This is a genomic window from Thermus sp. (genome assembly GCF_037444525.1).
In the GTDB taxonomy this organism is placed as follows: Bacteria; Deinococcota; Deinococci; order Deinococcales; family Thermaceae; genus Thermus.
Map to the genome: position 1 here is coordinate 1 of NZ_JBBIMD010000009.1, position 46261 is coordinate 46261.

Here is a 46261-nt window from a genome sequence, read left to right on the forward strand (position 1 = left end):
CGGTTCCAGGGCTTGGTAAAGAGGATATCCCCTGAATCCCCCTTCTCCCGGGAAGTCCCGGCGCTTAAACCGCCTGCGCCGGAGCGGGCACCTTCCCCTTTAGGAATACCCAGAATCACCTTGATGTGGCCCGGGAGTTCCACCTCCTCCTCTTTTAGGTCCTCGAGGAGGAGCTCTATAGCCCTGGAATAGCCCTGCATCCGCTCCCGAATGAAGAGCACAGGGTAGCGCCCTACCTGGGGCTTCCTGGAACCCCTATCCGGCTTCTCCTTTCCGATGTACTCCCCATCCGGGGAAAGGGACTGGACAAGGCGCCGCAGAAACCCCGAGGTATCCCCATCCCCTAGGGGATGCACCCGGAGCTGGCCCGAGGCTAGCTCCTCCTGAATGGAAGCGAGGACACCGGAGTTAGCCAGCGGTATACAGCTGGAGCTCTTTACCCGCATCCCTTACGATAAACTCCGGCTCTTTGGGGTTAAACTCTAGCTGAACAGGAACAAGGAGCAAAGGGACATAAAGAGAGCCCCAGCGGCCCGACCAACTGAGAATGCCATTCCCTAGGACGAGCTCGTAGCGTTCGGACTCGCGCTGCAGATCACCATATAGGCCATAGGTCTTCTCGTATACATCGTGTGCCCTTCGGGCTATCCGCTCGTCGCGGGCCCAGACCTCCCACTCTTCTAACCAGGATGCCCAAGCCTCCTTTCCCCCCCTCACCTCCTCAAAGCGAACAACCCGGCTTTTCCCATCGACATCGGGAAGGCTGCGCTCAGGGTGTAGGCGGGGTTCAGAAAAGGGATCCTCCCACCCTGGCTCAAGCCACTCCCTAAGGAGCGCAGGGGGCTCTGGGGGAGCGGAAAGCTTGGGCCTTCGGACTCGTAGGTAAACGCCCGGATCCTCCTCCTGGCCCTCAGCAAGAAGGCGGTTAACCTGGATGGAAGGGTGTTGGGGAAGCTCCTCCAGCCAAAGAGACCACCGCACGTCCTCCAAGTCTCTCAGGTAAGGGAAACGGACCAAAGCGTAGTCCTGGAGGAACCGGTAGAAACGAAGGGCCCTTTCACGCTCCAGGTGGCTGGACATACTTCGCCTCATTTTAAGCAAGATTGGTTCAGAGGCGCTACCCTTGCCGGGCAAGGGGGGCGTAAAAGGGGGTTGGCCGCTTTACCTCCGAACCCCGTGGGGATTCCTCTAATCTGAAAGTATTGGCCGGAAAGGGGCTATCCCTCAGAAACCGGCCGCACCTCGAGGCTCCGCAGCCGGTCCACCGCGGCGGAAAGTTCCAAGGGGCGCACCTCGGCAAGCTCGGGGGCCTCCTCCAGGGCGAAGAGGTCCTCCACGCCCGAAAGCGCCCGCTCCACCAGGGCCTTTAGGGGGGTCTTCCCGTCCGCAAGGTCCCGGAGGCGCTTGAAGAGGGCCCCCAAGGCGCGCACCTGGGCCTCCTCAAAGAGGTCCAAGGCGGAGAGGTCCACCACCTCTTCCCCAAAGAGGAGCTCCCTCAAGCCCCGGCCCTTCACCCGCTCCTTCCGGCCCCGCCTAGGGTCAAAGCTCTCGGGAAGCGGGGCGCGGAGGGCCACCCGTAGGGGGTAGCGGGGCTCGCCGAAGACCCGGCCCGTGGGGTGGGCCTGGGCCACCTGGCGGGCCTCGAGGGTCACCTCTTTCGCCCGGTACGCCTCCATGAGGACCACGGTGTCCGCAAGCTCCAGGTAGTCCCCCACCCCCCCCACCACCAGGACCAGGCTCGCCCCCAGGGCCTTTAGGTCCCCCACCCGGTCCAGGAGGGGGGTGAGGGTCTCCCGCCGCACCAGGGCCTGCATGCGGGCGTCCCGCACCAGGAGGTTGGTGGCCGAGGTGTCCTCGTCCAGGAGGAGGACCTCCGCCCCGGCCTCGAGGGCCTCCAGGATCCCCGCCGCCAGGCTGGTGGAGCCCGAGGCGTCCTCCGTGGAGAAGAAGCGGGTGTCCTGGCCCAGGGGCAGGTCGTGCACGAAGGGCCTCAGGTCCACCCCCACCACGCTCCGCCCGTCCTCCGACTGGACCCTTTGAGCCCCCTTGCGGGTCACCACCCACTCCCGCCCGTCCCCGGGGATGTGGGGGAAAACCCCGTGGACCAGGGCCTCGAGGAGGGTGGTCTTCCCGTGGAACCCGCCCCCGGTGATGAGGGTAAGCCCCTCGGGAAGGCCCATGCCCAAGACCTCCCCCCGGTGGGGGGTGCGGAAGGCCACCCGTAGGGAAGGAGGGCTCTGGAAGGGGATGGCCCCCTTTAGGGGAGCCTGGCTCACCCCGCTCTGCCGGGGGAGAAGGCTCCCCTCCCCCACGAAGGCCACCAGGCCCCGGGCCTTAAGGGCCCCCTGGATGGCCCGGTGGTCCTCCGCCTGGTGCACGTGGGCGAGAAGGGCCTTCCGGTCCAGGTCAGGGAGGAAGCCCCTCAAGGCCTCTCCCAACGCGCGAAAAAGCCGCTCCGCCTCCCTCCCCAGGATGCGCCGCCCCGCCGCGGGGAGGCCCACCCGGAAGCGCAAGGAAAGCCCCTCGCCCAAATGGGCCCCCGCCCGCCTCAGGACCTTGGGGCTTTCCACCGCCACGCTCACCCGCCCCGAGGCCCCCGAGCCCCCCACATGGGGCAGGGTGCGGAGGCGGTCCCTTAGGCTCCTTAAGAGGAAATCCTCCACCGCCACCCGGCCCGCCTCGTGGGCGTAGACCCTTAAGGGGCCTAGGGCCTCCTTGGGGTAGCGCACCTCCAGGACCGAGGGGGTGGCGAAGGGGTCCCCCTGCACGTGGACGAAGCGGAGAACAAACCCCTCCCCCACCCAGCCCCCCTTCAGGTCCTTGTAGGCGGGGTAGGGGCGGCCCTCCAGGCTCCGGAGAAGGTCTAGAAGGTCGCTGTAGCGCCGCACCCCCCTAACTTACAACCTCCGCCTCCACCCGCCTAAGGGCCCGGCCCAGGCGCTCCACCCCCTCCCGGAACTCCTCCTCCCGGATGGTGAGGGGCGGGGCCACCACCAGGAGGTTGTGCTTGGCGAGGAGGTAGACCCCTTCAGCCAAAAGCGCCTTGAGCAAGGCCTGCATGGGGGGGCTGAAGGGGGCGTGCCAGGGGGAGAGGGGCTCCTTGCTCTCCCGATCCCGCACCAGCTCCACCCCAAAGAAGGCCCCCATCCCCCGCACCTCCCCCACCCAGGGGTGGGCGAGGAGGGCAGAAAGGGCCTCCCGGAAGAAGGGCTCCATGCGCCTTGCCCGCTCAAAAAGCCCCTCCTCCTGGTAGGCCCTTAGGGCAGCGAGCCCCGCCGCCACCGCCAGGGGGTGGCCCGCGTAGGTGTGGCCCGTGGGGAGGGGGGTTTCGTCAAAGGCCCGGGCCAGACCCTCCCGCACCAGGACCCCCCCTAGGGGCACGTAGGCGGAGGTCACCCCCTTGGCGAAGGTGATCATGTCCGGCACCACCCCAAAGCGCTCCGCGGCAAAGGCCGCCCCCACCCGGCCAAAGCCGGTCATGACCTCGTCAAAAACCAGGAGGATGCCGTGACGGTCACAAAGGGCCCGGACCCCCTCCAGATACCCCTCCGGGTAAACGATGACCCCGTTGGACCCCACCACGGGCTCGAGGAAGATCGCCGCCACCCGCTTGGGGTCCTCGTGGAGGAGGACCCGCTCCAGGTGCTCCAGGGCCCTCCTTACCTCCTCCTTGGGGTCTTCCGTGTAGAAGGGGCTCCGGTAGGGGTAGGGGGCGAAGAAGTGGACCACCCCCGGGACCCCGGGCTCCGCCGGCCAGCGCCGGTTCTCCCCCGTGAGGGTAGCGGAGGCATGGGTAGCCCCGTGGAAGGAGCGGTAGGCGGAGAGGACCTTAAACCGGCCCGTGAGGTGCCGGACGAACTTTATGGCGTCCTCGTTGGCCTCGGTGCCCGAGGGGGTGAAGAAGACCCTCGCCCCTTCCGGCCAGGGGGCGAGCCGGGAAAGGGCCTCCGCGAGAAGGGCCCTCTTGTCGTGGAAGAGGCTCGGGGCGGCGTAGGCCAGGGTGGCGGCCTGCTCGGCGATGGCCTGGACCAGCCTAGGGTGGCCATGGCCCAGGTTCACGGCCACCAGGCCGCTGGAAAGGTCCAGGTAGCGCCGCCCCTCCTGGTCCCAAAGCCAAACCCCTTCCCCCCGGACCACCACGGGAGGGTCCAGGGGGCCTTGGGCCACCCAGGGGGTGAGGACATGCTTTTTGTGAAGAGCCTTAAGGTCCATTTGCCAAGATTCTACTCCCTTCTGGGCCTTGGCCACCCGCAACCATCGGCGCCCGAACCCACCCCTTGGGCTTCCGCAAGCCTTACGCCGAGCTCATCCAGGTACAGGCAGACCGCCTGAAGGGGGCCCTGCTGGAGAGGGGAACATACACTCCTTTTTACTTGCGTAAGTAAAAGTTTTACCTTCTAGACTTATGCTGCAGAAATGTTTTTTCCAAAAAATCTGAAAGCCACGTCTAGAAGGCCATCTACCGACCCTTGACATACCGGGTCCAACCCTGGTAACATGCCCCCAAAGCCGGGGTTCCGGCAGGGGATCTTGACAACTTAACCTCATCTGGCACGCGAATATGCGCCTTTTACCTCTCATCGCCCCTCCTGCAGTACGTTAATCATGGGGCCAAATCCCCAAAAAATGGCCTTATACGGCTTGTGTATATTCCAATCTTCATCTTTCTCACAAAACCCCCCTCTGGCCACAGCGTCCAGAACGGTTCTCCTAGGGGGGTAGAGTTGCACGAGATGCTTCCCCGTCAGGGGATTGCGACGATGTCAAAAAGACCGCACGCCTCGCGCTTGGCGTAGGTTGCACGAGATGCTTCCCCGTCAGGGGATTGCGACTTCCCGATGCCGTACTGGGCCAGGGCCTCCCCGACCTTCAGTTGCACGAGATGCTTCCCCGTCAGGGGATTGCGACCCCGCCCAGCTCGGGGAAGAAGGCCAAGACCTCATAGGGAATGTTGCACGAGATGCTTCCCCGTCAGGGGATTGCGACTCCAGGCTGTCGTACACATAGGCCTCGCTGATGTTCGAGTTGCACGAGATGCTTCCCCGTCAGGGGATTGCGACCCAGCCGTCCCCGCCAATGTAGAGGGCTCCCGGCGCAGGGGGTTGCACGAGATGCTTCCCCGTCAGGGGATTGCGACTTCATGCTGACATCCTCCTACCAAGGCCGCTCGCGATAGTTGCACGAGATGCTTCCCCGTCAGGGGCTCCCATTTCCCAAGAACCCCCCGGACCAACCCGGGGGGTTCGGTCTTTAAGGGCTTGACTTTTGTTGATAATGGTTTATCATTCTACACATGAGCCGGGTTCTTGCCCTCCTGGTTCTGGTCCTCTCGCCCGTACTGGCCCAGGTGCAGGTGGCCGCCACCACCCCCATCCTGGCCGACCTGGTGCGCCAGGTGGGGGGGGAAAGGGTACGGGTGGTAAGCGTCATCCCTTCCGGGGCCGACCCCCACACCTTTGACCCCACCCCTTCCACTGCCAAAGCCCTGGCCCAGGCCAAGGTGCTCTTCGCCAACGGGCTTGGGCTCGAGCCCTTCCTCCCCAAGCTCCAAAACCTCCTACCCAAGGGAGCCCGGGTGGTGCAGCTTGGGGAGGGGGAAAAGGACCTCATCTGCGAGGAAGGGCAGGGAGAGGGGCCCGAAGACCACGCCCATGGCCCCTGCGATCCCCATCTCTGGCTGGACCCCACCTACGCCCTGCGCTACGCGGAGAAGATCGCCCAGGAGCTCACCCGGCTGGACCCCCAAGGGGAAAGGACGTACCGGGCCAACCTGGCCCGCTTCCGGGAAGAGGTGGCGAGACGGGACCAGACCTTTAGGGCCTGCGGGCTTAAAGGGGTGAAGGCCATCGCCCAGCACGACGCCTTCCGCTACTTCGCCCGGCGCTATGGCCTAGAGATCGTGGGGACGCTGGCCACCTCCAGCGCCCAGGAAAAGGGGAGCCGGGCCTTCCTTGAGCTGGTCCAGAAGGCCAAGCGGGAAGGGGTGAGGCTCATCCTGGCGGAACCCCAGTTCCGGGGCCAGGCCCTGAAGGCCCTGGCGGAGGCCACGGGGGCCCGGGTGGCCCTCCTCTACACCGATACCCTGGACGCCAAGGTCCCCACCTACCTCGCCCTTTTGGACCACAACCGGAAGGCCCTTTGCCCATAATGGAGGCATGGGCTTCCAAGAAGTTTTCGGCACCCCCCCGGAGGCCAGCGCCCAGGCCCCCGGCCGGGTGAACCTCCTGGGGGAGCACACGGACTACCAGGAAGGCTACGTCCTCCCCACCCCCCTCCCCTACTTCACCCGGGTGGAGGCCGGCCGGGCTGAGGGCCGGGTGGAGGCCTACAGCGAGAACCTGCGGGAGCTAAGGGCAAGGCCCTTAGGAGGAGGCCCGCAAGGGGACTTCCTGGACTACCTCCTCGGGGTGGTGTGGGCCCTAAGGGAGGCCGGGCACCGGGTGGAGGGGGCCCGGTTTTACATCCGGAGCGACCTCCCCATGGGGGCAGGCCTTTCCAGCTCGGCCGCGCTGGAGGTGGCGGCGCTTAAGGCCCTAAGGGCGCTTTACCGCCTGCCCCTTCCCGACCTGGAGGTGGCCCTCCTCGCCCGGAAAGCCGAGGCGGAGTACGTGGGGGTGCGGTGCGGGATCATGGACCAGATGGCCTCGAGCCTGGGCCAGGTGGGCCAGGCCCTCTTCCTGGACACCCGCACCCTGGCCCACGAGAACCTGCCCCTGCCCCCGGGGGTGCGGGTGGCGGTTTTGGACCTCGGGCTTGGGCGGCGGCTCGCCGAGTCGGGCTACAACGAGAGGCGGCGGGAGGCCGAGGAGGCGGCCAGGCGGCTTGGGGTGAAGACCCTAAGGGACGTGGCCGACCTCTGCCTTGTGGAAAGCCTCCCAAGCCCCCTGGACCGCCGGGCCCGGCACGTGGTGGGGGAGAACTTGAGGGTCCTTAGGGGGGTGGAGGCCCTGAGGCGGGGGGACGCCCGGGCCTTCGGCGAGCTCATGACCCAAAGCCACCGCTCCCTGGCCCGGGACTACGAGGTGAGCTTCCCAGAGCTGGACACCCTGGTGGAGGAGGCCCTAAGGGCCGGGGCCTTGGGGGCCAAGCTCACGGGGGCGGGGTTTGGGGGGGCGGTGGTGGCCCTGGTGGCGGAAAGCCTCTTCTCAAGCTTCCGGGAGGCCCTCCTCGCCCGCTTCCCAGGCCTCAGGATCCTTTAAGCTAAGGCCATGGAAAAACCGGGTCTCCTGCCCCTTCTGGACGCTCGCCTTCCCCTTACGGAGGAAGGCGTTGCGGAGGCGGCCCGCCTGGCGGGGGTGAGCCTGGCCCAGGCCTGGGGGGTGGTGCGCTACTACCCGCGCTACAGGGAGGTACGGGAAGGCCGCTACCTGGTGGACGACCCCGTGGCCCGGGCCCGGGGGGTTAAGGACCTCCTGGAGAACACCGTGGGCACCTATCCCCCCTTGGGCCTCGAGGCCCTGGCCCCGGCCTACGTGCGGCTGGAGAGGGGAACGCGGTGGGTTGAGGTGGGGGGGCAGGCCGAGCCCTTCGCCACCTTCCGCCTTCCCTTCCGTCTGGGCCACGGGGAAAGGCTCCTCCCCCCAGAGCCCACGGACACCCTGGAGGCCTACCGGGCCCAGGGGGGGCTTAGAGCCCTGGAGGCCGCCCGAAGGGGGGATCTCACCCCGGAGGCCCTTCTAAAGGCGGTGGAGGAAGCGGGGCTTTTGGGCCGGGGCGGGGCTGCCTTCCCCACCCACCTGAAGCTCCGAGCCGTGGCCCAAGGGGAGCCCCCCCGCTACCTGGTGGTGAACGGGGACGAGTCCGAACCGGGCAACTTCAAGGACCGCTTTCTCCTGGAACACCACCCCTTTCTGGTCCTAGAGGGAGCCCTTTTGGCCGGCTGGGCCGTGGGGGCGAGCCGGGTCTACCTATATATACGGGAAGAGTTCCAGAAAGCCATGGCAGAGCTTAGGGAGGCCATCCGCACCCTGGAAGAGGTGGGTCTTCTCCTGGTGCCCACCGAGATCTTCCCCAGCGGGGGGCTCTACATTTGCGGGGAGGAGACGGCCCTTTTGGAGTCCATGGAGGGGAAGCGGGCCGAGCCCCGCCTGAAGCCCCCCTTTCCCGTGGAAAAGGGGCTCTGGGGCCGGCCCACCGCGGTGCAGAACGTGGAGACCCTGGCCGCCATCCCCCGCCTCCTGGAGGACCTGGAAGGCTGGAAGCGGGCGGAGCCCAAGCTCTTCTCCGTAAGCGGGGACGTGGCCAACCCCGGCCTATACGAGCTCCCCTTAGGCACCCCCTTGGGGGAGGCCCTAAGGCGGGCTGGAGGAGAGCCGGAAGAGCTCCAGGCCGTCCTCCTGGGGGGGGCGGCGGGGGTCTTCACCCGGGACTTCGCCTTCCCCTTGCGCTACCGGGAACGGCTTCCCCTGGGGGCGGGGGCGGTGGTGGCCTTCGGCAAGGGGGTGGACCTCTGGGCGGTGCTGGAAGAGCTGGCCCACTTCTTCCAGGAAGAGTCCTGCGGCAAGTGCTTCCCCTGCCCTTTGGGGACCACGGTCCAGCTCGCCCTGGTCCAAAACCGGGTGCGGGACTTGGACCTGGTGGAGGACCTGGCCGCTACCCTAAAGGGAAGCCTCTGCGGCCTCGGCCAGTCCGCCCACTGGGCCTACCGGAGCTTGTTGGAGGTGGAAGGTGCGACTTAAGGTGGACGGAAAGGAAGTGGAGGCAGGGGAAGGGGCGCTCCTTTTGGAAGTGGTCCGGGTTCCTACCCTCTGCCACCACCCCCACACGGAAACCCGGGGGCTCTGCCGCCTTTGCCTGGTGGAGGTGGATGGCCGCCCAAGCCCCGCCTGTGCCACGGAGGCCCGGGAGGGGATGGAGGTGAAAAGCGATACCCCAGGACTCCGGTCCCTCCGGAAGACCCTCCTGGAGTGGCTCTTCCTCACCACCGACCTTAGCCTGGCTCCGGAACTGAAAGCGCTGGCCGAGGCCCTGGGGGCGGAGCCCGGGCGCTGGGGCAAGGTGCCGGACCGAAAGGGGCGGGCACCCACCCAGGACAACCCCTTCTTCCTTCGGGACTATGCCAAGTGCGTCAACTGCCGCCGGTGCGTGGACGCCTGCGGGGACGGGATCATGGGGGTCTACGCCCTCACCCTGGCGGGAAGGGGCCTTTTCGCCCACCCCACCACCCCCCTGGACCGCCCCCTGCCGGAAACCCCTTGCGTTTTCTGCGGCAACTGCGTCCAGGTCTGCCCTACGGGGGCCCTAAGGCCCCTTACGGAGGTGTGAAATGCGCACCACCTGCCCCTACTGCGGCGTGGGCTGCCAGCTGGAGCCTGAGGTGCGGGGGGGACGGGTGGTCCGGGTCCTGGCCCCGGACCTCCCCCCCAACCACGGGGCCCTCTGCGTGAAGGGCCGCTTCGGCCTGGACTTCCCCTTCTCGGGGAAGCGCCTCCTCTACCCCATGCTCCGGGAAAAGAAGGGGGCCCCTTTGCGGCGGGCAAGCTGGGAGGAGGCCCTGGACTTTGCCGCAGGCCGGCTCTACGAGACCCTAAAAGCCCACGGCCCGGAGGCCCTGGCGGTCTTCCCCTCCGCCAAGACCACCAACGAGGAGGTCTACCTGGCCCAGAAGCTGGCCCGGGTCCTCCTTTCCACCCACAACGTGGACCACTGCTCGAGGCTCTGTCACTCCTCCAGCACCGCGGCCCTAAGCCGCGCTTTGGGTGGGGCCAGCATGACCAACCCCCTGGAGGACATCTGGAAGACCGACCTCTTCCTGGTGGTGGGCTCCAACACCACGGAAACCCACCCGGTCATCGCCGCCATGATCAAGAAAAGGGTGCGCCAAGGGGCCAGGATGATCGTGGTGGACCCCCGGTACACCGGCATGGCCGAGGCCGCCACCCTGTGGCTCCGGGTGCGCCCGGGTACGGACCTCTTCCTCCTCAACGCCATGGCCCGGGTGGTGGTGGAGGAGGGCCTTTGGGACCGGGCCTACGTGGAGGAGCGCACGGAGGGCTTCCAGGCCTGGGCGGAAAGCCTGGCCCCCTATACCCCGGAGCGGGCGGAGGAGGTCACGGGGGTGCCGGCGGAAAGGATCCGGGAGGCCGCCCGCCTCTACGCCACCACGGAGCGGGCCGGGGCCTACTGGGCCATGGGGGTCACCCAGCACACCAAGGGCACAGCCACCGCCCAGGCCCTGGTGAACATGGCCCTGGCCACGGGCAAGGTGGGCCGGGAGGGGGCGGGGCTGAACCCCTTACGGGGCCAGAACAACGTCCAGGGGGCGGGGGACATGGGGGCCCTGCCCGACGTCCTCCCTGGCTACGCCAAGGTGGCGGAGGAAGAGGCTCGGAAGCGGTTTGAAGCCTTCTGGGGCATCCCCCTAAGCCCCAAGCCGGGTCTACGGATGACGGAGGTCTTTGAGGCCATCCCCGAGGTGAAGGCCATCTACCTCATCGGGGAGGACCCCGTGACCTCCGAACCCTTCCAGGACCACACCAAGGCCAAGCTGGAGGCCCTTCCCCTCCTCATCGTCCAGGACATCCTGGAGAACGAGACCACCCCCTTTGCAGACGTGGTCTTCCCCGCGGCCAGCTTCCTGGAAAAAGAGGGCACCTTCACCAACACCGACCGCCGGGTCCAGCGGGTGCGGAAGGTCCTGGAGCCCCCGGGGGAGGCTCGGCCCGACTGGTGGATCACCCGGGAGCTGGGGCGAAGGCTCGCCGCCCTGACCCGGCGGCCCTGGCCCCTCCACGAGGGCCCCGAGGCCATCTGGGAGGAGATTCGGCGGGCCCTGCCGGCAATGATGGGGGGCATCGGCTACCGCAGGCTGGAAAAGGAAGGGGTGCGCTGGCCCTGCCCTTCCGAGGACCACCCCGGGGAGGCGGTGCTCTTCCGGGAGCGCTTCAACACCCCCTCAGGCCGGGCCCGCTTCTTCCCCGTGGACTATACCCCCCCGGCGGAGACCCCCGACGAGGCTTACCCCCTCACCCTCTCCACGGGCCGGGTCCTCTTCCACTGGCACGGGGGGACCCTAAGCCGGAACAGCCGCCTCGAGGCCGCCTACCCCGAGCTCAAGGTGGAGGTAAACCCCCAGGACGCCGCCCGCCTGGGCATCGCCGATGGGGAACGGATCCAGGTGGTGAGCCGCCGGGGGCGGATCCAGGCCCGGGCCTGGGTGACGGAGCGCACCCCCGAAGGGGTGGTCTACGCCCCCTTCCACTTCGCCGAAGCCCCCGCCAACCGCCTCACCCAAGACGCCCTGGACCCCTTAAGCCGCATTCCGGAGTACAAGGTGAGCGCCGTACGGCTAGAGAAGCTGGACTAGAGGCTCGGGAAAGCGAAGGTCTCGTAGCCCAGCTCGGCCACCGCGAACCAGCGGTACTGCTCCCCTCGGAAGGCCCAGTAAGCGGTGTAGATCTTGCGGTAGGTGGCGTCCTTGGCCGCCTGCTCCTCGTAAAGGGCCCGGGCCTCTTCCAGGGCCTTCTTCATGATCTCCGCGGGCCACTTCCGGAGGCGCACCCCGGCCTTCAGGAGGCGGTCCAGGGCCTTGGGGTTCGCCGCGTCGTACTTGGCCATCATGGTGAGGTTGACCTCCTGGGCGGCCACCTGGAAGGCCTCCTGGAACTCCTTGGGCAGGCGCTGCCACTCCTTCAAGGAAACCAGGAAGGAAAGCTGGGCGGAGGGTTCCCAGAAGGAGGGGTAGTAGTAGTAGCGGGCCACCTTGTAAAAGCCCAGCTTCTCGTCATCGTAGGGCCCGGAGAACTCCGTGGCGTCAATGGTGCCCCGCTCCAGGGCAGGGTAGATGTCCCCCGCGGCCAGGGTCTGGGGCACCACCCCAAGCCGCCCCATCACGAGCCCCCCAAGGCCCGGGATGCGCATCCTAAGGCCCTTGAGGTCAGGAAGGCCCTTGATCTCCTTCCGGAACCATCCCCCCATCTGGGCCCCGGTGTTCCCCCCGGGGAAGGAGATCACCCCGAAGTCGGCGTAAAGCCCCCGCAAAAGCTCCAGCCCACCCCCAAAGAGCATCCAGGCGTTGTGCTGGCGGTAGGTCATGCCGAAGGGGACGCCCCCGTCAAAGGCCAAGGCCGGGTTCTTTCCCACGTAGAAGGGCCCGTAGGTGTGCCCGGCCTCCACCGTGCCCTGCTGCACCGCGTCCAGCACCTGCCCCCCGGGCACGATCTCCCCCGCCTGGTAGACCCGGATCTGGAACCGCCCCCCCGTGAGCTCCGCCACCCGGGCCGCCAGGTCCTCCGCGCCGCCATAAAGGGTGTCTAGGCTCCGGGGATAGCTGGAGGCCAGGCGCCAGCGCACCTGGGGGCTTACCTGGGCCCGGGCGCTGAAAAAAGCGCTCGCCGCAAGCCCCACGCCCACCTTGGCCAAGAACCGCCGCCTTTCCATAACGCCCTCCTTAGGAAGGGATTATACCCTCCGCCCTTGCCTTCCCCAACCATCCCCCGGTAGCATGGGGCCATGCTCCAGTACCCTGAGCTTCCCCTGGAAAGCCCCCTCATTGACGCGGAGCTTCCTGACCCCCGGGGGGGTCGGTACCGGCTTTCCCAGTTAAACGAGCCCCTTCTCGCCGTGGTCTTCATGTGCAACCACTGCCCCTACGTGAAGGGCTCCATCCGGGAGCTGGTGGAACTGGCAGAGGCCTACCGGGGCCAGGTGGCCTTTGTGGGCATCAACGCCAACGACTGGGAACGCTACCCCGAGGACAGCCCCGAGGGCATGGTGGCCTTCGCTAAGGAGCACGGCATCTTCTTCCCCTACCTGGTGGACGAAACCCAGGAGGTGGCCAAGGCCTACAAGGCCCTCAGGACCCCCGAGGTCTTCCTCTTTGACGAGAAGCGCCTCCTCCGCTACCACGGACGGGTGAACGACAACCCCAAGTTCCCCCAAGAGGTGCAAAGCCACGACCTCAAAGAGGCTATCGAGGCCCTCCTGAAGGGGAAAGAGCCCCCCCTAAAGGAGGCCCCCGCCATCGGCTGCACCATCAAGTGGCGGCCCGGGAACGAGCCCGAGGTGAAGATCGGCTAGGGGCTTCACCGGCGCTGGCGCCAAAGCCCCTTCCTGGGATCAAAGGGACAAGCGCGGAAGGCCACCTTCGGGCAATGGCGGCGCCCCCGGCGAACCTCCTCCGCCAGGGGCCTGGGCATGCCGCAGGCGGGGCAGGCGGGGCTTTTCCTGCCCCATTCCCTAAGGAGGAAAAAGGGCTCCACGTGCCCATTTTATTGACGGGGGGCCCGGGAGAAGGTAGGCTTACCCCATGCGCGTTCTCGTCACGGGCGGAGCGGGCTTCATCGGCAGCCACATCGTGGAGGACCTCCTGCAGGCGGGCCTCGAGGTGGCGGTCCTGGACAACCTCTCCACAGGCAAGCGGGCAAACGTTCCGAAAGGCGTGCCTTTCTACGAAGTAGACCTAAGGGACCGGGAGGCCCTGGAAAGGGCCTTCCGGGACTTCCGCCCCACCCACCTCTCCCACCAGGCGGCCCAGGCCTCGGTGAAGGTGAGCGTGGAAGACCCCCTTCTGGACTTTGCGGTGAACCTGGTGGGGGGGATGAACCTCTTGGAGCTCGCCCGGAAGTACGGGGTGGAGAAGCTGGTCTTCGCCTCCACCGGCGGGGCCATCTACGGGGAGGTGCCGGAGGGGGAGGCCGCGGAGGAGACCTGGCCTCCCAAGCCCAAAAGCCCCTACGCGGCCAGCAAGGCCGCCTTTGAGCACTACCTTTCCGCCTACGGGCAGAACTACGGGCTGAGGTGGGTTTCCCTGCGCTACGGCAACGTCTTTGGCCCCCGGCAGGACCCCCACGGGGAGGCGGGGGTGGTGGCCATCTTCGCCGGGCGGGTGCTTAAGGGAGAGCCCGTGACCCTCTACGCCCGCAAGACCCCGGGGGACGAGGGGTGCGTGCGGGACTACATTTTCGTGGGGGACGTGGCCGAGGCCCACCGGCTTGCCCTCTTCTCCCTGGAAGGTGTGTACAACGTGGGCACCGGGGAGGGGCGGACCACCCTCGAGGTCCTAAAGGCCGTGGCCGAGGCCGCGGGGCGGACCCCTGAGGTCCACCCCGCTCCCCCGCGCCCCGGGGACCTGGAAAGGAGCGTCCTCTCCCCCGCCAAGCTCATGGCCCACGGCTGGCGGCCCAAGGTGGGCTTTGAGGAGGGGATCCGGCGGACCGTGGAAAGCTTCCGGCTCTCTTGACATACCCCACCCCCCTATCTGAAGATGGGGGATATGCGGAGCCTGGCCGCCTTCAACCCCAGCTGGTTCGCCGCGGTCATGGGGGGAAGCGGGGTGGCCTTGGCCCTCAAGGCCTTCGGCCTTCCCCTCCTGGCCCAGGCGGCGTACGCTTTGGCCTGGTATTGGTTCCTCTCAGCCTGGTCTTCTTCTTGGGCAAGCTCCTTCGCCACCCAGAACGGGCCTGGCAGGACCTCCACCACCCTCTCCTCTCCCTGGCCACCCAGGGGCTTTACCCGCACTGGAGGGGTCTGGCTTTGGGCCTCTACGTGGTGGGGGCCCTCCTCGTGCTGACCACCAGCCTCCTCATTGGCTTCCTCACGGCAAGCCGCCTCCGCCTTCCCCTAGAAAGCGCCAACGGAACCTGGCTCATCCCCCCGGTGTCCAGCCTGGTGGTGCCCCTGGTGGGGGGCGGGCTCCTCCCCGCCTTAGGGCCCTGGGCCCGGGAAGCGTTTTACGCAAACCTCCTCTTCCTGGGGCTTGGCCTGGTCCTCTTCCTCTGGGTAGGGGCCAATCTTTTCGGCCGCCTCTACGTCCATGAACGCCCTGCCCACGAACTCATCCCCAGCCTCTTCGTGGGCCTGGCCCCCGTGGGGGTGGGAATTCTGGCCCCTATCCGCCTTTTCCAGGGCGCCGAAGCGGCAGGCCTAGCCCCCTTCCCCCAGGGGCTTTACCTTCTGGGGGCAGCCCTATTTGGGCTTGGGGGGTGGTGGCTCCTCCTGTCCTTGGCCCTCCTCCTGGAAAGCCTCCTCCACCGGGTGCGGCTGGGCTCCAACCCCGGGCTTTGGGGCCTGGTCTTCCCCTTGGCCGCCCTCACCCTGGCGGCCCAGACCCTGGGGGAGGGGCTGGGAATCGAGGTTTTCCGCCTACTGGCCTCTGCTTTTCCCCCTCCTCCTCTTTTACTTACCCCTGGCCTACCTCACCCTCCTGGCCTTCCTGCGGCTTGGGGTTCTCCAAGCCCCGGGCCAGGAGAAGCCGGGCGGCGCGCACCCGGGCCCTAAGGGCGCCTAGACGCCTTTGGTCCTCCTTTAAGCGCCTTTCCGCCTCCCCCAAAGCCTTCCGCCGCGCCCCCGGCCCCACCCCGCCCAGGACCTCCCGGCGGGCGAAGAAGGCCTCGAGGCCCATCCAGCCCATAAGCTCCTCCCGATCCACCCCTAAGGTCTCCGGGCGCACCCCGGGAAGGGCGGCCTTCACCCGGGCGTAGGCCTCCCGAAGGGGCAGCCCTTTCCGCACCAAAAGGTCCACCGCCTCCGAGGCCATGACCTCGGGGGAAAGCTCGGAAAGAAGCCTTTCCTCCACGAACTGGCTTTCCTCCAGGGCCACCCGGAGGAGCTCCAAGGCCCCCTCCCCCGCCTCGAGAAGGGCCGAAAGGGGCTCCAAGACCCCGGTGGAGTGGTCGTTGAGGTCGGTGAAGGGGGTGTTGTGGTTGAGGGCGAGAAGGGTCCCCATACCCCCGAGGAGGCGGGCCGCGTAGATGCGGGCATGCTCCAGGACCACGGGGTTCCGCTTCTGGGGCATGAAGCTGGAGCCTTGGGCTAGGCTTTCCCCCACCAAAAAGGCCCCCTCCTCCGCCCAGCGGAGAAGGTCGGCGGCGAGGCGGGTGAGGCTCGCCCCCAAAAGGGCCATGGCCGAGGAAAGCTCCAAGGCGTAGTCCCCGGAGGCCACCGCGTCCAGGGTGTGCTCCACCGGCCCCGCAAAGCCGAGGAGGTGGGCAAGCCGCCTCCGGTCCACGGGGTAGGGGCTTCCCGCCAGGGCGCTGGCCCCTAAAGGGGAGCGGTCCACGACCTCGAGGGCCTGGAAGAGCCGCCCCGTGTCCCGGGCCAGAAGGGCCTCCACCCCCAGGAGGTAGTGGTCCAGGGTGGTGGGCTGGGCGGGGCGGTGGTGGGTGGAGAGCACCATGGGCACCCCAAAGTGAGCCTGGGCCCTTCCCAAAAGGGCCTTGCGCAACCGCAAGAGGTCCCCCAAAAGGGCCAGGGTCCGGTCCCGGAGGTAGGCCCGAAACACGGTGAGGTCCAGGTCGTTGCGGCTTAAGCCCCGACGTAAGGCCCCCGCCACCTCCTCCCCCCAGTGCTCTAGAAGCTGGGCCTCTATGGAGAAGAAGGCGTCCTCCACCTCCCCCGTGAAGCTGGGGAGGGGGAGGGTCCTGAGCTCCCTCAGGGCGGCCACTGCTTCTGCTGCGTGGGGTACTCCCAGGCGGGCAAGCTCCAAGGCGTAGGCGGTGAGGGCATCAAAGAAGTGGGGGACAAGCTCCTCCCGGGCGAAACGGTAGTGCCGGGCCAAAACCCAGCGGCGGAAAACCCGGTGCCAGCGGGCCATGGCCCCATGCTACGGCTTGACGCGTAGGCGGTGGGGCGCTATGGTGAGGTTACCAACCGGTCGGTAGTCACCCCTTGCCAGGAACCCCAAGGCCATGTATGCTTGGGGCCAAACAAGAGGGAGAAAGGAGGCTTCCATGAAGCGCAGGGAGTTTTTGCAGAAGGTCGGTGTGGGTTCGCTTCTAGGTTTGGGCATCCCCTTCTTCGCCCGGGCCCAGGCTCGGCCGGTGAAGATGGCCACCCTCCTCCCCCTCACCGGACCCTTCGCCTTCGCGGGCAACGCGGGGCGGGAGGGGTTCGTGGACGGGGTGGAGTACGTGAACGAGGTCCAAGGGGGCATCGCCGGTCGCAAGCTGGAGCTCCTCGTGGAGGACACGGGCTACGATGTGGCCAAGGGTACGGCGGCCTTCAACCGGGTGATAAACCGGGAGCGGCCCGATGAGCTCCTCTTCGTCTATGGGGACTCCACGGGGCTTTCCAAGGCCCTAGCCCCGGAGATCGCCCGCATCGGCCTCCCCTACTCCGCCACCAGCTTCGCCAGCGAGCTCGCTGACCCCAAGACCTACCCCACCATCTTCGTCTTTGGCCCCACCTACAACGACATGGTGGAGGCCCTCCTGCGGCAGATCCGCCTGGAAAAGGCCCGGGCCCGCATCGCCCTGGTCTACTCCAACACCGAGTTCGGCCGCGACCCCATCCCCTACGCCAAAGAGCGGGCCAAAGCCCTGGGGATGGAGGTGGTCCACGAGGAGGTCACGCCCCCCGCCCTCACCGACGCCACCCCCATCGCCCTGAACCTCCGCCGGGCCAACCCGGACTTCGTCATCCTCCAGGGCTACGCCCTCTCCGCCGAGCCCCTCATCCTCCGCACCGCCCGGGAGCAGGGGCTTAGGGCCAAGTTCATGGGCACCTACTACTCCGCCGAGCCCCTCCTCATCCAGCGGGCGGGCCCCGCGGCCGAAGGCTTCACCGTCACCTACCACAACGCCTACTGGTACGACACCCTGGTGCCCATCGTGGACGAGATGCGGAAGTTCCGGCAAAGGAAGGGCCGGGACACCTCCTACCGCCCCACCTACTACATGGGCAGCCTAGGCGTGGTGCTGGCGGTGGCCGAGGCCCTCCGCCGGGCCGCGGGGGCGGGCAAGCTCACCCGGGCGGGGCTGGTGGAGTACCTGGAGAAGCTCGAGGACTACAACGGCCTCGGCCTCCAGCGGAGCTACCGCTTCGTGAACCACCGCCTACCCTACACCAAGCTCTACCGGGCCAACGTGGCCAAGGGGCGGTTTGACGCCATCACCGACTGGCTCAACCTGGCATGACCGACCTCCTACCCTACCTCATCGGGGGGCTCACCAACGGAGCGCTCTACGGCCTTCTGGCCCTAGGCTTCGTCCTGGTCTACCGGGCCACCAGCGTGGTGAACTTCGCCATCGGGGAGTTTTTGCTGGTGGGGGCCTACCTTACCTACACCCTAAGCCTCTTCCTGCCCCTCCTTCCGGCCCTCCTCCTGGCCCTGCCCCCGGCCTTTCTCTTCGGGCTTTTGGTGGAGCGGGGCTTCGTGCGGCCCCTCCTTGGGCGGAACGTGGTGGCGGTGATCATGGCCACCATCGGCCTGGCCGCGGTCCTGGACGGGGGCACCCAGCTCCTTTGGGGCCCCGACCTCAAGTACCTCCCCACGGGCCTCCCCGAGCTGGGCTTTGAGGCGGGGGGGGTGTTCGTGCCCTCGAGGGCGGTCTGGAACCTCCTCCTGGCCCTTCCCGTGGGGCTTTTCCTCCTCTACCTCCTCCGGAAAAGCCGCTACGGGGTCCTGGTGCGGGCCATCTCGGAACGGGAGGTGGCCGCCTTGGCCCTGGGCATCCCCACCGCCCGCATCCTGGCCGGGGTCTGGGGGCTTTCCGCCCTCCTCGCCACCTTGGCGGGGGCCCTCCTGGCCGCGGCCAGCGGGGTGGGGCACAACCTGGTGGTCTTCGGCCTCAAGGTCTTCCCCGTGGCCATCCTGGGGGGGCTGGACTCCGTGGGGGGGGCGCTGGTGGCGGGGTTCCTCCTGGGGGTGCTGGAGGCCCTTTCCCAGCGCTACGTGGAGGCGGTCCTCCCCGGGTTCACCGAGGCCCTGCCCTTCCTGGTGGTCCTCCTGGTCCTCCTGGTACGGCCCTACGGGCTCTTCGGCCAGCGCGAGATTGAGAGGGTGTGATGGAACTCCTGGTGGAAAACCTCAAGGCGGTCTACCGGGGGGTGATCCTGGCCCTGGACGGGGTTTCCTTAAGGGTGGGCCCGGGGGAGGCGGTGGCCCTCCTCGGGCCCAACGGGGCCGGGAAGAGCACCCTGGTTCGGGCGGTGGCCGGGCTTCTCCCCAAGTTTGAAGGCCGGGTCCTGGACGGCCACATCCGCCTAGATGGCCGGGAGGCCACCCACCTGGACCCGGTCCGGCTTTCCGCCCTGGGGCTCACCGCCCTCCTGGAAGGCCGCCCCATCTTCCGCCACCTTACTCCTCTGGAGAACCTAGTGGCCGCGGGCCACCGCTTAGGGGCGAGGGAGCTCAGGGAGGGTATAGAGGAGGTCTTCGCCCGCTTTCCCCGTCTTTACGAGCGCCGGGAGGAGCAGGCGGGCTACCTCTCTGGGGGAGAGCAGCAGATGCTCCTCCTTGGCATGGCCCTCCTCACGGAGCCCAAGCTCCTGGTGGTGGACGAGCCCTCCTTGGGCCTTGCCCCTAAGCTGGTGGCGGAGGTTATGGCCACCCTGGACGCCCTAAGGCGGGAAAAGGAGCTAAGCCTCCTCCTGGTGGAGCAAAACGCCCGCGCTGCCTTGGGGGTGGTGGACCGGGTCTACGTGCTGGAGCGGGGCCGGGTGGTCTTTGAGGGGGACGCCAAGGCGGCCATGGCGGACCAGGACGTGATGGAATTCTACCTGGGCAAGGAAGTGGTGGGCTTCCGCGAGGCCAAGCGCTACCGGAGGAGGAAGCGGTGGGTGTGATCCTGGAAGCCCAGAACCTCCACCTCTCCTTCCGGGGGGTGAAGGCCCTAAACGGGGTTTCCTTCCGGGTGGAGGAGGGCGCCTTCTACGCGGTCATCGGCCCCAACGGGGCGGGGAAGACCACCCTCCTAAACGTCCTCTCGGGGGTCTACGAGCCGGAGCGGGGGGAGGTGGCCTTCCTGGGGCAGAACCTGAAGGGGAAAAGCCCCCAGGAAAGAGCCCGGATGGGCCTTGGGCGCACCTTCCAGGGCCTCGAGCTCTTCCGGGGGATGAGCGTCTTGGAGAACGTGAAGCTAGGGGCCGAGCTGGCCCTTCCCACCTACCCCATGGGCCTCCCCCGGGCGGAGCGGGAGTGGGCCCTTAGGGCCTGGGCGGAGGAGGTCCTGGACTACCTCCACCTTGCCCCCTACCGGCATCTGCCCGCGGGGATGCTCCCCTACGGCCTGCAGAAGCGGGTGGAGGTGGCCCGGGCCCTGGCCGGCAGGCCCAAGCTCCTCCTCCTGGACGAGCCCATGGCGGGGCTGGCCCTGGAGGAGAAGCAGGACCTGGCCCGCTTCCTCCTGGACGCCCGCCTGGAGTGGGGGGTCACCCTCCTTTGGGTGGAGCATGACCTTAGGGCGGTGCTGGAGCTTTCCGACCGGGTTCTCGTCCTCTCCTACGGGGAGGTGCTTTACGAGGGCCCCCCGGAAGGTGTGCAGGAGGACCCCAGGGTGGTGGAGGCCTACCTGGGCCAAGCCTAGAGGTGGCGCGTGCAGGGAACGCTTCTGGAATATCTCCATCGCAATGCGGAAACCCAGCCCCAAGCCCCCGCCCTCCGGGTAAAGCGGCTTGGGGTGTGGCAGAAGACCTCCTGGAAGGCGCTTTGGGAGAGGGTCTTGGGCCTGGCGGCGGGGCTTGGGGCCTTAGGGCTTAAGGAGGGGGAGGTCTTGGCCATCCTGGGCCACAACGCCCCCGAGTGGGTGGAGGCCGAACTTGCGGCCCAGGTCCTAGGGGCTTTGCCCCTGGGCATCTACGCCGACGCCATGCCCGAGGAGGTGGGCTACTTCCTGGAGTTCACGGGGGCGAGGGGCATCGTGGTCTCCGACGAGGAGCAACTGGACAAGGTCTATCCCCACCTGCACCTTTTGGACTTCGTCCTGGTGTGGGAGGAGGCGGGGATGCGCCGCCACTTCCAGGGGAAGGTGCAGCCCTTTAGCCGCGCCTTCTCCAACCCCGAGGAGGCCCTTCCCCACCTGGAAAGGCGCCGCCCCGAGGAGACGGCCCTCCTCGCCCCCACCTCGGGGACCACGGGCCGGAGCAAGCTGGCCATGCTTTCCCACCAGAACCTCATCGCGGGCCACCTGGTCCTGAGGGAGGCTTTGGGCTTCCAGAAGGGGGCCTGGGTCTTCAGCTACCTGCCCCTTCCCTGGATCGGGGAGCAGATGCTCACCGTGGTCCAGGCCCTCCTCGAGGGCTCGGTGGTCCACTTCCCCGAAGACCCCCTGACCCTAAGGGAGGACCTTAAGGAAGTCCAGCCCGACTTCTTCCTGGCCCCCCCGAGGCTGTGGGAGGATATGGCGAGCCTGGTGCAAAGCCGCATGGCGGACGCCGACCCCCTCAAGGCCTTCTTCTTCCGGGCTGGCATGGCGGCCCTCCTGGAGGGGGCGAGGCGGGAGTTCCGGGGGGAAAAGGTGGGGCCTTGGCTCAATCTCAAGCGGGCCCTCTTCTACCCCCTCGTGGCGAGGCCCATCCGGGCCCGGCTCGGGCTTGCCGCCTGCCGGATTGCGGTGACGGGGGGGGCGCCTTTGGGCCCCGAGGTCTTCACCTTCTTCCGCGCCCTAGGGGTGGACATCCGCCAGGTCTACGGCCAGTCGGAGACCGCCGCGGCCACCACCGCCCACCGCACGGGGGATGCCCCCCCGGAGACCGTGGGCCCCCCCTTGCCGGGGACGGAGCTCCGCTTGAGCGAGGAGGGGGAGATCCTGGTGCGGGGGCCCCAGGTCTTCCAGGGCTACTTCAGGGCGGAAGGGGCCACCCGGGAGGCTTTCACGGAGGACGGCTTCCTGCGCACGGGGGACGCGGGGACCTTGGACGAGCGGGGCCACCTCATCGTCCTCGGGCGGGTGAAGGAGGTGGGGGCCCTGCAGGACGGGACCCGGTTCGCCCCCCAGTTCCTGGAAAACCGCCTAAAGTACTCCCCCTACATCCGGGAGGCCATCGTGCTAGGCCACGGGAAGCCCTTCGTCACCGCCCTCATAGAGATAGACCCCGAGAACGTGCAGAACTGGGCCCGGCGCCGGGGCATCCCCTTCACCACCTACCTCTCCCTCACCGAAAGGCTCGAGGTGCGGGCCCTCATCGCCGAGGAGATCCGCATGGTGAACCGGACCCTTCCCGAGAAGCTTCGCATCCAGCGCTTCGCCATCCTGCCCAAGGAGCTCCACCCGGACGACGAGGAGATCACCCGCACCCGCAAGGTACGCCGCCAGGTGGTGGAGGCCCGCTACGCCCCCGTGGTCCAGGCCCTCTACGGGGAAGGGGGGCGGGTGGAGCTGGCGCTCCCCATCCGCTACCTCGAGGGTGAAGGCCGCCTGGAGGCGAGCCTCGAGGTCCAGGAGGTCTAGGGTGTACGCCCTCTCCAAACGCCTTACCGACGGCTTTAGCCGCCGTTTTGCCCGGGCGGTCCGGGAAACCTACCGCCAGGACGAGGCCTACGCCAGCACCCCTTTGGGGCGGCTGGCCCTCTATGGCTTTCTTCTCCTCCTCTTCCTCCTACCCCTTCTCCTTGGGCCCTACCCCATGTACGTCCTCACCCTGGTGGCCATCGGGGCCCTAAGCGCCCTGGGCCTCCACCTCCTGGTGGGGGGGGCGGGCCAGATCTCCCTGGGCCACGCGGCCTTCATGGGGGTAGGGGCCTACACCGCAAGCCACCTCTTTGGCCCCCTCGCCCCCTTGGGCGTGCTCCTTGGGGGGGCGCTTTCCGCCCTTTTGGGCCTCCTCCTGGGCCTTCCCTCCTTAAGGATCAAGGGGGTGTACCTGGCCATCGCCACCTTGGCCTTCCAGTTCCTGGCGGACTACGCCTTCAAGAACTGGGAGGCGGTCACGGGGGGGATCCGGGGCCGGACCCTACCCCCACCGGAGCTCCTGGGCTTCCGCCTGGCGGACGCGGAGGGGCTTTGGTACCTGGTCCTCCTCTTCACCCTGCCCCTTTTCCTCTACGGCAAGCGCCTCCTCTCCACCCGTGCGGGGCGGGCCTTCCGGGCGGTGCGGGACAACGACCTCTCCGCCCGGGTAGCGGGGGTGGACCTGGTGCGGACCAAGCTCTTCGCCTTCGCCCTTTCCGCCTTCTACGCAGGGGTGGCGGGGGAGCTTCTCGCCAACCTGTACAAGGCGGTGACCCCGGAGTACTTCCCCCTTTCCGTGAGCATCCAGTACCTGGCCATGGTCATCGTGGGCGGGGCGGGAACGGTCCTAGGGGCGGTGCTTGGGGCTTTCTTTGTCCTCCTCATCCCCGAGGTGCTGAATAGCTTCGTGGGCGCCCTTGGCCCTCAGTACGCCGCCGCTTTGGCCGCCTGGCGGAACGTGGTCTTTGGCCTCCTCATCCTCCTCTTCCTCATCCTGGAACCCTTGGGCCTGGTGGGGCTTTGGGGAAGGATCAGGGACTACTTCCGCACCTGGCCCCTCCCCTACTGACGACCCCGCCGAAGGCAGGGGCCCCAAAGGAAGGGTTCAGCGGGCTTCTTCCCGGGTTCCCCTGGGGAGGTTGAACCGCAGGGCACTTAAGGATTGAGGCGAGGGGAGGTAGGCTTAGGGCATGGAGGGCATCCGGAAGCAGGCGGAAGGGGCCATCCGGGAGTTTCTGGAGCTCTTCCCCATGACCCAAGGGAGCCTCTTCGTCCTAGGGGGGTCTACCAGCGAGGTCTTGGGGGAGCGGGTGGGGACACGGCCCAGCCTCGAGGCCGCGGAGGCCATCCTGGAAGGCCTCCTTCCCCCCCTTCTGGAGCGGGGCATCTGGGTGGCGTTCCAGGGGTGCGAGCACCTGAATCGGGCCCTGGTGGTGGAGCGGGGGGCGGCTTTGGCCTATGGGCTTGAGGAGGTCACGGTCTACCCCCACCCCAAGGCCGGGGGAAGCCTGGCCACGGTGGCCTTCCTCCGCTTCCAAGACCCCGTGGTGGTGGCCTCGCTGAAGGCCCAGGCCCACGGGGGGATGGACATCGGGGGAGTGCTCATCGGGATGCACCTGCGGCCGGTGGCCGTACCCCTAAGGCTTTCCGTGCGGAGGATCGGGGAGGCGGTGCTCCTTGCCGCCAAGACCCGCCCCCCCCTCATCGGGGGCGCCCGGGCGGTCTACACCCGGGAGGAGATGCTCAAGAAGGTGGAAGAATATCGGCAAAGGCTTCCCTAAAGAGGGCCGCCACCCCCAGGGCCTCGTACCGGTCGTAGTGGCCCATGAGGGAGAGGCGGAAGATTCTGCCCTTCAGGGGCCCCTGCCCCCCGGCGATCACCGCGCCCCTCCTGGCAAAGGCCTCCTTCACCCGGCCATAAGGCACCCCCTCGGGAAGGTAAAAGGCGGCCACCGCGGGGCTTTTGGCCTTGGGCACCGCCCTAAGCCCAAGCTCCTCCCCCACCCGGTAGAGGAGATCGTTCTGCCAGGCCTTGAGGGCCAGGTGGGCCTCGAGGCGGGGGAGGACTTCCTCCAGCACCGCGGCCACCGCCCCCACCAGGTTGATGGCCGGGGTCCAGGCGCTTTCTCCCTCCCGCTGGGCCCTAAGCTCCCGGATGAGGTCCAGGTAGTACCCCGCAGGGCGCAAGGCCTCCAGGGCCCTGGGGCCTAGGGCCACGAAGCCGAGGCCCGGGGGGCACATGAGGCCCTTCTGGCTCCCCGAGGCGGCCGCGTCCACCCCAAAGGCCTCCAGGGCCACCTCTCCCACCAGGAGGCTCGTGACCATGTCCGCCCCCACGAGCCCTTCCGGGTTCTCCTCCTTAAAGGCCCGGGCCAGGGCGGGGAGGTCTATAAGGGCCCCGGTGGAGGTTTCCGAGTGGACTAGGAGGAGGCCCCGGTAGCCCTTTTGGGCCACGTCCTCGGGACGGGGGACCTGGCCGTAGGGGTAGTCCAGCCGGTCCACCCGAAGCCCCGCGGCCTCGGCGATCTCCGCGAAGCGCTCGGAGAACTTGCCGTAAACCGGCACCAGAACCCTCTCCACAGGGGCAAAGAGCCCCCGCACCAGGGCCTCCATGGCCAGGGTGCCGCTTCCCGTGAGGAAGAGGACCTCGCCCTCCGTGCGAAAGGCCGCCTTGAGGAGAGCCCGCGCCTTCAAGAAGAGGACCCGGGCGGGCTCGGTGCGGTGGTGGAGCTGGGGCCGAGCCAGGGCCTCCAAGGCCTTGGGGTGGAGGCGCACGGGACCTGGGGTGAGGAGCCAGTCCATGGGAAAAGTGTATCGTATACCCTGTGCGCCTGGCCCTGCGCTTACGGGCCCTCGAGGCCGGAGTCCACACCCTCCCCCTGCCCCAAACCGCCCCCGGGCAGGAGGTGGAGGACCTCTTCCTCTCCAAGAGACCCCTGGGGGTCTACGAGGCCCGGGGTACCCTCTTCGGGCGCTTTCCCTTGGAGGCCGGGGAGGCCCTGGAGGTCCGCTTCCGCCTCCTCCCCAAGCCCCTTAAGGAAAACCCACCCTGGCGGGAAGCCCTCCTAAAGGAGCCCCCGGAGGCCTGGCCCGGCATCCTGGCCCACCGGGGCCACCGGGTGGAGCGGGCCTTGGGGTTTTTACTTTCGGGCCGGCCCCATACCTGGTACCTGGTGGACGGCCTCCCCCTAGACCCCCTCCTCTTCCAAGCCCTACGGGAGGACCCGGCCCGCCTCCTCCCCTTGGGGGTGGCCCCTAGGCCCGAGGTCTACCTGGGGGGGCACGAGGGAAGGAGGCTCCTCCTCTTCCGGGGCCCCTGGCCGGGGGAAGAGGCCCTCCCTTGGGAGGAGCTTAGGGCCCTGGGCCTGGACCCTCTGCCTCCAGCCCGGGGCCTGGCTTTAGCCGCCTTGGGGCTTTCCGCCTTGGGTATAGGCACCGGGCCTTGGCCCTACCTCCCCTACCTGGCCCTCCTCCTCCTGTGGCAGGGGCCCGCCTTCAGGGCGCTCCTCCCAAGGGCCCCCCTAAGGGCCCTGGAGATCCCCCTCTTCCACGCCTTTGCCCTCTCCCTAACGGTAGACCCCAGGCCGGAGCTCGGCCTGGGGTTTCTGGGCCTCTTCTTCTGGAACCGGATCAGGCCTTCTTCCTGAGCTCCTCCAGGATCTCCCTCAAAAGCCGCACCTCCTCCGGGGGCTCTGGCGGGGGCGGGGGTGCGGCCTGGGCCTCCTTCTTCAGGCGGCGCTCCACCTGCCGCATGGGCACCACCACCAGGAAGTAGATGGCCGCGGCCACCACCACGAAGTTCAGCACGGCGTTGATGAACTTGCCCAGGGCGATGGGCCCAAGCTTAAGGGCGGAGAAGTCCGGCGCCCCGCCCAGAGCCCCGATCAGAGGGGTGAGCACATCGGCCACCAAGGAGTTCACCACCTGGCCGAAAGCCCCCCCGATGATCACCGCCACCGCTAGGTCCACCACGTTGCCCCGCATGAGAAAATCCCGAAAACCCTTCAACATACAAGAGAACCCTACAGCAAAGGTTTGAAAGTCCTGTGAATACGGGTTTTGTATAATGGCCGCGAACCCCCGATGGGCGCAAGGACGCTCAAAGCGTGGGGCTGTAAGGAGGAAGTATGGCCAAGGTCAAGCTGGAGCACGTGTGGAAGCGCTTCGGCAAGGTGGTGGCGGTCAAGGACTTCAACCTGGAGACGGAGGACGGGGAGTTCGTGGTCTTCGTGGGGCCCTCGGGTTGCGGCAAGACCACCACCCTGCGCATGATCGCCGGGCTGGAGGAGATCTCCGAGGGGAAGATCTACATCGGCGATCGCCTGGTGAACGACGTGCCTCCCAAGGACCGGGACATCGCCATGGTCTTCCAAAACTACGCCCTCTACCCCCACATGAACGTCTACGAGAACATGGCCTTTGGCCTGCGCCTTCGCCGCTACCCCAAGGACGAGATTGACCGCCGGGTGAAGGAGGCCGCCCGGATCCTGAAGATTGAGCACCTCCTAAACCGCAAGCCCCGGGAGCTTTCCGGCGGCCAGCGGCAGCGGGTGGCCATGGGGCGGGCCATCGTGCGGGAGCCCAAGGTCTTCCTCATGGACGAACCCCTCTCCAACCTGGACGCCAAGCTCCGGGTGGAGATGCGGGCGGAGATCGCCAAGCTCCAGCGGCGGCTTGGGGTCACCACCATCTACGTGACCCACGACCAGGTGGAGGCCATGACCCTGGGCCACCGCATCGTGGTCATGAAGGACGGGGAGATCCAGCAGGTGGACACCCCCCTAAACCTCTACGACTTCCCCGCCAACCGCTTCGTGGCGGGCTTCATCGGGAGTCCCTCCATGAACTTCATCAAGGCCCGGGTAGAGCTCCAGGGGGAAAAGGCCTACCTGGTGGCCCCCGGTTTCCGCCTCCGGGCGAACCCCGTCCTGGGAGAGGCCCTAAGGCCCTCCGGGGGAAAGGAGGTGTGGCTTGGGGTCAGACCCGAGCACCTGGGGCTTAAAGGGTACACGGTCATCCCCGAGGAGGAAAACGTCCTAAAGGGCGAGGTGGAGGTGGTGGAGCCTTTGGGGGCAGAGACGGAGATCCACGTGAGCGTGGACGGCACCCTCCTGGTGGCCAAGGTGGACGGCCACGCCCCGGTGCGGGTGGGGGACAAGGTGGAGCTTCTGGCCGACCCCTCTCGCCTCCACGCCTTTGACGTGGAGACGGAAAAAGCCATCGGCCACGCCCAGGAAAAGGCGGCCGTGGCCCGGTAGGCCGCCCCTTATGATGGAGGGGTGAGGAAGCGGCCCTTCGTCATAGGGATCGCGGGCGGCACCGCCAGCGGCAAGACCACCTTAGCCCGGGCCCTGGCCCAAGCCCTGGGGGCCCGGGTGGCCCTTTTGCCCATGGACCACTACTACCGGGACCTCTCCCACCTCGCCTTCCCCGAGCGCATGGGGATGAACTACGACCACCCCGAGGCCTTCGACCTGGGGCTCTACCTGGCCCACCTCGAGGCCCTCCTCAGGGGCGAGGCGGTGGAAATGCCCCTTTACGACTTCAAGGCCTACACCCGCGCCCCCGGGGCGGTGCGGGTAAACCCCGCGCCGGTGGTGATCCTGGAAGGCATCCTGGTGCTGTGGCCCGAGGAGCTGAGGCGGCGCATGGACCTCAAGGTGTACGTGGACGCGGACGCGGACGAGCGCTTCATCCGCCGGCTTAAGCGGGACGTGACGGAGCGGGGCCGGAGCCTGGAAGGGGTGGTGGAGCAGTACCTCACCCGGGTGAAGCCCATGCACCTGGCCTTCGTGGAACCCACCAAGCGCCATGCGGACGTGATCCTTCCGGGCGGAGGGGAGAACCCCGTGGCCCTGGCCATGCTGAAGGCCAAGGCCTTGGCCCAGCTTGTGGAGGAACCGGTATGAGGGCCTTCCTCCAAGGCCTTCTCTTCTTGGCCGCCCTCCTCTCCCTCCCTGCCCTCGGGCCAAGGCTAAAGGCGGACCGCCCGGGCCCTGTGGCCCTCCTCATGGACGGCAAGGCCCTGGAGGACGAGGCCCGCGCCCGGGGGGAGGACCTCCTCACGGCCCTAAGGCGTTACCGGGCCCTGGGGGTGGAGGGGGTGGCCTTCCCGGAACGCTTTCTCAAGGACTGGGTGGACGCAGGGGCCCTCCTCTACCGCACGGGGGCGGAGCTTAAGGAGATGGGCCTCCCCGCGCGGCCCGGCTGGTACTACCTGAAGGGGGAAGGCTGGCTTTTGGACCTCCTGGAAAGGGCTTATGATCTCCCTAAGGAGCGGGTAGGGCCTTGGCTAGGCTTTCCCCTAGACGTTCTGGCCTTCCCTGCCTTCTATGACCTAAAGGCCATCCGGCAGGCCCAAGGGGAAGGGTTCTACGTGGCGGTAAGGCCCATCAACCACCGCCTCCGCCGCCTGGACCCCGCCCTCCCCATCGTCCCCCAGGAGGCGGACGCGGTGATCTTCGCCGGCCTCGAGGCCCTGGGCTACCCCTACCGGCTGGAGGAGGCTAAGGCCCTGGTGCGCGCCCCCGTGGCCCTCATTGAGGGCACCCCCCAGCCCGGCCTGGCCGCCTTCCGGGAAAAGGGAATCCTGCGCCTCTTTAGCCTGCGCTACGAGTGGCAGCTCACCCTAAGCCCGGAGGAGGCCGCGGCCAAGTACGTCCTGGCCGCCCGGGAGAGGGGGCATAAGCTCCTCTACCTGAGGCCCTACCCCTACCCCCAGGACACCGAACGCCTCCTGAAGGAACTCCTCCAGGGCCTGAAGGCCAGCGGCATCCCCCTAGGCCGCCCCGAGCCTCCCCTCTTCACCCCAAGCCCCTTCCGCCTCGCCGCCTGGGTGGGGGTTTTGGCGGGGCTTGGCCTCCTCGCCCTAGGGCTTCCCCAGGGGCCCTTAGTGGCGGGGCTTCTCCTCCTCTTCGCCCTGGGCTACGCGGGGGGGCAGGGTGGGGCCCTCCTTGCGACCCTGGTTTTCCCCGTCTTGGGCTTCCTGGGCCCCCGGAACGGGCTTTGGCTGTGGCTTAGAGCCCTGGGGTACGCCCTCCTGGGCGCCCTTTTCCTCAGCGTCCTGGGCTCCAGGCCGGAAAGCCTCCTGGGCCTCACCCCCTTCAAGGGGGTCTCCCTCACCCTCCTCGTCCCCCCTCTCCTCGTGGCCTACAGCTTCCTGGAAAAGGACCTTAAGGCCATGGTCCTCCGGCTCTGGAACCATCCCGTGCGCCTGGGGGAGGCCTTCTTGGTGGCGGTGGGCCTTGGGCTTTTGGCCCTTGCCCTCCTCCGCCGGGGAAACGAAGCCCCCATCGTCCCCGAGTGGGAGCTTAGGCTCCGAAGCCTCCTCCAGGAGGCTATGGTCCGGCCACGCTTCAAGGAGGTCTTCGGCCACGCCCTCTTTCCCCTGGCCCTTCTCCTCCCCTGGCCCCGCTGGGCGCAAAATGCCCTCCTCTTCCTGGCCGCCTTGGGGGTGGCCTCCATCCTGAACACCTTCAGCCACTTCCACACCCCCTTCCTCATCTCCCTCTTCCGCACCCTGAACGGGGCCCTCTTGGGCCTCGCCCTGGGGCTCTTAGGGGTTATCCTGGTAAGGAGGCTTTGGAGATGGTGGTGGGGGTAGCGGGGTACTACGGGTTTAAGAACGCGGGGGACGAGGCCATCCTGGAGGCCATCCTGCGGGAGCTAAGGGACCGGGGGCACCGGGCGGTGGTCCTTTCCGGAAATCCCGCCCTCACCCGGGAGGAGCACAAAACTCCTGCCTACCACCGCCTGAACCCCTTGGCCCTCCTCAAGGCCGACCTCTGGCTCCTTGGGGGGGGAGGCCTCCTACAGGACTTCACCAGCCGTCTAAGCCTCCGCTACTACTTGGGCCTTCTCCGCCTGGCCCGGCTCTTCCGCAAGCGGGTGGTGATCTTCAACCAGTCCCTAGGGCCCCTCTCCCCTTGGGGGGAAAGGCGGGTGGCCCAGGCCCTCAGAGGGCTTCCCGTCATCCTCCGGGACCAGGACTCCCTGGCCTACGCGAAACGGCTGGGCCTGGAAGCGGAACTGGGGGCCGACCCCGCCCTCCTCCTCACCCCGCCCCCTGTGGCCCGGGAGGAGGGGCTGGTCCTGGTCATCCCCCGGGCGGGGGAGGCCTACCGGGAGGGGGTGAAGAGCCTGTACGCCGCGGCCAACCACCTCCTCCACGAGGGGCGGCAGGTCCTGGTCCTCCTCATGCAGCCCGGCTACGACGACGAGGTGGCCGAGGTCTTCTTCCACCACCGCATTGAGCGCACCGGGGACCCCAGGCGGGTCCTCTACCTGGCGGCCCAGGCGGGGTACGTGATCTCCATGCGCCTTCACGGCCTCATCCTGGCCGCGGCCGCGGGCACCCCATTTGCCGCCCTCTCCTACGACCCCAAGGTGGCGGCCTTCGCCAAAGAGACGGGGGCCTACCACCAGGACCTCCCCGGAGACCCCCTCCTCCTGGCCAAGGCCGCCCTCTACGGGCGGGGGCCGGACTGGGACAAGGTGGCCCGGCTGAAGGAACGAGCCCGGCGGAGCTTTGACCTCGCCCTCGGGGAGAGGCACCCCGTCAAGCGCCCTTCTGGGCGCGGCTGAGCCTGGCCTTCACCCCTTGGGCGAAGGCCTCGAGGTCAGCCAGGGCCTCCTCCACCCCCTGCCTCAGGAGGAACTCCCCAGGGGCCAGCCGCTTGAGGAGGAGGAAAGGAGGCCCGGAGAAGAGCTCCACCCCCTGGCGGACGGTTTCCGGGAGAAGGCCCTTCTCCAGGGCCTCGGCCTCGAGGTCAGCAAGGAGGAAAACCTCCCCCAAGGGCCTCTTGGCGAGGAGCAAAAGGAGGGCCGCCACCGCCCCCCGCTCGGCGAACTCCGCCACCAGCCGGTCCTCCAGGGCCTCCACCCCGGCGAGGTCCACCCGGCCTTCCCGGAGGAGGTCCTCCAGGTCCAAGGGGGTGAGGGGAAAACGGGCCTTTAGGCGCACCAAGCGGCTTAGGGCCTCGGGGGAGATGAAGGGGAGGCCCCGGGCCTCCACCTCCCCCTTTTGGGACTCGGGGGCCAGGAGGGCGGCGTAGGCCCCCTGGGCCCGGTAGGGCTTCAAAAGGTCAGGCTCCCCTTCCCCCAGGCGCAGGAGGGCCAGGCGGAGCTGGCGCCGGCCCAGGTGAGCGGTGTAGACCCAGGGGGGGCCACCCTCCAAAGTGAAGCCCAGGCGCTTCAGGTCCTCCGTGGCCCCCGGAGGGCCCAGGGGCTCGTGGGGGAAGAGGACCTCTTTAGGGTAAGGGGCCACCCGCACCCGGCGCCCCTTGGGCTCGGGCGGGGGGACCTTCTCCTTGGGGGGCTCAGGCCTTTCAGGGGGGCGAAGGGAAGCGCGGGGGGATGCTTGGAGCTCCACCACCTCCCCCCGGAAGTGGAGGAGGACCGCCTCGTTGGCCGCCAGGCGGCGCTTGGCGTAGTAGGGCCCAAGGCCCCGGACCACCCCAGCTTTCCAGTCCACCTCCCCTTCTAGGGCCTCCCCGTCCTCGTCCAGGAAACGGACCCGCTCCCGGCCCAGGAGGTGGGCCCTGAGGGAGGCGGTGAGGGTCATGGTGCCGTTTTGAATACACAGGCTGGTGAGGATATACCGTGCGGTCACGAAAACCTCCCGAGTTCCCACAAGGGCTTAGGCCTTCCTGCGCTCAGTATATAGTACGCCTCGTGGAGCACCAAGGCCGTGCGCTCCACGTCCCCCAAGGCCCGGTGCACCCCCCTCGGGGGGAGTTCCAATAGCTCGGAAAGGGCATCCAGCCCGTAGCGCTTCACCCCCTTAAAGGCCTTTCGGGCAAGGCGCAAGGAGTCCACCACGGGGTTTTCCAAGGGAAGACCCAGGCCCTCCAGGGCCGGGCGGAGGAAGGCGAGGTCAAAGGGGGCGTTGTGGATCACCAGGGTGGCCCCCTGGAGGAGGGGGTAGGCCTCCTCCAGGACAGCCTTTAGGGGCGGGGCGGAGAGGAGCTCGTCGGGGTGGATGCCGGTGAGGCGCTGGACAAAGGGGCTTGGGGGCCTTTGGGTGCGCACCAGGCTCGTGTAGGAAAGGCGATTTCCCTCCTCCAGGCGCAGGAGGGCCACCTCCATAATCTCGTTCACCCCGGGGGCGAGGCCCGTGGTCTCCAGGTCCAGGACCACCACCACCTCCCCCTGGGGAAAGGGGTAGCGCCACTCCCAAAGCCCCACCCCCTCCTCCCGGAAAAACCGCCCGTCCAGGAGGGGAAGGAGGACCCGCTCCACCGGCCCCCAGAGGCCCAAGGCCGCCCCCAGGGCCTTGAGGGCAAGGGCCTGCCCTCGGCCCTAAGCCTCCGGGCAAGGCGGGTGGCGAGGCGGTAGCGCAAGGGGCCTTCCATCATAGGGCCTCGCCCAGGGGGGCCTTCAGGTGGGCCCGGGCCGTGGCCTCCTCAAAGGCCAGGGCCACCCGGAGAAGTCCTTCGTCCCCCCCCCAGGGGGCAAGGAGCTGGAGGCCCACGGGAAGGCCCCCCTCAAACCCCGCGGGGAAGGAGAGGGCAGGGAGGCCCGTGAGGTTGGCCCCCACGGTGTAGAGGTCCTCCCGGTAGAGGGCGAGGGGGTCGGGCCGGCTTTCCAAGGGGAAGGCGGGGTGGGGGGCGGTGGGGAGGAGAAGGAGGTCCACCTCCTGGAAAAGGGCCCGGGCCTCGGCCTTGAGGCGGTGGCGGAAGGCCTGGGCCCGGGCGTAGTAGGCCTCGTAGTAGCCGCTGGAGAGCACGAAGGTGCCCACGAGGATGCGCCGCTTGACCTCGAGGCCAAAGAGGGCCCGGGTCCTCTCCACCATCTCCTCGAGGTCCTCCGAGGCCACCCGGGCCCCGTACAGCGTCCCGTCGTAGCGGGCCAGGTTGGAGCTGGCCTCCGCGGGGGCCAGGATGTAGTAGGCGTTTAGGGCGAGGGGCAAGGCCGGCCAGGAAACTTCCCGCACCTGAAGGCCAAGCCCCTCAAAGACCCTTATGGCCTCCTCCAGGGCCCGCTCCACCCCGGGGCTATTCCCGGCAAGCCCTTCCCGCACCACCCCAAGCCGCAAGGGGGGAAGAGGCTCCTCCAGGGCCTTTTGGAAGCGGGGGGGGAGGTCCAGGCTGGTGGCGTCCCAGGGGTCCTCCCCCACCACGGCGTCCATGAGGAGGGCCAGGTCTTTAACGCTCCTCGCCAAGGGGCCGATCTGGTCCAGGCTGCTGGCGTAGGCGATGAGGCCATAGCGGCTCACCCGGCCGTAGGTGGGCTTAAGGCCGTAGACCCCGCAGAAGGCCGCGGGTTGGCGCACGCTGCCCCCCGTGTCCGAGCCCAGGGCCACGGGGGCTAGGTCTGCGGCCACCGCGGCCGCGCTCCCCCCGCTGGAGCCCCCGGGGACCCTTTGGGGGTCAAAGGGGTTTTTGGTGGGGAAGAAGGCGGAGTGCTCCGTGCTGGAGCCCATACCGAACTCGTCCAGGTTGGTCTTGCCGAGGACCAAAGCCCCCCTGGCCTTGAGCCGGGCCACCGCCGTGGCCTCGTAGGGGGGGATGAAGCCCTCGAGGAGGCGGCTTCCCGCGGTGGTCCTTAGGCCCTTGGTGACGATGTTGTCCTTCACCGCCACCAAAACCCCCGCCAGGGGGAGGGCAGGGTCCAGGGCTTCCGCCTCCTCCAGAAGGCGCTCGTTCAGGGTAAGGTAGGCCCCAATCCCCGGGTCCAGCAGGGCGATGCGCTCCAGGTAGGCCTGGGCCACCTCCTTGGGGGAAAGGGCCTTGCGGGCCACCTGGGCGCGGATCTCGTGGGCCAGCATGCCCCTACTATAGCCCGAAGTGCAGGCGAAGCCAGTCCCGAAAGCCCGTGTAGGCCGCCTCTCCGCCTTTCAGGAGGTAGGTCACGTCCCCGGGCTCGTGGCGGAACCAGGTGTACTGGCGCTTGGCGTAGGCCTTCACCGCGCGGATGTCCCGCTCCAAGGCCTCCTCCAGGGTGTACGCTCCCCTCAGGTAGCCCACCACCTCTTTGTAGCCGATGGCCTGAAGGGCGGTGGGGAGCTTTGGGTAGCGCTGGAGGAGGGCCCGCACCTCCTCCACCAGGCCCCGGGCGAACTGGGCCCTGGCCCGCTCCTCCAGCCTAGGCCAAAGCCAGGCCCGTTCAGGGAAGAGGACGAGCTTCCGGTAGCGGAACCGGGGAGGCCTTTTGGGAAAGCGGGCCGGAGGGATCCCGGTGCGCCTTAGGACCTCCAGGGCCCGGACGAGCCGCCTGGGGTTCCGCCCCACCCTCCTCGCATCCTCCGGGCTTGCCGCCCCAAGCTCCGCCAGGAGGGGCTCCACCCCCCTCTCCTCCAGCTCCTGCCAAAGGGTTTCCTGGAAGAGCGGGTCCGGCGGGGGGAGCTGGTGAAGCCCCTCGGAGAGGGCGCGGATGTAGTAGCCCGTGCCCCCCACCACGAGGGGCACCCGCTCCCGGAAAAGCACCTCCCCTATGGCCCTTTCCGCCATCTCCAAAAAGCGGGCCACGCTCATGGCCTCGCTGGGCTCCAAAACGTCCACCAGGTGGTGGGGCACCCGGGCCCTCTCCTCCAGGGTGGGCTTGTCCGTGCCGATGTCCAGCCCCCGGTAGACGGTGGTGGCATCGGCGGAGACCACCTCCAGAGGAAGCTCCTCCCCAAGCCTTAAGGCGAGGAGGGTTTTGCCGCTGCCCGTGGGGCCCGCCAGAACAGGGATAACCTCCACATCGCTTATGCTAAGGGCATGCTGGAGCGCCTGGACCGCCTGGAAACCTTGAGAAAGCTCCGGGAGCTGCAGGAGCGCATCGCCGAGCTGGCCTACCGGCTCACCGGGGAGGAACCCGCGGCCTGGACCCCCAGGGTGGACCTCCTGGAGGACGAGGAGCACTACGTCCTCCTGGTGGACCTCCCCGGGGTACGCCCCGAGGACCTGGAGCTTTTGGAGGAGGGGAGCCGGGTCACCCTGGCCGGGGTACGCCACCCCCTACCCGGCACCTACCTCTTGGAGGAGCGCCCCATGGGCACCTTCCGCCGCACCCTGGACCTCCCGGGGCCCATTGAGGAGGGCACCGCCCAGGCGAGCCTCCGCCAAGGGGTCTTGGAGGTGCGCTTTAAAAAGCGGAAAGGCGGGGCGTTACCCCTTTAGGGCAAAACCCGGTGGCAGGCCCGGCAGCGGGGCTCGTAGTGCTCCTTGGCCCCCACCAGGATCACGGGGTCGGAGTAGCGGGCCGGCTTCCCGTCCACCAGGCGCTGGGTGCGGGTGGCGGGGGCCCCGCACCGGGGGCAGATGGCGGTGAGCTTGTCCACAAACTCCGCCCGGGCCAGAAGCTCGGGCATGATGCCGAAAGGCTCCCCCCGAAAGTCCAGGTCCAGCCCAGCCAGGATGACCCGCACCCCCCTTTGGGCCAGGGCCTCGGCCAACCCCACCAAACCCCGGTCCAGGAACTGGGCCTCGTCCACGGCCACCACCTCGGGCAGGGGGGAAAGACGGGCCTCCATCTCCCTTGCGCTCTCCACGGGGATGGCTTCCAGCCGCTCGCCGTCATGGCTCACCACGGCCTCGAGGTGGTAGCGGTGGTCCAGCCTGGGCTTGAAGACCAAGACCCTCTGCCTCGCGATGAGTGCCCGCTTCACCCGCCGGATGAGCTCCTCGCTCTTCCCGGAAAACATGGGCCCCACAATGACCTCAATCCAACCGGGGCGGTGAACGATGGGGGGCATACCGGGGCGCCATTTTACCCCACCTGGACCCAGGCCCAGGCGGGGGGCAGGGGTCTTCCCTTAGCGGCCCTTGCGGTAGGAGTCCCCGAAGCGGCGCTGGAAGCGCTCCACGCGCCCCTCGGTGTCCACGAAGCGCTGCTGGCCCGTGTAGAAGGGGTGGCACTTGCTGCAGACTTCCACGTGGATCTCGGGCTTGGTGGAGTAGGTGTGGATAACGTTGCCGCAACCGCAGATGATGCGGGCCGGTACCAGCTTGGGGTGGATGCCTTCCTTCACGTTCGCCTCCTCCCGCACGGTCTTGGCCGTGCGCAAAACCATGGTCTAGTCTACAGGGAAAAGGCCCTAGCGGCAAGGGGAAGCGTATAGAATAGAGGCGGTGAAAAGGCTTCTTGCCCTAGCCTTTCTCCTCCCCTGGGCCTTGGGGAAGACCTTCCTCATCCCCATCCAGGGGGAGATTGATCCCGCCCTGGCGGTCTTTGTAGAGCAGGCCCTGGCCCGGGCCGAAAGGGAGGGGGCCAGCGGGGTGGCCTTCCTCATAGACACCCCAGGGGGCCGGGTGGACGCGGCCATTCGCATCTCCGACCGCATCCTGCAAACCCCCCTCCCCACCCTGGCCGTAGTGCAAAACGCCTTCTCCGCTGGGGCCCTCATCGCCCTTTCCTGCCAGCAGATCGCCATGCTCCCGGGCTCGGAGATCGGGGCCGCCCTGCCCGTGGTGGCCCTCCCCCTGCAGCAACCCCAGGCCGCGGACCAAAAGGTGATCTCGGCCCTCAAGGGGAAGTTCCGGGCCGTGGCCGAGGCCCGGGGACGGCCCACCCACCTGGCGGAGGCCATGGTGGACCCCTCGGTGGAGGTGCCGGGGCTTTCCGCCAAGGGGGAGCCCCTCACCCTCTCCGCGGACAAGGCGGTGGAGCTCAAGGTGGCGGACTTCAAGGTGGGAAGCCTACAGGAGGCCCTGAGGCAGGCGGGCTTTGCCGCGGAGACGGAACGGCTTACCCCAGGCCCCCGGGTGCAGGTGGCCCGGTTCCTCACGAGCTCCGCGGTGGCGGGGCTCCTCCTGGCCCTGGGGCTCCTGTTCCTCCTCCTGGAGCTCTTCACCCCGGGGTTTGGGGTCATGGGGGTCCTGGGCCTAGCCCTCCTCGGCCTCTACTTCGCCGGGGGGTGGCTGGCGGGGCTCTCTGGGGCCTTTGAGCTGGTCCTCTTTTTTCTCGGGGTGGCCCTTCTCCTGGCGGAGGCCTTCCTCTTCCCCGGGTTTGGGGTGGCGGGGGCCCTGGGGGTGGGGTCCATCCTGGCCTCCGTCTACTTCACCTTCGGGGAGAACGCCCTCTGGGTCATCGCCATGGCGGTGATCGCCCTGGGGATCGGCCTCCTGCTCGTCTTCCGCTACCTCCCCAGAACCCGGCCCGCCCAGGCCCTGGTCTTGGAAAGCGCCATCTCCGAGCACGCCGCGGAAGAGGCGGTGGAGGTGGGCAGCCTAGGCGTAGCCCTCACGGACCTAAGGCCTGGGGGCGTGGGCCGGTTTGGGGCCAAGCGCGTGGACGTGGTGGCCAACCGTGGGTTCATCCCCAAGGGCACCCCCATCCGGGTGGTGGAGGTGCGAGGACCCACGGTGCTGGTGGAAGCGGTGGAGGAATAGCATGGAAGGAATCGGTCTCATCTTTCTGGCCTTTGTCGTCCTTGTCCTGGTCTTTCTCTTCTTCAGCTTCATCCCGGTGGGCCTCTGGATCTCCGCCTGGGCCGCGGGGGTGCGGGTACCCCTCATCACCCTGGTGGCCATGCGCCTAAGGCGCGTACCCCCGGCCAAGATCATCTACCCCCTCATCAAGGCCACCAAGGCGGGGCTGGACGTGCGCCTGGACCGCCTCGAGGCCCACTACCTCGCCGGGGGCAACGTGGACCGGGTGGTGGACGCCCTCATCGCCGCGGACAAGGCGGGCATCCGGCTCACCTTCGACCGGGCCGCGGCCATAGACCTGGCGGGCCGGGACGTGCTGGAGGCGGTGCGGGTTTCCGTGAACCCCAAGGTCATCCAGACCCCCATGGTGGCCGCGGTGGCCAAGGACGGCATCCAGCTTCTGGCCACCGCCCGGGTCACGGTGCGGGCCAACATAGACCGGCTGGTGGGCGGGGCCGGGGAGGAGACCATCATCGCCCGGGTGGGGGAAGGCATCGTAACCACCATCGGCAGCGCCAACTCCCACAAGGAGGTGCTGGAAAACCCCGACCGCATCTCCAAAACCGTTCTGGACAAGGGCCTGGATGCGGGCACGGCCTTTGAGATCCTCTCCGTGGACATCGCCGACGTGGACGTGGGCAAGAACATCGGGGCCCAGCTCCAGATAGACCAGGCGGAGGCGGACAAGAAGATCGCCCAGGCCAAGGCGGAGGAGCGGCGGGCCATGGCCGTGGCCGCAGAACAGGAAAACCGGGCCCTGGTGGAGGCCATGCGGGCCAAGCTGGTGGAGGCCCAGGCCCAGGTGCCCCTGGCCCTGGCCGAGGCCCTAAGGAAGGGGAACCTAGGGGTGATGGACTACTACCGCCTGAAGAACATCGAGGCGGACACGGACATGCGGGAGTCCATCAGCCGGGCGGCCAAGCCCGAGGGTGAGGAATGAGCTTAGACGACCTCCTGGGCCTCCTTTTCCTCCTCCTCTTCGTCATTCTGCCCGCCCTGCAGGGGCTTTCCCGCAAGAGCCCCCCACCAGGCTTTCCCCTGGACCTGCCCGAGCCCGAACCCCCCTCCCTCCCCAAGCCCCGCCCCAAGAGGCGCCCCAGGCCCCCGACAACCCCCGAAAGGCCCCTCGAGGCCACCCCTGAACCCCCCCGGTCCCTGGAAGCCGCCCCCCGGGAGGCCCTCAAGGTCACCTTCCGGGAAGCCCAAGAAGAGGCAGAAAGGCCAAAGAGGAAGCGCCCACGCCTTCTAAGCACGACGAAGAACGAGATCCTTAAAGGCATGGTATGGCACGAGATCCTGAAACCGCCCAAAGGCTGGTGATCCCCTTTAGGCCCCAGGAGGCCCTGGCCTTTTTGGGCCAGGCCGACCGGAACCTGAAAACCCTCCGCCGCCTCTTTAAAGAGGCCTTCGGGGAGCGGCTTAGGCTCGTGGCCCGGGGAGAGGCCTTGGAGCTTATAGGGGACAAGGAGGCGGTGGAGGTGGCGGAGAAGGCGGTGCGGGACCTTCTCGCCCTCCTCCGCCAGGGGGCGGAGCTGGACGAGGCCACCCTGGAGCAGGCCATGGCCCTGGCCCTTTCCGGGGAAGGGCTCTACCAGGCCACCACCCCGGAGGTGGGCCTGGCCCTTCCCGGGAAACTGCGCCCCAAAACCCCGGGCCAGAGGCGGTACGTGGAAGCCATCGCCCAGCACGACATCACCTTTGGCATCGGCCCCGCGGGCACGGGCAAGACCTACCTGGCGGTGGCCATGGCGGTGAGCCACCTCAAGGCCCGCAAGGTGAAACGCATCGTCCTCACCCGGCCCGCGGTGGAGGCGGGGGAGAAGCTGGGCTTCCTGCCCGGGGACATCCAGGCCAAGGTGGACCCCTACTTAAGGCCCCTCTACGATGCCCTCTTTGACATGATTGATGCAGAGCGCTTTGAGCAGTACCTGCAGTCGGGGATCATCGAGGTAGCGCCCTTGGCCTTCATGCGGGGCAGGACCTTGAACGATGCCTTAATCATCCTGGACGAGGCCCAGAACACCACCCCCGAGCAGATGAAGATGTTCCTCACCCGCATGGGCTTCTCCTCCAAGATGGTCATCACCGGGGACATCACCCAGATTGACCTGCCCAAGCACCAAAAGTCGGGGCTGGTGGAGGCCCTCAAGGTCCTGAAGGGCATAGAGGGCATCGCCTTCGTGTACTTCAAGGAGTCCGACGTGGTCCGCCACCCCCTGGTGGCCCGCATCATCAAGGCCTACGAGAGCCACCAGGGGGAGGGCTAAGTACCCCACCGAAGCTTTCGCTTCGGTGGGGGCCCCAGAAGAAAGGCCTAGACCGCCTTGTCCCCTGGCCCCATGAGGATTTTTCCATGCCGAGGCGCTTAGCGCCTTGACTTTGGCTCCTTTACCCTTGAGGATTAAAGGGATGGAAGGCCTCCCCATCCGCAACTTCTCCATCATCGCCCACGTGGACCATGGGAAGTCCACCCTGGCCGACCGCATCCTGCAGGCCACCCAGGCGGTAAGCGATCGGGAGATGCGGGAACAGTTCCTGGACTCCCTGGAGCTGGAGAGGGAGCGGGGCATCACCATCAAGGCCAGCGCGGTGCGCGTCCACTACCGGGCCAAGGACGGGAAGACCTATACCCTAAACTTGATTGACACCCCCGGGCACGTGGACTTCACCTACGAGGTCTCCCGGGCCCTGGCGGCGGTGGAAGGGGTCTTGCTGGTGGTGGACGCCAGCCAAGGGGTGGAGGCGGAAACCCTGGCCAAGTACTACATGGCCTTGGAGCAGGGGCACACCATCATCCCCGTGATCAACAAGATTGACCTCCCCAACGCCCGTCCCCTGGAGGTGGCCCTAGAGGTGGAGGAGGTCTTGGGCCTCCCCGCAGACGAGGCCATCTTCGCTTCCGCCAAGACGGGGGAAGGGGTGGAGGAGATCCTGGAGGCCATCGTAAAGCGCATCCCGCCCCCCAAGGGGGACCCGGAAGCCCCCCTAAAGGCCCTCATCTTTGACTCCATCTACGACGCCTACCAGGGGGTCATCCCCTACCTGAGGGTGTTTGAGGGGCGGGTGCGCCCCGGGGACCGGATCCGCATCTGGTCCACGGGGAAGGAGTTCACCGTGGACAAGGTGGGGGTCTTCACCCCCCAGGGTCTCGCCCCCACGGAAGCCCTATCGGTGGGGGAGGTGGGCTGGGTGGTGGCGGCCATCCGGGACATCCATGACGTCCAGGTGGGGGACACCATCACCCTGGCCCACCGCCCCACGGACGCCCCCTACCCCGGCTTCCGCCCCGCCAAGCCCGTGGTCTTCGCCGGCCTCTACCCTGTGGACTCCGGGGACTACGAGCGCCTCAGGGACGCCCTGGAGAAGCTCAAGCTGAACGACGCCGCCCTGCAGTTTGAACCGGAGACCTCCACCGCCTTGGGCTTCGGCTTCCGTTGCGGCTTCCTCGGGCTTCTCCACGCGGAGATCGTCCAGGAAAGGCTGGAAAGGGAGTTCGGCCTGGACCTCATCGCCACCGCCCCCAGCGTGGTCTACCGGGTGCGGCTCAAAGGCGGCGAAGAGATGGAGATCCATAACCCGGCGGACCTCCCCGACCCCACCCGCATAGAGGAGATCCTGGAGCCCTACGTGCGCCTCACCATCTTCACCCCCGAGGCCTACGTGGGGAACACCATGGGTTTGGTCCAGGAAAAGCGGGGCAGGCTCCTGGCCATGAACTACCTCCCAGGGGCGGAAAAGCGGGTGGAGCTGGTCTACGAGGCCCCCTTTGGGGAGATCCTCTACGATTTCCACGACCGCCTGAAAAGCCTCTCCCGGGGCTACGCCTCCATGGACTACGAGCAAGCGGGCTACCAGCCTGGGGATCTGGTGCGGGTGAACATCCTGGTCCACGGGGAGCCGGTGGACGCCCTCACCTTCATCGCCCACCGGGACAAGGCCTACGCCATGGCCCGGGCCATTGTGGACAAGCTGGCCGAGGTTATCCCCCGCCAGCTCTTTGAGGTGCCCATCCAGGCGGCCATCGGGGGGAAGATCATCGCCCGGGCCACGGTGAAGGCCCTGCGCAAGGACGTCCTTGCCAAGTGCTATGGGGGGGACGTGACCCGGAAGAAGAAGCTTTTGGAGAAGCAGAAGGAGGGGAAGAAGCGGCTTAAGGCCATCGGCAAGGTGGAAGTGCCCCAGGAAGCCTTTCTGGCCGTGCTCTCCGCGGGTAAGGATGCGTCTTAGGACCCGGCTTGCCCTCACCATCGCCCTCCTCGCCTTTCTGCCCAACCTGGTCCTGGTCCTCCTCCTGGGGCGCCCTTCCGGGGGGCTTTTCCTTTGGCTCCTCCTGGTGGCCCTCCTCTCGGGAGGCATCGGCTACCTCCTGGCCCAAGGCCTCCTCCGGCCCCTCACGGAGCTCACCCGGGCGGTGACCTACCTTTCCCTTAAGGAGGGCCCCCTCCACGAGCTCCGCCTCCCCCCGCCCAAGGAACCCCCGCCCCAAGAGATCGCCCTCCTGCGGGCGCGGTTTGAGGAGCTTTTGGAACGGGTGCGGAGGCTTTTGGAGGAACGGGAGGCCTATTACGGGGCCCTGGCCCACGACCTCAAGACCCCCCTCCTTTCCGCCCTGAGGGCCTTGGAGTACCTGGAAGGGGCAGACGCCATCGGCAAGGAGGCCCGGGTGGCCCTTCTGAAGGAGATCAAGGAGGAGCTCGCCCGGGGGTACCGCCTGGTGGAAAACCTCCTGGCCCTCTCCCGCCTCGAGGCCCACCCCCTCTCCCCCGAGACCCTGAACCTGAGGGCCCTGGTGGAGGACCTCCTCCTCCGCTACCGCAAGGAGGCCGACAGGCGGGGCCTGGCCCTTTGGGCCGAGGGGGCGGGAAGCGCCCGGGGGGAGCGGATTCTCCTGGAGCGGGCCCTGGCCAACCTCCTGGAAAACGCCCTCCGCCATGCCAAGGGCCGGGTGCGGGTGCGGGTGGAGGAGGGGGCCTTGACGGTGGAGGACGACGGGGAGGGCCTCCCCCTCCCCCTGGAGGCCCTGGCCCAGCCCTTCCGGCAAGGGCAGGGCAACCGGGGGAGCAGCGGCCTTGGCCTCTACACCGCCAAGCGGGTGGCCGAGGCCCACGGGGGGCGGCTTTCCGCCGGGAAAAGCCCCTTGGGTGGGGCGGCCCTTCGGCTGGAGCTCAGGCCGGGAAACCGGATGTAGCCTAGGCCGGCGGGAGCTGGCGCACCCAGAGGATGTAGGAGAGGTTTTGCAGGTAGAGGAGGGGGATCTCCGAAAGGGGCCGGTCCACCTCGAGGCTCATCATGGCCTCCCCGCCCCGCTTCTTGCGGCTTACGGTGAGGTGGGCGATGTTCACCTCGTCGTCCGCCAGGATGCGGGCCACCCGGGCCACCACCCCGGGGGTGTCCACGTTCTTCACCACCAGGGTGAGGGCCTGGCCGGTGATGCGCACCTCAAAGCCGTCCAGGTCAAAGATGCGCACCAGGCCTCCCCCCAAGGAGCTCCCCGTCACCGTGACGCGCTCCCGTTCCCCTTCCAGGACCATGCGCACGGTGTTGGGGTGGACGTCCCCAAGCTCCACCTCCCTAAAGGCCACCTCGAGGCCCTCCCGCTCCGCCAGGGCAAAGCTCTCCTTAAGCCGTTCGTCGTCCGGGGTGAGGCCCAAGACCCCCGCCACCAGGGCCAGGTGGGTCCCGTGCCCAGCCCCCGTCTTGGCGAAGGAGCCGTGGAGGCCGAACTCCACCCGCCTGGGCCTCTCCCCAAGAAGGTGGCGGGCGAGGAGGGCAAGCCGGCAGGCGCCCGCGGTGTGGCTGGAGGAGGGCCCCACCATCACCGGGCCGATCATGTCCAGGAGTCCCATACCGGTAGAATAACCCCATGCGCGCCTTGGCCCTCCTCCTTCTCCTAGGCCTGGCCCAGGCCCAAAGCCTTCTTTTGCCTTCGCAAGCCCAGGTGGGGGAAACCCTGGAGCTCCGGGGGGAGAACCTGCCCGAAGGCCGCTTTCCCTTGGCCCTGGAGGGCCCAGAAGGGAGCGGGGTCCTGGAGGTGGAGGTCAAGGAGGGGGGCTTCCGCCTCCCCTTCACCCCTAGGGCCCCCGGGACCTACCGCTTCCGCCTAGCCCTGCCCTCGGGGACGCTGGAGGGGCGCCTCGAGGCCCTGGCCCCACTAGCCCCCAAGCTCACGGAGGAGGGCCTTGCCCTCCCCGGGGGGGTTCTTCCCCTGCCGGAAGGGCCCTGGCTTGGACCCCTGGTGCAGGGGGACCGGGTCTATGTGGCCCGGGGGCTCCTGGCGCTGGAGGTGGCCCAGGACCGGCCCGAGGTCCTGCGCTACCACTTCGCCCCCAGGCGGGTGGTGGCCTTAAGGCCGGGCCCCGAGGCCCTCTTGGAGGGGGAACGGGCCCTCCTCCTCCCCTTCCCCCCTCTCCCCTTCTCGGGAAAGGAGGAGGACCTGAAGGAGCTTAGAACCCTCCTGGAAGCCCTCAAGCCCCCCAAGCCCTGGCCCTACTTCGCCTACTGGGCCCTGCCCCCGGAGGCCCTCACGGAGGAGGACCTTAAGGCCTACGGGGAGGACCTAAGGCTCAGGGGGCACCGCCCCGAGCTCTTCTTCGCCCAGGAGGGGGTGCGGCGGATGGCGGAGGCGGCCTCCGCCCTCAAGGAAAAAGACCCTGAAAAGGCCCGGCTCCTGGCGGAAGCCCTCCTCCGCTACACCCCCCTTTTCCCGGGCTCTCTTGCCTTCTTCCGCTCCTTCGCGGAGGGCCTCGAGGCCCAGGGCCACCCCGTCCTGGCCCTCCGCTTCCGGGAAGCTCTCAAGGTCCTAAGGACCTGGATTCCCCCGGACCTGGGCCCCCTGAAGGAAGGGCTAGGGGTCCTGGGCCTGGCCTACCTGGCCCTTTTCCTCTACCTCTTCCTCTACTACCTGCCCGCCCAGCTCCAAGACCTAAGGCCCCTTGGGGGGTACCTGGGGGGCTGGTTCCGCCACCCCCTCCTGAGGCTCCGCCACCTCCACCTGGCCTACGCCTCCCTGGGGGAAAGGCTCCTTGCCCTCCTCCTCTTCCTCCTCCTGGGGGTGGGGGTCCTCTTCCAAGGGCTGGACAGCCGGGTGCGGGCCCAGCTCCTCGCTCCGCCTTTGGACCGGGGCACCCTGCGCACGGAGGCCGCCCAGGCCTGGCTCATGGACCTCCCCCCCTTTCCCGAGGTGCGGGCCCTCCAGGGCTACGCCCTCCTCCAGGAAAACCCCAAGGAGGCCAAGGCCCTCCTCCAGGAAGGGGCTACCCTCCCCTTCGCCCAGGCCCTCCTGGGCACCGAGGAGGGCCTGGCGGAGGCCTACCGGAAGGCGCCCTACACCGGGCCCATCCGGAGCGCCTTGGACCTGGGAACGGACCCCTGGGGGCCACGGGAGCCCGGGCCCAGCATGGCCACCCTGTACCGCGCCCTCCTCCGGGTGGAGCTAAGCCGCTTCCTGGAAGACCCCTGGCGGGGCTTTCAGGGCCTGGACCTCCCCTTCCCCTGGCCGGGCTGGGGTCGGGCGGCCCTCTTCCTGGGCTTCCTCGCCCTTCTCCTCTACCACCTCCTCTCCTTCTTCCTCCCCCGGCGCCCCCATGCCCCCCCTTGGGGCTGGGCCCTGGGGGTGCGGCTTTTCGTCCCGGGGAGTCTGGGGTTTGCGGGGGGGCTTGGGCTTCTCTTGCTCCTCTTCGCCGCTTACGGCCTTCTCCGCGCCCTCCAAGGGGAAGGCCCTGGCCTTCTCCTCCTGGCCTACGGCCTCCACCTCCTCTTCCTGTTAAGCTCCTTTAGGAGGCCCAGATGATCCTACCCCCCATCCCCACCCCTTTTGACCGGCGAGGGCGGCTGGATCGGGAGGCCTTCCGCGCCCTGGCGGAGGCCATAGAGCCCCTGGTGGACGGGCTTTTGGTCTACGGCTCCAACGGGGAGGGCGTGCACCTCACCCCCGAGGAAAGGGCCTTGGGCCTAAAGGCCCTCGCCCCCAGGAAACCCTTCCTGGTGGGCCTCATGGAGGAGACCCTGCCCCAGGCGGAAAGGGCAGTGGAAGAGGCCAAGGAGCGGGGGGCCTTCGCCCTCCTGGTCACCCCGCCCCGGTACTACCACGCAAGCCTAGGGGAGGGGCTTTTCCGCTACTACGAGGCCCTGGCGGAGGGGATGCCCCTTTTCCTCTACCACGTGCCCCAGAACACCCGGGTGGACCTCCCCTTGGAGGCGGTGGCCCGGCTTTCCGCCCACCCCAACATCCTCGGCATCAAGGACTCCAGCGGGGACCTGGCCCGCATGGCCTTCTACGGAGCCCACCTCAAGGGCTTCAGGGCCTACACCGGCCACGCCCCCACCTTCCTGGGGGCCCTGGCCCTGGGGGCGGAAGGGGGGATTTTGGCCGCGGCCAACCTGGCCCCAAGGGCCTACAAGGCCCTGCTGCAGGCCTTCCGGGAAGGGCGGATGGCGGAGGCCAAAACCCTCCAGGAAACCCTCTTCCCCCTGGGGGACCTCCTGGCCAAAGGGGGGGTCCCCCTGCTGAAGCAGGCCCTCCGGCACCTGGGCCTCCCCGCGGGCTACCCGAGGCCCCCCTACCCCGAGGAAAGCCCCCTTTGGCCCCGCTTCCTCCCGGTGCTGGAGGGGCTTGGGGAAAGGGGGTGGCTCCTTTGAAGCGGGCCCTTGCCCTCCTTCTCCTCCTCGCCGCCTGCGCCCCAAGGCCCCTCCCCCCTGAGGCCCGGTTTCTGGGGGCGGAGGTTTTGGGCCTCGAGGCGGAAGGCCCGGCCCTCCTCCTGGGCCTCAAGGTGGCCTTCCAGAACCCCAACCCCTTCCCCCTCC

Annotated in this window: 44 protein-coding genes, 2 pseudogenes and 1 CRISPR repeat array; of the genes and pseudogenes, 30 read left to right on the top strand and 16 right to left on the bottom strand. The window is 68.1% G+C overall.

What is annotated here, in order from left to right; translation table 11 throughout:
- From WKI94_RS02350 to WKI94_RS02365, 4 genes are all read right to left on the bottom strand, one after another.
- Nucleotides 1-200 (bottom strand): hypothetical protein (locus WKI94_RS02350; RefSeq protein WP_337844168.1); only part of this gene is annotated, 200 nt, incomplete at its 3' end.
- A gap of 208 nt (nucleotides 201-408) precedes the next feature.
- Nucleotides 409-1080 (bottom strand): hypothetical protein, encoded by a 672-nt coding sequence (locus WKI94_RS02355; RefSeq protein ID WP_337844169.1) that lies wholly within the window; start codon nucleotides 1078-1080, stop codon nucleotides 409-411.
- Nucleotides 1081-1217: 137 nt separating this feature from the next.
- Nucleotides 1218-2888, bottom strand: coding sequence for an ABC-ATPase domain-containing protein (locus WKI94_RS02360; protein WP_337844170.1), 1671 nt, complete (start codon nucleotides 2886-2888; stop codon nucleotides 1218-1220).
- Nucleotides 2889-2892: 4 nt separating this feature from the next.
- A complete protein-coding gene (locus tag WKI94_RS02365; protein ID WP_337844171.1) occupies nucleotides 2893-4212 on the bottom strand; it encodes an aminotransferase class III-fold pyridoxal phosphate-dependent enzyme in 1320 nt (439 codons plus the stop codon).
- A 56-nt stretch (nucleotides 4213-4268) separates the two neighbouring features.
- On the opposite strand from WKI94_RS02365, the pseudogene WKI94_RS02370 reads away from it, so the two are divergent.
- The 6 genes and pseudogenes from WKI94_RS02370 to fdhF form a co-directional block, all read left to right on the top strand.
- Nucleotides 4269-4385 (top strand): annotated as a pseudogene (locus WKI94_RS02370) (CRISPR-associated protein Cas1); the annotation flags it as partial.
- 338 nt (nucleotides 4386-4723) lie between these two features.
- A CRISPR array of direct repeats spans nucleotides 4724-5211; the repeat unit is 36 nt; unit sequence GTTGCACGAGATGCTTCCCCGTCAGGGGATTGCGAC.
- Nucleotides 5212-5293: 82 nt separating this feature from the next.
- Nucleotides 5294-6148, top strand: a complete 855-nt coding sequence (locus WKI94_RS02375; RefSeq protein ID WP_337844172.1) for a metal ABC transporter substrate-binding protein — start codon at nucleotides 5294-5296, stop codon at nucleotides 6146-6148.
- Between the two features lie 7 nt (nucleotides 6149-6155).
- Nucleotides 6156-7199: a galactokinase gene (gene galK, locus WKI94_RS02380; RefSeq protein ID WP_337844173.1), complete on the top strand. Its 1044-nt coding sequence runs from the start codon at nucleotides 6156-6158 to the stop codon at nucleotides 7197-7199.
- Nucleotides 7200-7208: 9 nt separating this feature from the next.
- A complete protein-coding gene (locus WKI94_RS02385) occupies nucleotides 7209-8678 on the top strand; it encodes an NADH-ubiquinone oxidoreductase-F iron-sulfur binding region domain-containing protein (protein ID WP_337844174.1) in 1470 nt (489 codons plus the stop codon).
- A complete protein-coding gene (locus WKI94_RS02390) occupies nucleotides 8668-9264 on the top strand; it encodes a 2Fe-2S iron-sulfur cluster-binding protein (protein WP_337844175.1) in 597 nt (198 codons plus the stop codon). Before WKI94_RS02385 ends, WKI94_RS02390 begins: the two co-directional genes overlap by 11 nt.
- A gap of 1 nt (nucleotide 9265) precedes the next feature.
- Entirely contained in the window at nucleotides 9266-11305 is a 2040-nt protein-coding gene (fdhF, locus tag WKI94_RS02395) for a formate dehydrogenase subunit alpha (protein ID WP_337844176.1), read from the top strand.
- Here the strand turns inward: fdhF and WKI94_RS02400 are convergent.
- A complete protein-coding gene (locus tag WKI94_RS02400; protein ID WP_337844177.1) occupies nucleotides 11302-12378 on the bottom strand; it encodes an ABC transporter substrate-binding protein in 1077 nt (358 codons plus the stop codon). The genes fdhF and WKI94_RS02400 overlap by 4 nt on opposite strands.
- Nucleotides 12379-12450: 72 nt before the next feature.
- Here WKI94_RS02400 and WKI94_RS02405 point away from each other — a divergent pair, with 72 nt between their 5' ends.
- A complete protein-coding gene (locus tag WKI94_RS02405) occupies nucleotides 12451-13017 on the top strand; it encodes a thioredoxin family protein (protein ID WP_337844178.1) in 567 nt (188 codons plus the stop codon).
- A 5-nt stretch (nucleotides 13018-13022) separates the two neighbouring features.
- Here the strand turns inward: WKI94_RS02405 and WKI94_RS02410 are convergent, their stop codons facing one another.
- A complete protein-coding gene (locus tag WKI94_RS02410) occupies nucleotides 13023-13199 on the bottom strand; it encodes a hypothetical protein (protein WP_337844179.1) in 177 nt (58 codons plus the stop codon).
- A 47-nt stretch (nucleotides 13200-13246) separates the two neighbouring features.
- Between WKI94_RS02410 and WKI94_RS02415 the strand changes: the two genes are divergently transcribed.
- Nucleotides 13247-14179, top strand: coding sequence for an NAD-dependent epimerase/dehydratase family protein (locus WKI94_RS02415; RefSeq protein ID WP_337844180.1), 933 nt, complete (start codon nucleotides 13247-13249; stop codon nucleotides 14177-14179).
- Between the two features lie 161 nt (nucleotides 14180-14340).
- Nucleotides 14341-15216: a C4-dicarboxylate transporter gene (locus WKI94_RS02420; RefSeq protein ID WP_337844181.1), complete on the top strand. Its 876-nt coding sequence runs from the start codon at nucleotides 14341-14343 to the stop codon at nucleotides 15214-15216.
- On the opposite strand, the gene WKI94_RS02425 is transcribed toward WKI94_RS02420, so the two are convergent.
- Nucleotides 15119-16531, bottom strand: a complete 1413-nt coding sequence (locus WKI94_RS02425; protein WP_337844182.1) for a lyase family protein — start codon at nucleotides 16529-16531, stop codon at nucleotides 15119-15121. The genes WKI94_RS02420 and WKI94_RS02425 overlap by 98 nt on opposite strands.
- A 136-nt stretch (nucleotides 16532-16667) precedes the next feature.
- Here WKI94_RS02425 and WKI94_RS02430 point away from each other — a divergent pair, with 136 nt between their 5' ends.
- The 7 genes from WKI94_RS02430 to WKI94_RS02460 all read left to right on the top strand — a co-directional run bounded on the left by WKI94_RS02430 (nucleotide 16668) and on the right by WKI94_RS02460 (nucleotide 23887).
- The gene (locus tag WKI94_RS02430; RefSeq protein WP_337844183.1) at nucleotides 16668-17852 is read left to right on the top strand and encodes an ABC transporter substrate-binding protein; all 1185 of its coding nucleotides are present in this window, start codon (nucleotides 16668-16670) and stop codon (nucleotides 17850-17852) included.
- Nucleotides 17849-18724 (top strand): branched-chain amino acid ABC transporter permease, encoded by an 876-nt coding sequence (locus WKI94_RS02435; protein WP_337844184.1) that lies wholly within the window; start codon nucleotides 17849-17851, stop codon nucleotides 18722-18724. The genes WKI94_RS02430 and WKI94_RS02435 overlap by 4 nt, the downstream gene beginning before the upstream one ends.
- The gene (locus WKI94_RS02440; protein ID WP_337844185.1) at nucleotides 18724-19503 is read left to right on the top strand and encodes an ABC transporter ATP-binding protein; all 780 of its coding nucleotides are present in this window, start codon (nucleotides 18724-18726) and stop codon (nucleotides 19501-19503) included. Before WKI94_RS02435 ends, WKI94_RS02440 begins: the two co-directional genes overlap by 1 nt.
- Nucleotides 19494-20243 carry an ABC transporter ATP-binding protein gene (locus WKI94_RS02445; protein WP_337844186.1) on the top strand — a complete coding sequence of 250 codons (750 nt, stop codon included), beginning with the start codon at nucleotides 19494-19496 and terminating at the stop codon, nucleotides 20241-20243. The genes WKI94_RS02440 and WKI94_RS02445 overlap by 10 nt, the downstream gene beginning before the upstream one ends.
- A 9-nt stretch (nucleotides 20244-20252) precedes the next feature.
- Nucleotides 20253-22106: an AMP-binding protein gene (locus WKI94_RS02450; protein ID WP_337844187.1), complete on the top strand. Its 1854-nt coding sequence runs from the start codon at nucleotides 20253-20255 to the stop codon at nucleotides 22104-22106.
- Between the two features lies 1 nt (nucleotide 22107).
- Nucleotides 22108-23175, top strand: a complete 1068-nt coding sequence (locus tag WKI94_RS02455; RefSeq protein ID WP_337844188.1) for a branched-chain amino acid ABC transporter permease — start codon at nucleotides 22108-22110, stop codon at nucleotides 23173-23175.
- 121 nt (nucleotides 23176-23296) lie between these two features.
- Nucleotides 23297-23887 (top strand): TIGR01440 family protein, encoded by a 591-nt coding sequence (locus WKI94_RS02460; RefSeq protein WP_337844189.1) that lies wholly within the window; start codon nucleotides 23297-23299, stop codon nucleotides 23885-23887.
- Here the strand turns inward: WKI94_RS02460 and WKI94_RS02465 are convergent.
- The gene (locus WKI94_RS02465; protein ID WP_337844190.1) at nucleotides 23850-24908 is read right to left on the bottom strand and encodes an aminotransferase class V-fold PLP-dependent enzyme; all 1059 of its coding nucleotides are present in this window, start codon (nucleotides 24906-24908) and stop codon (nucleotides 23850-23852) included. The genes WKI94_RS02460 and WKI94_RS02465 overlap by 38 nt on opposite strands.
- 23 nt (nucleotides 24909-24931) lie before the next feature.
- Here WKI94_RS02465 and WKI94_RS02470 point away from each other — a divergent pair, with 23 nt between their 5' ends.
- Nucleotides 24932-25753 (top strand): hypothetical protein, encoded by an 822-nt coding sequence (locus tag WKI94_RS02470; protein WP_337844191.1) that lies wholly within the window; start codon nucleotides 24932-24934, stop codon nucleotides 25751-25753.
- On the opposite strand, the gene mscL is transcribed toward WKI94_RS02470, so the two are convergent.
- Nucleotides 25737-26117 (bottom strand): large conductance mechanosensitive channel protein MscL, encoded by a 381-nt coding sequence (mscL, locus tag WKI94_RS02475; RefSeq protein WP_337844192.1) that lies wholly within the window; start codon nucleotides 26115-26117, stop codon nucleotides 25737-25739. The genes WKI94_RS02470 and mscL overlap by 17 nt on opposite strands.
- A 116-nt stretch (nucleotides 26118-26233) precedes the next feature.
- On the opposite strand from mscL, the gene ugpC reads away from it, so the two are divergent.
- From ugpC to csaB, 4 genes are read left to right on the top strand one after another with little or no spacing between them, the layout of a single operon-like run.
- Nucleotides 26234-27364: a sn-glycerol-3-phosphate ABC transporter ATP-binding protein UgpC gene (gene ugpC / locus WKI94_RS02480; RefSeq protein ID WP_337844193.1), complete on the top strand. Its 1131-nt coding sequence runs from the start codon at nucleotides 26234-26236 to the stop codon at nucleotides 27362-27364.
- Nucleotides 27365-27385: 21 nt separating this feature from the next.
- Nucleotides 27386-28015 carry a uridine kinase gene (udk, locus tag WKI94_RS02485; RefSeq protein ID WP_337844194.1) on the top strand — a complete coding sequence of 210 codons (630 nt, stop codon included), beginning with the start codon at nucleotides 27386-27388 and terminating at the stop codon, nucleotides 28013-28015.
- Nucleotides 28012-29709 carry a DUF5693 family protein gene (locus WKI94_RS02490; RefSeq protein ID WP_337844195.1) on the top strand — a complete coding sequence of 566 codons (1698 nt, stop codon included), beginning with the start codon at nucleotides 28012-28014 and terminating at the stop codon, nucleotides 29707-29709. The genes udk and WKI94_RS02490 overlap by 4 nt, the downstream gene beginning before the upstream one ends.
- Nucleotides 29694-30689 carry a polysaccharide pyruvyl transferase CsaB gene (gene csaB / locus WKI94_RS02495; RefSeq protein ID WP_337844210.1) on the top strand — a complete coding sequence of 332 codons (996 nt, stop codon included), beginning with the start codon at nucleotides 29694-29696 and terminating at the stop codon, nucleotides 30687-30689. Before WKI94_RS02490 ends, csaB begins: the two co-directional genes overlap by 16 nt.
- On the opposite strand, the gene WKI94_RS02500 is transcribed toward csaB, so the two are convergent.
- The 4 genes and pseudogenes from WKI94_RS02500 to miaA form a co-directional block, all read right to left on the bottom strand.
- Nucleotides 30664-31716 (bottom strand): hypothetical protein, encoded by a 1053-nt coding sequence (locus tag WKI94_RS02500; protein WP_337844196.1) that lies wholly within the window; start codon nucleotides 31714-31716, stop codon nucleotides 30664-30666. The two genes, csaB and WKI94_RS02500, sit on opposite strands and share 26 nt — an antisense overlap.
- A pseudogene (locus WKI94_RS02505) lies at nucleotides 31713-32458 on the bottom strand (3'-5' exonuclease). The gene WKI94_RS02500 and the pseudogene WKI94_RS02505 overlap by 4 nt, the downstream one beginning before the upstream one ends.
- Entirely contained in the window at nucleotides 32458-33873 is a 1416-nt protein-coding gene (gene gatA, locus WKI94_RS02510; RefSeq protein ID WP_337844197.1) for an Asp-tRNA(Asn)/Glu-tRNA(Gln) amidotransferase subunit GatA, read from the bottom strand. The pseudogene WKI94_RS02505 and the gene gatA overlap by 1 nt, the downstream one beginning before the upstream one ends.
- 7 nt (nucleotides 33874-33880) lie before the next feature.
- Nucleotides 33881-34789, bottom strand: a complete 909-nt coding sequence (gene miaA / locus WKI94_RS02515) for a tRNA (adenosine(37)-N6)-dimethylallyltransferase MiaA (RefSeq protein ID WP_337844198.1) — start codon at nucleotides 34787-34789, stop codon at nucleotides 33881-33883.
- Nucleotides 34790-34807: 18 nt separating this feature from the next.
- Between miaA and WKI94_RS02520 the strand changes: the two genes are divergently transcribed.
- Entirely contained in the window at nucleotides 34808-35209 is a 402-nt protein-coding gene (locus WKI94_RS02520; RefSeq protein ID WP_337844199.1) for an Hsp20/alpha crystallin family protein, read from the top strand.
- Here the strand turns inward: WKI94_RS02520 and WKI94_RS02525 are convergent.
- A complete protein-coding gene (locus WKI94_RS02525) occupies nucleotides 35206-35784 on the bottom strand; it encodes a thymidine kinase (RefSeq protein ID WP_337844200.1) in 579 nt (192 codons plus the stop codon). The two genes, WKI94_RS02520 and WKI94_RS02525, sit on opposite strands and share 4 nt — an antisense overlap.
- Nucleotides 35785-35844: 60 nt before the next feature.
- Nucleotides 35845-36060 carry a 50S ribosomal protein L31 gene (gene rpmE, locus WKI94_RS02530; RefSeq protein WP_026234242.1) on the bottom strand — a complete coding sequence of 72 codons (216 nt, stop codon included), beginning with the start codon at nucleotides 36058-36060 and terminating at the stop codon, nucleotides 35845-35847.
- 100 nt (nucleotides 36061-36160) lie between these two features.
- Between rpmE and WKI94_RS02535 the strand changes: the two genes are divergently transcribed.
- From WKI94_RS02535 to WKI94_RS02560, 6 genes are all read left to right on the top strand, one after another.
- Nucleotides 36161-37420: an NfeD family protein gene (locus WKI94_RS02535; protein ID WP_337844201.1), complete on the top strand. Its 1260-nt coding sequence runs from the start codon at nucleotides 36161-36163 to the stop codon at nucleotides 37418-37420.
- A gap of 1 nt (nucleotide 37421) precedes the next feature.
- A complete protein-coding gene (floA, locus tag WKI94_RS02540) occupies nucleotides 37422-38399 on the top strand; it encodes a flotillin-like protein FloA (protein ID WP_337844202.1) in 978 nt (325 codons plus the stop codon).
- Nucleotides 38396-38779 (top strand): hypothetical protein, encoded by a 384-nt coding sequence (locus WKI94_RS02545; RefSeq protein WP_337844203.1) that lies wholly within the window; start codon nucleotides 38396-38398, stop codon nucleotides 38777-38779. The genes floA and WKI94_RS02545 overlap by 4 nt, the downstream gene beginning before the upstream one ends.
- Nucleotides 38743-39726, top strand: coding sequence for a PhoH family protein (locus WKI94_RS02550; RefSeq protein WP_337844204.1), 984 nt, complete (start codon nucleotides 38743-38745; stop codon nucleotides 39724-39726). The genes WKI94_RS02545 and WKI94_RS02550 overlap by 37 nt, the downstream gene beginning before the upstream one ends.
- A gap of 142 nt (nucleotides 39727-39868) precedes the next feature.
- Nucleotides 39869-41686 (top strand): translation elongation factor 4, encoded by a 1818-nt coding sequence (lepA, locus tag WKI94_RS02555; RefSeq protein ID WP_337844205.1) that lies wholly within the window; start codon nucleotides 39869-39871, stop codon nucleotides 41684-41686.
- Complete coding sequence (locus WKI94_RS02560) at nucleotides 41676-42647, top strand: HAMP domain-containing sensor histidine kinase (RefSeq protein WP_337844206.1); 972 nt, start codon at nucleotides 41676-41678, stop codon at nucleotides 42645-42647. The genes lepA and WKI94_RS02560 overlap by 11 nt, the downstream gene beginning before the upstream one ends.
- Nucleotide 42648: 1 nt before the next feature.
- On the opposite strand, the gene sdaAB is transcribed toward WKI94_RS02560, so the two are convergent.
- Entirely contained in the window at nucleotides 42649-43305 is a 657-nt protein-coding gene (gene sdaAB, locus WKI94_RS02565; RefSeq protein ID WP_337844207.1) for an L-serine ammonia-lyase, iron-sulfur-dependent subunit beta, read from the bottom strand.
- 17 nt (nucleotides 43306-43322) lie between these two features.
- Here sdaAB and WKI94_RS02570 point away from each other — a divergent pair, with 17 nt between their 5' ends.
- On the top strand, nucleotides 43323-45248 hold the full coding sequence (locus WKI94_RS02570; RefSeq protein WP_337844208.1) for a hypothetical protein: 1926 nt from the start codon (nucleotides 43323-43325) through the stop codon (nucleotides 45246-45248).
- Complete coding sequence (locus WKI94_RS02575; protein WP_337844209.1) at nucleotides 45245-46096, top strand: dihydrodipicolinate synthase family protein; 852 nt, start codon at nucleotides 45245-45247, stop codon at nucleotides 46094-46096. Before WKI94_RS02570 ends, WKI94_RS02575 begins: the two co-directional genes overlap by 4 nt.
- Nucleotides 46097-46261: the final 165 nt, after the last annotated feature.

Excerpts from the sequence above, each read along its gene's own strand:
- WKI94_RS02355 (WP_337844169.1), bottom strand. The coding sequence starts at position 1,080 with ATGTCCAGCCACCTGGAGCGTGAAAGGGCCCTTCGTTTCTACCGGTTC.
- WKI94_RS02365 (WP_337844171.1), bottom strand. The coding sequence starts at position 4,212 with ATGGACCTTAAGGCTCTTCACAAAAAGCATGTCCTCACCCCCTGGGTG.
- WKI94_RS02375 (WP_337844172.1), top strand. The coding sequence starts at position 5,294 with ATGAGCCGGGTTCTTGCCCTCCTGGTTCTGGTCCTCTCGCCCGTACTG.
- galK (WP_337844173.1), top strand. The coding sequence starts at position 6,156 with ATGGGCTTCCAAGAAGTTTTCGGCACCCCCCCGGAGGCCAGCGCCCAG.
- WKI94_RS02385 (WP_337844174.1), top strand. The coding sequence starts at position 7,209 with ATGGAAAAACCGGGTCTCCTGCCCCTTCTGGACGCTCGCCTTCCCCTT.
- fdhF (WP_337844176.1), top strand. The coding sequence starts at position 9,266 with ATGCGCACCACCTGCCCCTACTGCGGCGTGGGCTGCCAGCTGGAGCCT.
- WKI94_RS02400 (WP_337844177.1), bottom strand. The coding sequence starts at position 12,378 with ATGGAAAGGCGGCGGTTCTTGGCCAAGGTGGGCGTGGGGCTTGCGGCG.
- WKI94_RS02405 (WP_337844178.1), top strand. The coding sequence starts at position 12,451 with ATGCTCCAGTACCCTGAGCTTCCCCTGGAAAGCCCCCTCATTGACGCG.
- WKI94_RS02415 (WP_337844180.1), top strand. The coding sequence starts at position 13,247 with ATGCGCGTTCTCGTCACGGGCGGAGCGGGCTTCATCGGCAGCCACATC.
- WKI94_RS02425 (WP_337844182.1), bottom strand. The coding sequence starts at position 16,531 with ATGGCCCGCTGGCACCGGGTTTTCCGCCGCTGGGTTTTGGCCCGGCAC.
- WKI94_RS02430 (WP_337844183.1), top strand. The coding sequence starts at position 16,668 with ATGAAGCGCAGGGAGTTTTTGCAGAAGGTCGGTGTGGGTTCGCTTCTA.
- WKI94_RS02435 (WP_337844184.1), top strand. The coding sequence starts at position 17,849 with ATGACCGACCTCCTACCCTACCTCATCGGGGGGCTCACCAACGGAGCG.
- WKI94_RS02440 (WP_337844185.1), top strand. The coding sequence starts at position 18,724 with ATGGAACTCCTGGTGGAAAACCTCAAGGCGGTCTACCGGGGGGTGATC.
- WKI94_RS02460 (WP_337844189.1), top strand. The coding sequence starts at position 23,297 with ATGGAGGGCATCCGGAAGCAGGCGGAAGGGGCCATCCGGGAGTTTCTG.
- WKI94_RS02465 (WP_337844190.1), bottom strand. The coding sequence starts at position 24,908 with ATGGACTGGCTCCTCACCCCAGGTCCCGTGCGCCTCCACCCCAAGGCC.
- mscL (WP_337844192.1), bottom strand. The coding sequence starts at position 26,117 with ATGTTGAAGGGTTTTCGGGATTTTCTCATGCGGGGCAACGTGGTGGAC.
- ugpC (WP_337844193.1), top strand. The coding sequence starts at position 26,234 with ATGGCCAAGGTCAAGCTGGAGCACGTGTGGAAGCGCTTCGGCAAGGTG.
- WKI94_RS02490 (WP_337844195.1), top strand. The coding sequence starts at position 28,012 with ATGAGGGCCTTCCTCCAAGGCCTTCTCTTCTTGGCCGCCCTCCTCTCC.
- csaB (WP_337844210.1), top strand. The coding sequence starts at position 29,694 with ATGGTGGTGGGGGTAGCGGGGTACTACGGGTTTAAGAACGCGGGGGAC.
- gatA (WP_337844197.1), bottom strand. The coding sequence starts at position 33,873 with ATGCTGGCCCACGAGATCCGCGCCCAGGTGGCCCGCAAGGCCCTTTCC.
- WKI94_RS02520 (WP_337844199.1), top strand. The coding sequence starts at position 34,808 with ATGCTGGAGCGCCTGGACCGCCTGGAAACCTTGAGAAAGCTCCGGGAG.
- WKI94_RS02525 (WP_337844200.1), bottom strand. The coding sequence starts at position 35,784 with ATGCCCCCCATCGTTCACCGCCCCGGTTGGATTGAGGTCATTGTGGGG.
- floA (WP_337844202.1), top strand. The coding sequence starts at position 37,422 with ATGGAAGGAATCGGTCTCATCTTTCTGGCCTTTGTCGTCCTTGTCCTG.
- WKI94_RS02545 (WP_337844203.1), top strand. The coding sequence starts at position 38,396 with ATGAGCTTAGACGACCTCCTGGGCCTCCTTTTCCTCCTCCTCTTCGTC.
- WKI94_RS02550 (WP_337844204.1), top strand. The coding sequence starts at position 38,743 with ATGGCACGAGATCCTGAAACCGCCCAAAGGCTGGTGATCCCCTTTAGG.
- lepA (WP_337844205.1), top strand. The coding sequence starts at position 39,869 with ATGGAAGGCCTCCCCATCCGCAACTTCTCCATCATCGCCCACGTGGAC.
- WKI94_RS02560 (WP_337844206.1), top strand. The coding sequence starts at position 41,676 with ATGCGTCTTAGGACCCGGCTTGCCCTCACCATCGCCCTCCTCGCCTTT.
- sdaAB (WP_337844207.1), bottom strand. The coding sequence starts at position 43,305 with ATGGGACTCCTGGACATGATCGGCCCGGTGATGGTGGGGCCCTCCTCC.
- WKI94_RS02570 (WP_337844208.1), top strand. The coding sequence starts at position 43,323 with ATGCGCGCCTTGGCCCTCCTCCTTCTCCTAGGCCTGGCCCAGGCCCAA.
- WKI94_RS02575 (WP_337844209.1), top strand. The coding sequence starts at position 45,245 with ATGATCCTACCCCCCATCCCCACCCCTTTTGACCGGCGAGGGCGGCTG.